Below are 48,310 nucleotides of genomic sequence, written 5' to 3' on the forward strand. Positions count from 1 at the left end.
AAGAAAGCAAACCAACTTCATTGCAACAGCCAACCCGAAATCGCCACCGCGACGCCATCGAGCGCTTGCCTGGTGGTGCTGCGCCGCTATCCCCGTCGGACACCAGCCCACAAAACCTCGGAAAACTCGCTTGATTCAGGATTAGCTCCGCGGCCGTGACTGGTTTTCTCTTATTGGACATCATCGTGCGCCAGGAATGTTCCTTAGGGTAATAGTTCCTTCAGTGATTGCATCTCGCAGCGGTCCCGAAAGCTGAGTGGTAGGTCGGACCCAAAGGTCGAATCGCAAGTTGGTTTGCTGGCAATAGGACGCATAGTCGCGAAGCTGTTGGATGTAACTGAGTGACTTAACGTTTTTCACTTCCGTTAGGGCCGTGTCCGAAAGTGCATCGGGGAATCGGATTTGATTACCTCCGGGAATCGGTATTCCGGTCTTGCGTCCGGCGATCCCGACAGCATCCTCCCCCGCCTGACCAAGCTGCTTAGCAATCGAAATAGGACTTTGAGCACCGGCGGCTCCAGCCTGCCAATCCGCCGCGCCGTGTCCGTTCGATGAACCCCATCTTCGGTTGACGCGGTCGGTCGGTCAAGATTCAGCCATCGGGTTCAACTCCACTTCTTCATGGGAGACGAGCGATGGCACAAGCACACGGGCGACGTGGGCAGCGTGATCCGGGGCGCGAGCGGTTCTGGCGGGAGGCGCTGGCGCAGTTCGGCGGCAGCGGGCTTTCGGTCCGGGAATTTTGCCGACGCGAGAAGCTGGGCGAGCCGCTGTTCTACGCTTGGCGGCGGACGATTGCCGAGCGCGACGCGGCGCCGTCAAGCGAGAATCCGGCGACAAGCCGGCCGGCGGCGCGCCGGGCAACAGCGAAAGGCGACCGGGCCACGGTTCGGAGCCCGTCGGGCGGGCCTGCCCTAGCGCCGTTTCTGCCGGTTGTGATGGCTGACGAGCCCCGCCGCCTTGGCGGACGCCTGCTCGTCGCTCATAGCGCCGTTTCTGCCGGTTGTGATGGCTGACGAGCCACCGGCTCCATCGGCGGCGGGCATCATGCTGGAGCTGGCGGGCGGTCGCGTGCTACGGTTCGGTGAGTCGCTCGCCGCGTGGCCGAGATCATTCGCGCGCTGGAGGCGACGGAGGCCGCGTCATGATCGGTCCGCAACAACAACACGGCGCCGCGCAGATTTGGATCGCCACGGCGGCGGTCGATATGCGAAAGAGCTTCGATGGGCTGGCGGAAGTCGTGCGCGCGTTCCTGGGTCAGGATCCGCTCTCCGGCAATTTGTTCGTGTTCCGCAACAAGGCGGGACATCGAGTGAAGATTCTGTGGTGGGACCGCGACGGCCTGGCCATTTATTACAAGCGGCTGGAACGCGGGGCGTTCTGCTTTCCGTCAAGCAAGGAGAGCGCGGTCGCCGTCGACCGCGGGGAATTGCTGCGGCTGCTCAGCGGGCTGGAGATCGTCGCGCGGCGGGCGGGTTAGCACGCACGTGCGAGAACTCAAAAAAGTTTTTCCGCGCGCGGAACCTTTCGCGCGTTGGCGTGTTCTAATCAGGCATGAGCACGGACGCGCTTCTTGCCATCGACGATCTGGCCGCTTTGCCCGATGACCCGGGCGCTTTGAAGACGCTGCTTCTTCAGCAGTGCGCCGCCCGCGACACAATCATCGCCGAGCGCGAGCAACGTCTTGCCGAGCGCGAGCAACTCATCGAACGCGCAAAGAAAGAAGCGGCAGAACAACTCGCGACGCAGCGCGAGCGCATTTGGGCGGAAGCGCAGCAGCAACTTGAAGCCTTGCGCGAGCGCCTCGAAGCGGAGCACAAGGCCGTGGTCCTGGCGCTGTTGCGGCGTTACTATGGGCCGCGGTGCGAGACGTTCGATCCGCGGCAACTGCTCTTGTTTGGGCACGTGATCGAGCAACTTCCGCTGGACGAGGCGGCGATCGCGCAAGAGGCCGGCGAGCCGCTCGTCACGCGGCGGACGAAGAACCGCCACAAGCACGGCCGGCAAGCGTTGCCCGAGTGCTTGGAGCGGATCGGGATCGAGCACGACCTGGCGCCGGAAGAGAAGCCTTGCCCCGCCTGCGGCAACGAGCGCCATCGGATCGGCGCCGAGGTGGCCGAGCAACTCGAATACTTCCCGGCCAATTTTAAAGTGCTCAAGCACGTGCGGCACAAGTACGCCTGTGGGAAGTGCGAGCACGACGGCTACAACCCGCACATCGCCACGGCCGCGAAGCCGCCGCAACCGATCGACAAAGGACTGCCCGGCCCAGGCCTGTTGGCCTACGTGGTGACGAGCAAGCTGGGCGACCATTTGCCGCTGTACCGCTTGGAAAACATCTTCCGGCGGCAGCGAGTCGAGGTCTCCCGCAGCACGATGTGCGCCTGGATGGCCGCGGCGGGCGAGTTGGTGAAGCCGCTCGTCGCGCTGATGATTGCCCGGATCAAGCGATCGCGCGTGGTGCACACCGACGACACGACCGTGCCGATTCAATCGCCCGGGGCCGTGTTGGCTGGCGCCCGACCTGGCAAGCAGTCGGGCGGCCAATGCCGCAAGGGGCGCATCTGGTGCTACCTCGGCGACGAAGCGAACCCCTACACGGCCTACGACTACACGCCCAACCGCAAGCGCGACGGCCCGGCGAGTTGGCTGCGGGGATTCGCCGGCTACCTGCAAGCCGACGCTTACGGCGGCTACGACGGCATCTTCTCGGGCGGCGCAGTGACCGAAGTCGCTTGCTGGGCGCACGCGCGCCGCAAGTTCTACGACGCGCAGGACAGCGACGGCCGGCGGGCGGCGCAGATGCTCGCGCTCATCCGCGAGCTATACGCGGTCGAGCGCGAGCTGAAAGAGCAGTCGGTCGATGAAGCGGCGATTCTCGCAGTGCGCCGCGAGCGGAGCGTCCCGCAACTTGAGCGAATCAAGACGTGGCTCGACGCCGAGGGCGAAGTCGTCCTCCCGCGCAGCCCAATGGGCGAGGCGATCCGTTACGCCAAGAACCAGTGGACGGCTCTGAACGTCTACGTCACGCAGGACTTCCTCAGCATCGACAACAACGCGGCCGAGCGGGCCTTGAAGCGGGTGGCCATCGGCCGCAAGAACTGGCTCTTCGCCGGGCACGACGCCGCGGCCGCCAACCACGCCCGCCTGTGGACCCTCCTTGCCAGCGCCGAGCGGCACAGCCTTGACCCGCAGCGTTACCTGACCAGCGTCCTGGCCAAGCTCCCGCTGCTGGGCCCAGAGCCCTCGCCGGCCGATCTCGCCCAGTTCCTGCCCGACGTGTGGAAGCGGGAGGATGCGGCGGATTCTTAACGGTCTTTTTGCTGATCGCGCACTGCGTCCAAAAGCCGCGCGCAGGCGTCAACTAAACTTGGCGATGCCTGGTTGCAATACTCTGTAATCTGGGCATCGATTCGATCCAAATAGGCCTTCGCGAACTTCGTCCTCTGTTCTGCGGCAACCCAATCTTCGGTCTCAGATTCAAAGCCGATGATCGGCAAGAATAACTCGTCTGGAAGGCCAATTGACGAGTGCCGCAATTCGACGATCCTGCGCGCCCCAGCGACGAGGTCGATGCGGTGCTCAACCATCGCAAGGGCGACTTCGCCGATCATTTGATTCGTTTCCGTAGTCATGGTGCCCCCGCCGTTATCTTCGTCTTAAACTCGAATTGCTCGCCTGTCTGAACATTCTGGTACCAGTGTGTCTCAAATTGTACCCCGTCCGACGCTGTATAGGATGAGCTTCCCATCTTGGCGTAATCAGCGGCCTGGCCGCCATACTGCGCCGCCAACTCATTAGCAACCCGAATCGGCGTGTTGGTTCCGGCACCTGCCATCGCCGTACCACCTTGTCCAATCTGCTCGGCACTCGCGAGTTGCTTATTTAATTGCAGCAGATCCGTCGCCGAAGGAGCGGCAGGGGTGGGGTTCGCAGAACGGACACCCGCGCCTAAGCCGGCTTGCTCGCCAGCGCCAGTGTCCGCGGCGAAATTAAATCCGTTGCCGCCGACAGCTTCGCCGCCGTCGCTGAGCCCTGCCCCAAAATAGGCCTGGCTCGTCACGCCCTCCAGCGACATGAGTCCGCCGTTCGCCGCGACATCGGCACCGGCGTCAATAACGGTCGGGGCCGCGATCGTTGCGGCCTCGGTCGCCGGCGTGCTCGCCGCCGTAGCTGCCGCGGAAGCCGCGGACGCGGCTATTATAGCGGGCGCAGCCACCATTATGAACACTGTTTCAAGCGGATTCCAACATTGCTGGACAGTGCCAGACCGTTGATAGTCGTCGATAAGTATATTATGCCCATTTCTGGTCAGAGCGGCGTTGAAGCCGCCCGAACTCTGCAAGATCGACTGCCAACTGTCGCCAAACCGTTGCGGGAGAACCGCGGCCGCAGTGGAAGGGTCGGTCAAAAGGTACTGACGGAGCGCCTCGATTTGGCCGTACATTTGATTCCCTACGGCAAGGGCTTGATTGGCCGCCTCGCGCTGCCGTGCGTTGTCAAACCAATCATTTTGGCTGTAATACATCGCGTTTTGATAGGCCTCGCTTACGCGCTGGCGAGCGATTCCAAGATCGTCGGCGTAGGTTGCGATTTGCGCCGCGTTGCCCGCCTGGGAGATCGGCGCGGCTGCTAGCCCGCTCGGATCGGTCTCGTTCATCGGGTCGTTGCCGACGTAGCGGTTGGGGTTCGAGTCGGGGGCGAGGCCGGTGGGGTCGGGTTGCATCCAGCGCTGGGCGCTTGTCGAATACCAGCGGCCGGTGGTGCCGCTGGTGGGATCGTTGTGCCATTGCAGGCCGGTCAATGGGTCGGTGTAGCTGCCGTCGTAGCCGAAGGTCGGGGCGTACGACGAATTGGTTTGCGATGTGATCGCGCCGAAATCGCTGTAGCTGATTTGGTCCACCAAGCCGACGCCGTATTCCCATACATCGTCGATGCTTCCCTGGTTGTCGCTGGCCAGCCACAATGTCGTTCCCGGCGTTGAAACCGAACTCACATCTTCTTGGGCCAGCACTTGATCGACGACCGGCCCATAGAGATAGCGGTTGGTCAAGCTTCCGCTGCCGTTGAACGTCAGATCGAGTTGGCCGGTGGCGAGATCGTATACCGACTCGCTGGCGGTGGTGCTCGTCAGTGTGCCGCCGCTGTAGGATTTGACGGTGCGGCCGATCAGGTCGCCGTACATGTCGTACGTCAGATCGACCTCGGTTGTCTTTTGGCCGCTGGAGTTGTCCATGACGACCGAGACGAGCCGATTGTCGGCGTCGTAGCCGAAGTAGGTCGCCACGCCGGTTTGGATGTTCGTCTGGCTAAGCATGTTGCCGCCAGATCGTAGGTGTAGTTGTACGTGCCGTCGGAGAGGAGGCGATTGCCGGCGCCGATAACGTCGCTGCTTGAAGTGTCGGGATTGCCGTTAGCGTCGTAGTTGGTGTAGCCGACCTGGTCGGTCGTCGGACCACCGTATCCGCCATAGCCGCCATAGCCGCCGTATCCGCCGTAGGCACTGACGGAGCCCAGTTGGCTGTCGGCATCGTAGGAGTACGCGACGTTGTCGCTGGATTGGACGCTGTTGCTGACGGTGTCGATGCGTTGATCGTCGTCGTAGCCGAAGGTGAAGTTCTCCAGCGGCGAGTAGCCGCCGTTGTAGCCGTTGTAGCCCGTCTCGTTGAGGCCGATCATGCCGCCATCGGCGTTATAGCTGTAGTAGCCATATAGCGAAAAATCTCCCCAAGATGGGCCGCCATAGTCGGAGAAACTGCCTAGCTGGCCGTCCGGCGTTGTAGTTGAAATAGCCCTGCTTGTAGGCGACCGCGTCGCCACCGGATCCGCTGGCGCCCTGTTGCGTGACGAAGGTTTCGCGGTCGTCGGCGTCGTAGGTGTAGGTGTTGATGAAGTCGGCGTGGCCGGCGATGGTCGAGGAGAGCGAGGTGCGGTTGCCGTCGTGGTCGTAGGCGTTGGTCAATACGACCGTGGGGACTCCGCCAGGGGTTCCGGCGTTGCTCGTGGTCGCGAGGCGGTCGAGGGCGTCGTAGGTGTAGGTGTAGTCGGAGTAGTTATCGGAGGCCGTGTGGACGTCGCCGTCGGACGTGTAGGTGTAGTTGACGGTGTTCGACGGGGTGCCGCTCAGCCAGCCCGAGGCCGTGTACCACGTTTCGCTCGACTCTTGGCCATCATCGTTGTATTGGTAGTCGATCACATTGCCGTCGGGATCGGTCACGGACTCGAGGCTGCCATCCCCGTAGTAGGTGTAAGAAGTCTTGGCGGTGCCGGTGGCGATCTGCTCGACGCCGTTGACCTTCGTGGCGCTCAGCGCGACGGTTTCGCTCTGGCTTTTCAGACGGCCGTCGGCGTAGTACTGGTAGCTGGTCGTGTTGCCGTCGGGATCGGTTTCACTGGTTTCCTGGCTGCCGTCGTAGGCATACGACGTGGTCTGGCCGAGCGGCGTGGTGACGCTGGTGTCGTTGCCGTCGGCGTCGTAGGTGTAGGTCGTGGTGTTGCCCATCGGATCGGTCTGGCTGAGCAGCCGATCATTGCTGTCGTAGGCGTAGGTGGTGGTGTTGCCGAGCGGATCGGTCGAGCTGATGTTGTTGCCGTCGTCGTCGTAGGTGTAAGTAGTGGTGTTGCCGAGAGGGTCTTTGACGCTGGTTCCATTGCCATCGGCGTCGTAGGTGTAGGTGGTGGTGTTGCCGAGAGCGTCTTTGACGGTGAGCACATTGCCGTCGGCGTCGTAGGTGAAGCTGGTGGTGTCGGTGCCGCCAGTTGCGTTGGCTTGGCTCTCGCTGAGGATTTCGCCGAGGGCGTTGTAGGTGAAGTTGGTCTGGGCTTCGCCCGGATCGGTTTCAGAACTTTCTTCGCCGAGAGCGTTGTAGGCGTACCTCGTGGTGCCGTCGGCGCTGTCGTCGGACGAAACAACGTTGCCATCGCCATCATACGATTCCAAATCGCCATCACCGCTGACGACGTTGACCGAATCGAACAGCCGATCGGCCGAATCGTAGGTGTATTGAAGATTTTCCACCGTGGCGCCGGTGGCCGAGTTGAAGCCGAACACGCTCACGGCCTGGCCGAGGGCGTTGTAGGAAGTTTCGATCGTTTCGCTGGCGCTGGCGTGCCCGACGCCGTCCGTGGTCGGGGGCTCGACGACTTCCGTCTGCTCGCCCATCGCGTTGTCGTCGTAGTACGTGATCTCATTGGAACTGCCGTCCATCACGTCCATCGAGGCCAGATCGCCCCAGGCGTCGTAGGTGTAGGTGATGGCCGGCGTCCCGTAGGCGATCGTGGGGTCGGTCACTTTGGTCAGTTGATCGAGCGAGTTGTAAAAATCGGTGGTGATGTTCCCCTTCGGGTCTTTGGTGGTCTTGAGATTTCCGTCAGCGTCGTAGGTGTAGGTGGTGGTCTGGTTGTCGGCGTTGGTGGCGGTGGCCACTTCGCCCAAGGAGCTGAAGGTTTCGGAGGTTTTGTTGCCCGAGGGGTCGGTCACCGAGAGCTGATCGCCGAGCGGATCGTAGATGTAGACGGTTTTCGGGGCTGCGGCGCCCGGGGTGGGCGGCGGATCGGTTTCCGAGGCCAGCAGGTTGAGATTGTCGTAGACGTAGCTGGTGGTGCCGACGGGCGTGACCGTGGTGAGAGGGTTGCCGTTGGAGTCGTAGGTGTAGGTCGTGGTCATGGCCAGCGACGTGCCATAGGCCACGGTGGTCGTCTGAACCAGGCCGTTGCCCGCGCCGCTGGTGTAGTAGACGTTTTCCGTCTCGTCGCCATCGGGATCGGTGGTCGTCAGCAGCAGCAGGCCGCCGGGCAGAGCAATGATGCTGCCGGGAGCGGGAAGGGCGGTGTAGCTGAACAGCGTCTTGTCTCCGTCGCCATCGGTCGAGGAGAGCGTGTCGCCAAAGACAACAAGCACGTAGGTGAAGCTGGATTCGACCACCGGCCCATACAGCCCCTCTCGCGCCACGGTATCGCTGGTCGGCTGATCGTCGACGCCGTAGGTCCATGTTTCGCTGGAACCGTCGGGATTGACTTGGCTTGTCAGATTGCCGCGAGAGTCGTAGTAGTAAGAGGTCGTTTCTTGTTCATCGATCGGCGTCGCGCCGCCCCAATTCGGCGGCGCGATGGATTCACTGACCAAGCCGTTGCCGTCGCGTTGCCATTGCCAGACGACGCTATTCGGATTGGCCTCGGCCGTTTCCAGACCGAAGAGGTCGGTCTGGTAATTCCACGTGGCATGGTTCGGATCGACGTAGGTGGCCTGGGCCTCGGGGATCGAACTATCGGCCAGGTTGCCGATCTGGCCGTCGGCCGCCAGCAGGATCGGCGCATCGCCCGCGGACGGGGCCAAGCCGTCGACGAGGAAGGGCGTAAGCGTCCAATAGTTGGAATCCGGATTGACGACTTTATCGATGCGATCGTTGGCCGGATCGTATTGGAGCGTGGTCACATCGCCGTCGGCGTCGGTCACCTGGTCGAGCAAACCGCTCGAGTTGTAGCCGAAGCGGGTAATGGGAGTGCTACCTGCTCCGGAGGAATAGGGCTCGGTGATCGACGTGATTTCGCCGGCGCCCGATTGATACTGAAACGTCGTGGTGCGGCCATAGGGATCCTGAATCGAGCTCAAAAAGCCGCCGCTGTAGTTGAACGTGGTCGTGAATCCGCCCTGGGTGGTGATGGTGGTGAGGTCGCCGGTGTTGTTGTAGGCGAATTTGGTCTGATTGCCGTCGGCATCGACGCTCAAAACAAGTTGGCCCTTGAAGTTGAAGTCGTAATACATGCCGTCGGTGGCGGCGAGATTGAAATCGCCGGTCGCAGTCGAGTAAACGCCCATTACTGTTTGCAGCGGGCCTTGCTCAAGCGTGCTGAAAGTGCCGGCTGAAGTGCCGATCGGGTTATCGGGGTCGCTAGTGTTGCTGATCGTCCAAGCGTTGACAACCATCACCGATCCGGCGTCGAGATCGCCGGAGCTGTTGCCGTTTTGCAGAGAAACACTCAAGCTGCCGCCGGCGCCGACGGCGTAGAAGCCGAGGCTGCGCCAATATTGGCCGTCGATCAAAGTGGTCGGCTCGAACTGTTGATCGACGCCGATGGTGGTCGAATCGCTGCCGGACGGGCTGCCGACTTGGGGCGCGCCGCTGACGGTCTACTGAGCATCGTCGGTGCGATCGCCATCGGCATCCCAGGCAACGAACACCTGCACCATCTGCTGCGGCTCGAGATCGGAAATCTGCCAAGCCGCGGTGGAATTGTCGTCGGCATCGGCGTAAAGGTCCGAGCCGCCGGCGAATGTATATTCCGAGCCGCCGAAATCGGGATAGTTATCGATCGGGAAATCATAGCCAAGGCCCGGATAGTAGTAGCCGGCGTCGGTCGTCGATTGCCAACTGCCGGTCGTGGAAAAATTGGAACCGGTGGGGCCGACGATTTGGAAGTTGGGATAGTTTTCGGATCCATAGAGATTCGGCGTGGCCGCATACCAGGTTGAGGTGTTGTCGCCGCGGATCAGCGCGAATCCGCTTTCGGTCGGTAGCCCTTCGTCGAACAGTGTCGGAGCCGACGGCGAATACGGCTGCGACGACAGCCCGTCGCTTGGCACGAGGCTATCCAAGCCGTCGATCGACCAGCCGTCGCCCTATTCGGATGTGCCGACGCTGTTGTCCGTCAGGTTGACGATTTCGGTGCCGCCGATCACGGTGCGCGTCAGTTGCTCGTCATCGATTGTGGCGGTAAAAACGACGGTGTAGTCGTAATGGCCGCTGGCGAGCTCCGTGGCGATCGAGGTGCTGCCTTCCAACACGAAGTGCAGGGTTTCGCCCGGCTCGTAGTCGGACAGATCGGCCGTGTCGTAGGTGACTGCGGGGGCGATATCGCCGCCGAAATCAAGCTGTGCGCTGAGGGCAGTTGGAACCGGCCCGGCGGGCAATTGCATGTCGACAGAAATGATCGGCTGCAGATTCGTGTTGCCGTTGTAGACCGGCCCGATGCCACTGGGCGTGAGGGTGAGGTCGACCGAGGGAGTGCCTTGCTGCACGTTGACTGACACTGAGCCGTTGGAGATCGTTTGCGCCTGCAGGCCGGTGTTTTCGGTGTCGATATTACGATTCAATAGTCCACTTACGCCGTCTTGATTGACGATGGTGACCGTGGCGGAGACGGCCGCATCATCGACCGAATAGTCGGCGTTGGTCAAGAGCGACAGCGAGACGATCTTGTCCCACTCGGGGCTGTTGCCGAGGGGCACGTTGTCGATGGGCTCGATGACGATGGTAACGCTCGAGTAGCCGGCCGGAATCGTAATCGAGCCGGTATCGCCTTCGGTAGAAATCAGCGATCCATATCGAAAGTTGCCAACGCCGCCCTGTGCAAACGCGATATAGTCGGGCAGTTCGCCATCGTCCGCGGCGACGTTGGGATCGACGGCCGCCTTTTCATCTTCGTCGCCGTCCGGAAGATTCGCGTCGAGCTGGTAGCTTTCGCAAGCGTGGGTCAATTCCCGGCGCATACAGGAGCGTAGGATTGCCCGATCGACACAACTCTTGCAGCAGGCGGGGCAGCTCTGAAAACGGCTTGAGATATCCAAAAACCTTTCGGCCCGGGCCCGCAGGCCATTGCGGCGGCGCGCCAATATTGCCGGCCCACATGCCGAAATAATTCGTTTCCGCAGGCCGTTCGTAGCAATCCAAGTCGCGAAACGTGAGCAGGAAATTTTCATCGACCTCGGCGAACAATTCGGCGACGTTTTGCAGCGGCGATTGGCCCAGCCGATCGAGCGTGGCATTCATCGTCGCCAGAACCTGCGATTCATCGGTCTGCAATTGCGCTCGGTCGACGGCAAGCCAGGTCCGCAGATTGGGCAGCGGCGCCACATTCGGAGGCGCGAAAAATCCGGTGCCGATCAATGCTTTCCGCACTGCAACACCGCGGGCTGCCAAAAGTGCTGTAGGGCTGTGGTCGAACACGATCAGGTCGGGGCGCACAAATTCAAAGATTTGCCTCCAAGCTCCGACCATGGTGCTGAGTTCATCCACATTGGAAAACCCGACGTTGTGCAAGATATGCGCGAACGTGCAACATGGCTGGATTTCAAGCATTCGTCCGTGTTTGAAGGGCGCTTGCAGCAGCGCGACGCCCGAGCCACCGAAGATTTTGTGTGCCTGCGAAAGATCGCGCAGCGCGGCGAACACCCGGTGACCGCGGCGGGGCAGTTCGATCGCGATCGGGCGTAGATTCATCAAGTGCCCCAATCCGCCTCCGAGTTCCCAGGCGAGCAAGATGGTTGCCATAGTGGTCGGAATTTCTGACTCTGAAAGGGATGGACACAATCGGTTTTTTCGCGGCGCGGCGATCGGAATTGTTCCGGCCGACGGCGATGGCTCATTCGTTTGATTCGCCGCACCGCCGGGCAAGCCGGCAATGGCGCCCACCGCGGCAAGGCGGCACTTGGGATGGCCCGCTACTGCGGCGCTGTGTACCATTCCTTTGGTCCATTCGCAATGCACTCAAATTCTAGAGCTGGCGACTTTGCCCGCGGAGGGGCGGAGGTCATGCAACGGTCGTTTCTCAAACGGGGTTTTCTTCCTGAAGCCGATCCGCTGACCGCGTTTCCGTATGGTAGCCCGATGGCCGCGCTCGATGAGATCGGCCACGATTTGCCAAGCTTGTTGCACGAACCGGGCTTTCGCGATTATGCCCGCCGGCTCGTGATTCCGCCGTGGTCCGAGCCGGCCAATCCCGTCGAGCGGCGGCGGCAATTGCGGCTGTATTACGTGCGGCTCGGATTTCTGGCCTCCGGCTATATCAATCAGGTTGGCGCTCCGCAGGCGACGCTTTTGCCGCGCAACCTTGCCGTTCCGCTTTGCGACATTTGTCGCCGGCTGTCGCGGCCGCCGATCCTGAGCTACGACGGCTATGCGCTTTACAACTGGAAGCGGTTCGATCCGGCCGGACCGATCGCGCTCGGTAATATCGACACGCTGCAAAATTTCGTGCATCTTTACGACGAGCATTGGTTCGTCCTTGTACACGTCGAGATCGAAGCCATTGCGGCAACGATTCTGGCGGCGATCGATAGTATCGCTCGGGCGCTTCCCGGCGGCGATGCAGCGGCGGTGAACCGGTCGTTGCGGACGATCGGCGATGCGGTTTGGCGGCAGGTCGACGTGCTGCGGCGAATTCCGGAAAAGATGGACCCGGCCCTGTATTACAAAACATTTCGGCCCTATATCCGGTTTTTCGAAAACGTCGTGTATGAAGGGGTCGAAACCGGGCCGCTCGATTTCCGCGGCGAAACGGGCGCCCAGAGCAGCATCATGCCGACGCTGGTGGCGCTGATGAAGATTCCGCATCGGCCGTCGATGCTGACAGACCATTTGGCAGCGATGCGCGATTTCATGCCGGCAGAGCATCGCGAGCTGATTGCCGAGGTGCAGAAGTTGCCGCCGTTGCGACCGCTGGCCCAGAAGGAGCCGTTTAACAACGTCTTGGAAGCGATGGCCACATTCCGCGAGGTGCATGTCGGCTATGCCAACGAATACATCACCAAGCGGGTAGCCGACCCGCGTGGCACGGGCGGCACCCCATATATGCAGTGGCTTTCGCAGCTCATCGCCGAAACACTCGCCCATCGAATCCGGTAAGGCCGCCTCGACCCGAACCGATGAAGAATTTCTCACGCGGAGTCGCGGGGACGCGGAGAGAATGACGAATGCCTGAGCACGAATGACGAAGGCATGATCGCCGTTCGTGGGCTGCACGGGCATCGTTCGCGCCGGTTTCGGCAGCTTTTCTTCCCGTTCCTCTGCTCGGCTTCGCGTGAGTAGCGTCGCCTGTGGCGCTTTCGGCGAGCCACTGCGGGCTTACTCGTATCGCAGCGCGTCGATCGGGTCGAGGCGCGACGCTTTCCAGGCGGGGTAGTAGCCGAACACCAGCCCCACCGTCACCGACACGACCACCGCCGCCACGATCGCCGGCAGTGAAATTTCGGTCGGCCAATTCAGTACGTCGCGTACTACGATCGATGCCCCGCGCCCGACCAGAATTCCCACCATCCCGCCGAAGAGACACAGAATCACGGCCTCGGCGATAAATTGCCGGAGGATGTCTCGCGGCCGAGCGCCGACGGCCATCCGCAAGCCGATCTCGCGAGTTCGCTCCGTCACCGAAACGAGCATGATGTTCATGATTCCCACGCCGCCGACCATCAGAGAAATCATCGCCACGGACAACAGCAGGGCCCCCATCAAGCGCGACTGCCGGGCCATGGCGCTGGTCATTTCGGTCAGATCGCGGACGTTGAAGTCGTCGGATTCGTCGGCGCTGATATGGTGCCGATCGTGCAGCAATGCGGTGATCTGATCGATCGCCTCGGGGATCGCGGCAGCGGATTCGGCCTGCACCACGATCGAATCGACGTTTTGAAAACGCACCGGCTGCGGCGTGTCGGCCGCTTCATTGACCGCAACGCTCGGATAAAGATTGGGATTCGGCCCGACATTGGGATAGGCCTCGCTGGCCGTGTTGCTGATCGTGGTCGAGGCATCGGTGTTGCTGCCGCTGGCGGCGCTCGAGGCAATCGCCGACTGATTGGCCACCTGCGCTCCGATCGAGCTGACCCGGTATTTGATCGTCGTCCAGGGAGCCAGCACGAGGTCGTCCTGATCCTGACCGAACATGTTGGCGCCCTTCGGGCTCAACACGCCCAGCACACGGAACGCGACGCCTTGGATTCGGATGTCCTTGCCGACCGGAGATTCGTCGCCGAACAGGTTCTTGACGACGGTTTTTCCCAGGACGCAAACGGCCGCCGCTTTGGCAACGTCGCGATCGCTGAACATGCCCCCTTCCGCCATTTCCGTCCAATTGCGCGTCTGCAAATATTGCGGCGTCGTGCCGCCGATATAACCAGGCACCCAGTTGCGATTGCCGTTGACGACCTGCGTCCGCGCATGCACGAACGGCGCCACACAGATCACCGACGGGCAATCGGTCATGATCGCGTTGCAATCGGAGGGCGTCAGTGTCACGACGCTGCCGCTTCCTTGATGCACGCCGCCGGTGTTCACGCTGCCGGGCAACACCAGCAAGCGATTGGCCCCCATGCTCGAGATCGTGCGTTGAATGGCCGTGGCCGAGCCTTGACCGATCTCCATCATCGCGATCACGGCGGCGATCCCCATCACGATGCCGAGCGTCGTGAGCACCGAGCGAAACTTATTTCGGCCGATGGCCGAGGCGGCCGTGGTGAGCGTACGTGGCAACAGGCGAACCGCCGGACTGCGAACGATCGCCGGCAGTATGGCAACCGGCGGGGCCACGGTCGCAAGCGCGTGGGCGATTGCTTTTGCCGGCGACTCGCGGCGGGCGGGAAGCGCAGTGTCATCGATCGTGATTCGCTCGCCGGCACGATCTTTCACCGCGCTGCTGGCCCTGGCGATGCTGCTCGCCGACGCGCCGGCCGCGGCGCCGGCCAGCAGGACGTCGGCCTCCGAGTCGTCGAGTTCGCTTTCCGTTTGGCTGGGCACGCCTTCGCCAGGCTCATCGTCGGTCGCCGGGTAGGCAGGGCGGTTGCCCGAATGGTTTCCATTGCGCGGCATTCGGCCATTCGGGGCAAACCGCCCGTTCCGCGGCGGGCCGTCATCCTCGATCAGGCGGGCCAAGGCATCGCTGTCGAGAAATCCGTCGCGAATATAAATAATGCGATCGGCATGCCGGGCGACGTTGAGGTCGTGCGTCACCAGCACGACGCTGATCCCTTCCTCCTTATTCAGCCGCTGAAACATCTGCAGGATTTCTTCGCTGGTGCGGGAATCCAAATTACCGGTCGGCTCGTCGGCCAAGAGAATCGGCGGATGGTTCACCAGGGCGCGGGAAATGGCCACGCGCTGCTGCTGCCCGCCGGAAAGCTGCGATGGCTCATGGTCGAGCCGGGTGCCGAGGCCGACGCGCTCGAGTAGCGAAACGGCCCGGCGGCGTTCGTCGCGGTTCGACCATGGCTTTGCGGCATAGACCAGCGGCATCCGCACCTGATCGATGGCCGAGCTGCGCGGCAACAAGTTGAAACTTTGGAAGACGAAGCCGATGTTGCGATTGCGAAGCGTGGCCCGCCGATCGGCCGACAGCCGCGAGACTTCCTGGCCGTTGAGCCAATAGCCGCCGGAGGTGGGCCGGTCAAGCAGCCCGAGGATATTCATCAACGTCGACTTGCCCGATCCCGAGGTGCCCATCAGGGCGACCATTTCTCCCTTTTTGATCGTGAGCGAAATTCCCTTCAACACCGGCACATCGACTTCGCCGAGGTGATAGGTCTTGAAGAGATTTTCGATTCGGATGAGTTCCATCGCGCAGAATCCGTCGGGGTGGGCTGGCACGGATGCGGACGAATCTTCACTCCGCTCACCGCCGAGAATGGCGGAACGGCGCGGTCGGTTCGTCCTTGGGCGAAATCGGGCTGGACTCGGCTGGGGGGGAGTGCCGGGACGTCGGCAATCGATGCGCAGGAAAGCAAACTCGAAGATGCAAAGGGGCAGGAAGCGAAACGGCGGGACAGTGAACCGCTCTGCAATCCGCTCGGCAGCACACTGCACCTACCAGCATACTCGATGGCGCGTGCGATCGTCCAGCAAATCAGGGCCAGCTTTTCGGATGGCGACGGATGGCCGATCAGGCGGCGTGATGGAAACAGCATTTTGCCGTTGATTGTCGGCGACGGCCCTCATCGCGGCTCAAATAAAAGAAAGCGTCAGGCGGTCTGGGTCGCGAAAGACCGCCGAGCGCGAGCGTGAACCATCCGCTCCGGCCTCGGCCCCGCTGCCCGCGCCATCTCGAAGATGCACCACGCCGTCAGCGCCAAGTGCGACATGGCAATCCGCCGATCGAATTCGCCGGAAATCGGATTATCGCCGCGGACCAACTCTCGGTCCACAATTTCGCCATCGTCGGCAGAATCGAATCGCCGGTAAACGGCAAACACTTGGCCACGTTCTTCGACAATCGAAAGTCGGCCTTCCGACTCTTGTATCGCCATCTCATTTGCTTCCGAAACGCTTAGCGATCGATTGTGGATGTCCAGGACCGACATGATGCACCCACAGTTGCGCAATTGATTGATTATTGAGGAAGAACGACGCGCGCCAACCCATCCGTCCGGTCAAGGAACCACCGGCATGCATTGTATCCGACAGACAAAGAGTCTGCGAATGATATGCCACCACCTAGAGGCGACAGCAAAAATCACCGTCCGGCTATCCAACGAACACGCCCGCCGGCGCGATCGTAGCTCGTCTCAACTCAAGAAAATAGCGGCGACTGGACTCGAACCAGTGACACACGGCTTATGAAGCCGTTGCTCTAACCAACTGAGCTACGCCGCCAAACGCGCTGCCGCCATGACCGATGCCGGATTTTAGGCCGATGGGCCGAAGAAGCCAAACATAACCGGCGAATTCGATCGCGGCAAGACGGCGAAAAAGGCTGTGAGGCTTGAGACTGTGAGGCTTTGAGGAAAGCGCCGGCCTACGGCCAAAGACCGGACCTGACCTCAAAGCCTCACGGCCCAACCCCGGATTATTCATGGCCCCGGGAATTCGCTACACGCTGCGAAATGGCAGCCCGAAACGTTAGCGAGGGTAAGCCTCGGCGGCCCCCTCGCTTACGCGTCGGGCTAGTGTGGCGCCATGAATAATCCGGGTTAGGGCCCATACGGCACCGTGCCGCTCGCGTCGGTTTTGTAGCCCCACTTTTGTATGTATTCTCGGCCGGGGCGGAAGGCGTCTTTATGAAGCTTGAGCGTGTCGTTCAATTGCGCATCGAGTTCGGCTTGTAGGGGCGCATATTTCGGATTGCCGACTAGATTTTGCTCCTGAAACGGGTCGCGAACATCGTCGTACAACAGCCAGGGGCCATCCAGCGTGCGAACATAGGTGTTGCCGACGGTTCGCAAGCCGCGAAATTCTCGCCCCCCTTGATTGCGAGTCCATTCGCCAAACGGCGTTACGCACTCGATCAACGCGCCGCGATGCTCATCGGCCGATTCGCCGCGCAGCCATGCCGAGCGGTCTTCCCCTTCCACGGTTGTGGGAATCTTGATCCCGCAGAGGCCCAGCAATGTCGGCATGATGTCGGGAGTGCCGAAGGGGGCCGATAGCGTCCGGCCCGCGTGTCCCAGTCCCTGCGGCCAACGCACCAGAAACGGCACCAGCACCGCTTCGTCCCACGGGCGCTGCTTCCGCTGCTGCGCGTGCGATCCCAACATGTCGCCATGGTCGGAGGTGAAAACCAGAATCGTGTCGTCGGCCAGACCGGTCTCGCGGAGCGTGGCGACGATCCGGCCGACACATTCATCGAGCGCCGCCCCGTGGGCGTAGTAACCGGCCAAGTCGCGTCGGGCCGTTGCCGCTGCTTGGGGCGGAACGTTCGCCCGCAAGCGGATTTGCTCGGCGGAAAAATGCACCGCGTATTTCGCCGGCGCGGTGTTGTACGGATTGTGCGGCGGTCCCCAGGAAAGAAACAGCAGAAACGGCTGCTGCCGATGCGCCTGAATATAGTTCTGGGCCGTGCCGGTCTGGGCGGCGGCATCGTAGCCGGGCCAAAACAGTTTCTGATCGGTGTCGGCGAAATAGGCGGAATGGCTGTAGTCGTGCGTGCACTCGCAGGCCCGCCAGAATTCAAAACCTTGCCGCCGCTCGGGCGGAATAAAGCTCGTTCGACCATGGCCGTCGAGATGCCATTTGCCGATGAACCCTGTTTGATAGCCGGCCAGCCTGAAGGCCTCGGCGAGCGATGTCGCGTTGCGACTGAGGCAAACGTCGTTCAAGAACACTCCGTGCGTCGTCGCATAGCGCCCGGTCATGATGCTCGCCCGGCAAGGGGAACAAACCGGGCATGTGGACACGCACGTCGTGAGCCTCACGCTTTCATTCGCGAGTTGATCGAGTGCCGGCGTTCGTGCGTTCGGATCTCCCGCGAAGCCGAACGCCTGGGCCCGCCATTGATCGGCGATGATGAAAACGACATTCGGCCGTCGCCGCGGCTGATCGGCAGCGGGCGGATTGCCAAGCGCGGCGTTTATCTTTGCCAGAAACAGCGCGAAAACGACGACAAGCCAAATTGTCGGACCAATGCGAGCCATCGCCGGGAATTCCGAGTGCAAGCGTGCCGCGTGAGATTAAGGCCCATGCCAACGTACTTAGCCGGCGAGCATGCGGCAAGCACGGGGTTGCTTCGTCTTCTCCGAAACCGCTGCCGGCGATGCCGATTCGCTGTCGCTCGCAAGCAGGCAGTGCTAAAACTCAACGTCTTCAATCCGTCCGCATTGACCATTCTTGCTCGCGGTCGAAACGCTCGAACGGCATGGTGGGACGCGTTTCAAGTGGCCGACGGCATACGGAGTATGCCTGCTACGTAGTAGGCACACTCCGTGTGCCGGCGGCGACGCCGATTCGCTCTCGCTCGCAAGCAGGCAGTGCTAAAACTCAACGTCTTCATCCCCTCCGCATTGACCATTCTTGCTCGCGGCCGAAGCGCTCGAACGGCATGGTGGGAGGCGTTTCAGGTGGCCGACGGCATACGGAGTATGCCTGCTACGTAGTAGGCACACTCCGTGTGCCGGCGGCGATGCCGATTCGCTCTCGCCCGCAAGCAGGCAGTGCTAAAACTCAACGTCTTCAACCCCTCCGCATCGACCATTCTTGCTCGCGGTCGCAACATCCGAACGGCATGGTGGCACGCGTTTGAAGTGGCCGACGGCATACGGAGTATGCCTGCTACGTAGTAGGCACACTCCGTGTGCCGGCGGCGACGCCGATTCGCTCTCGCTCGCAAGCAGGCAGTGCTAGATCCAAAGCTCTTTTCCTTCAACCCCTCCGCATCGACCATTCTTGCTCGCGGTCGAAGCGCTCGAACGGCATGGTGGCACGCGTTTGAAGTGGCCGACGGCATACGGAGTATGCCTGCTATGTTGGCCGAACGAATCATCCCAGACGCAACTGGAAGTCAAACACGATTTGCACGGCTGCATCGGCCACGGCGTCAGCGGGCGGGCCGGCCTTTCGGGCTTCGGCCACCGCGGCGCGCAGTTCGGCCAGATGGAGGCCGAAATATCGCGCGGTGCCGGCTCCGAGTTGCGGATGCGTTTGGGCTAAAAGCTCATCGGCTCGTCCGAGATGGCGTTTCCAGCCTTCGGGGCGGCCTTCGCGGGCCTTTACCCCTGCGGCGGCAAGCTTGATCAGCGCCTTGAAAAAGTCGGCCGTTGTGCCACGGCGGCCGCAGGCATGCCAAAGCGACTCCCAAACTTCGTGCGACTCCCAGTAATAGCCGTGATTGAACAGATCAACGGCGAAGCAATATGCCTGCGAATTGCGCCATTGCACGGATTCGGGGCACTGAGGCTTCGGCGCCGTTTGGCCAAAGCTGTGGCCGCTCGCGTCGGCGATCGGATGCGGGAACCGCCCTGTTACGTACGAGTAGGGCGGGAAGAGAAGCTCGGAAGCGTAGCGGGGAATTGGGGCTCCGCGGGGCGTGGTCGACATATCGTAAGATTCTACGCGACCGCGGCAACGGCGCTTCCGTCAACCTCTCGCACGGCGAAACCCCGCGCGGGCCGCGCGCCGTAGACGAAAGCGCGTCCTGCTACAAAATGCCGCCGTGCGTGCGATAGGGTGTCATGTGCGAAGGCTGATCGAGGAACCAGAAGCGTTCCCAGTCGTCCAGCATCGTGCGCAAGTCTTCCGACGTATTCAGCAGTTCGTCGGTCCGCCGCACCGGGTCGGCCGAGTATGCCGGCAGAATACATCCGCTGTTTGCGGCCAGCGAGAGCCCGAGGGTCGCAGCTAATAGGAGCCTGCGCATCGAAACAACTCCTCCCTGAGACTTCGAACACTCCGCGCAGACCTGCGCGGAGTGGAACGCTTGTTGCAGCATCGTGCTGCGAACGCGACGCAATTTATTGATGAGAACGCTGTTCTGCCTGCCGGACGACCGCGGATCTCGAACTTGAGAATCGCGAGCAGCCGGCGGAGCAAAGTCGCTTACGACGAGAATCCAAACTACGACGCGAATTGATTTGGTCGAACGACCGTCGCGGGAGGGCCGATGATGAGTATGCTGGCCCGACGCGCGAGCACCGACATTACTGTTTTTAGCAATCCGCGCCGAGGGCAATTTTTCGCCGCGAACTACATCGTATGGCCAATAATTTGAGCCTTTTACCGTGGGAGCAATGCTCAACCGACGGGCCGCTCAATCGACTGTTTGCTCAACCAACAGGCCGATGCGTGGATGTGAATGGGGACGGGGTGCTTGCTGGCGCCGGGGCCGGGCGTTGCAGGGTGTCTTGAGTTTGCGGTGCGGCTAGCGGTAAACCGTTTGAGTCGCTGGCGTTTCGAACTGCCGCTTGGCGCTCCAACTCGCGGACGCGCTCTTCCATTTCCTTGCCCGGCTTGAACGTGACCACGAATTTTTCGGGAACGCTCACTTTCGCCCCGGTCCGTGGGTTGCGAGCCTTGCGAGCAGCACGCTGTTTTACCTCGAAGACGCCGAAGTTCCGCAATTCGATCCGACCCTCTTCCACCAGCGTTTCCACGATGGCATCAAATGTCTTCTGGACAATTTCCTTCGTCTTGAGCTGTGTGAGCCCGATCTCTTCCGATATCGTTTTGACGATTTCTTTCTTGGTCACGACTTCAATTCTCCTTCAGGAGAGAGGGTGGCCGGAATCGATCGCGACGAGCCGCGCCTCGATGGCCGAGTCATGCTCCAAGTGTAGGTGGCATAAGTACTAGTGTCAAGGCGAATCGCTGTATGTTCGTTTATGCAGTTCGCCATTACTGACGCCATGGCTGCCGGATGGAAAGCCGGCCGGGACGAAGCGACCCCTGGTTCTAAGTCTGAATTGTCAAAGAACTTGCATTGTGCGGAACGCGCGGAATTTACCGCTCGCCACACTCAACTATTGATGAGGCTTGTCTTTAGGCAACAAATCAAGGCGTTCCTTCACGTCGCCGACAGGCGACTTCAATCCCACTGCCCAGCATTATCGGCCAGAACAATCGGAAAACTTTATCCAGATCGGAAATTCGCAACAATCGGCAGAATCGGTCTATGGCCAACGGTTCGCTGGCTGACAGAGGATACCCGATTCCGCGATCGAGTCGCGGATTCCGTGGGCCGCCAATGGGAGGCGGGAAGAGCCTCAAAGACGAAACACGGCCGCCTGCTCGAGCACCTTTTCCAACGGCACGAGGTTTCCCTTGCCGCTGCCGGGGCACACCTCACAGGTCTCTTTCCATGCCTGCGGAGTGCGGATGTTCGAATCCCAAAACGGCCAAGTGCGACACTGACGCGGGCGGTCTTCATACACCGTGCAACGCCGGGTCTGATTGTCGAAGAACACGCAATCGCCATTGGCAAACTCGACGAGACTTTTGCGCACGCCCACATCCCGAACGTACTTTTCCTCGAATGCATCCATTTCGAGGCCGAACCGGGCCGCAAGGGCCGCGATCTCGCTCTTGTTTACCCACACATATCCCGGCGCGCCGGTGCAGCAATTGCCGCATTGGGTGCATTTGAACCGCAAACCGTCTTTGAACCAGGGACTATCGTTCATGTCGTTTTCGCTTTCGCTAATCTATCGCGTTTCGGGCAAGCGTGGCCACGCCCGCGATTGCCGCATCCACATCGGATTCGCTATTGAAGGCCCCGAGGCTGAACCGCACGGTGCCCCCGGTGGCCAGGGTGCCCAATCGCTCGTGCATCGCCGGGGCGCAATGCAGGCCGCCGCGGACTTGAATCCCGAATGAGCAATCGAGCAACGTAGCCGCTTCTTGTGGATCGTATCCGCGGATATTGATGCTGGCAACGCCCACACGCCGCGATGAGTCTGCTGGGCCATACACGGTAACGCCGATAATTTCCTGCAAGCCGGCCTGCAGTCGATCGGCTAACGCTGCTTCTCGGGCTGCGATCGCCGCAACGCCTTCTTGCTCCAAGAATTCGACGGCGGCGGCGAGCCCCGCAAGGCCCGGCATGTTCAGATTGCCGGCTTCGTATTTGTCGGGAAGCGAATCGGGCTGGCGGTCGTCTTGGCTGCGTGTGCCGGTGCCACCTTGGCGAAAACTTAGCAATTCGCTCTCCCGGCCCGCGCGGATGTAGAGCAGACCGGTGCCGAGCGGGCCGAGTAGGCCCTTGTGCGCCGGGGCCGCGAGAAAATCGGCGTTCAGGCTATTCACGGAAATCGGCAGATGGCCGATGGTTTGAGCGGCATCGATCAAAAACGCTGCCCCGTGCGATCGAACGACCTGCCCGATTTCCTCAGCCGGCTGGATCGCTCCGGTGACATTCGACGCATGCACGATCGCGACCAACCGTGTCGCCGGACGCAACGCTCGCCGAATATCATCGGGATCCACCAAGCCGGCCGAATCGCAGGCGACTCGCGTCACGCCGATTTGCCGCCGCACGGCCAATTCGCCGAGCGGCCGGAGCACCGAGTTATGCTCCGCCGCGGTTGTGACGACATGATCTCCCGGCCGGAGCCAACCGTGCAGGGCCAGATTGAGGCTGTCGGTCCCGCTATTGGCAAACACGATCTGCCGCGAGCTCTCGGACCCAAGCAGCCGGGCCATATGCCGGCGAGCGGCCGCCACGATCCGATCCGCTTCCAAGCTTGCCGCGTAAGCCCCGCGCCCGGCCGCCGCGCCGACCTCGCGCTGAAACCGATCCACAGCCCGGTAAACCGATTCCGGCTTCGGCCAACTCGTGGCGGCATTATCGAAATACAAACGTCGCGGCGGCATGGCCCCGATTATATCTCCGGCATGCGGCCAAGTCGCGACCGGCGTTTACCCGCCGATTTGGTACATCGCCCGCTGCGGTTTGACGAAATCGGCCGTGTCGATGCCGTGGCCGGCTCGCTTGGCGCCGATCGCCGACTCGATCAGTTCGGCAAGCTGTTCGTCGCTGCCGCCGCCGCGCAGCAACGCTCGCGCATCCCATTCGGTTGTCGAGAAGAGGCAATTGCGGATTTGGCCTTCGGCGGTCAGGCGCAGCCGATTGCACTTGCCGCAGAACGAATGCGTCACCGGATTGATGAATCCCACACGGCCGGCGCCGTCTTGATATTGAAAATCGGTGGCGGGCTGGCTTGGATCTTCGGCCAAGATTGGTTCCAACTCGCCGACCTCGCGGGAGAGAATCGCGCGAACGTGGTCGCCCGATAGCACCTGATCTTTTTGCCAAACGCCGTCGGCGTCGAGCGGCATGAACTCGATGAAGCGTAATTCGAGACCGTGCTGCCGGGCGAATCGGGCCAAGGGAATGATCTGCTTCTCGGTCAGGCCGCGAATCGACACGGCATTCAACCGGATGCGGCGGAATCCCGCCTCCTTTGCCGCGGCAACGCCCGCTAGCACGCGATCCAACCCCTTGCGCCGGGCGATCCGGCGGAAGGAATCCTCGTCGAGAGCATCAAGGCTAATGTTCAACCGGTGCAGTCCGGCGGCGCGAAGCTCGGCGGCGAGTTCGGGCAGCAGCAGGCCATTGGTCGTGAGCGCGAGATCGACGATGCCATCCACGGCAGCCAGGCGGCGGACGAGCGAGGCAATGTTGGCTCGCACGAGCGGTTCGCCGCCCGTTAGACGAATCTTATTCACTCCCAGCCCGGCCACGACCCTCACGAATCGCTCGATTTCCTCGTAGCTGAGCAATTCGTCGCGTGGCTTGAACTGCACGACCTCGGTGGGCATGCAATAGAAGCAGCGGAGATTGCAGCGATCGGTAACGCTGATCCGTAGATTTGTGTGAATCCGGCCAAAGCTATCGACGAGAGGCATAGGATTCAGCCGGCGTGCGGGGGCCAGAAGGTTCTTTCGCGGAAATGTTAGTCAGGGTCGTCGGGCGGAGCTGAAGTTCTGTCAGGCTGGAAAGCCTGACCTACGAGGCCTGGATGGACCCACGTGCTCGTTCCATCGGCCCAATTTTCGCGCTTCCAAATCGGCACCACTTGTTTCAACGTGTCGATCAGCCATTCTCCCGCGGCGAAAGCAGCATCGCGGTGTGGCGAACTTACCGCGACCGCCACACTCGCCTCACCGACCTCAAGATGCCCAAGCCGATGAACGATCGAGCAAGCGGTCAATTCCCATCGCCGGCGAGCCTCGGCCTCGAGCTTTGCCAGCAATTTGCTTGCCATATCATTATACGATTCGTAGTCGAGGGACGCAGTCGCACGGCCCGCCGACTGGTTGCGGGTGGTGCCCACGAAGAGCAATAGGGCGCCCGCGGCCGGAGAAGCCACCTCGGTCAAGACTGCAGCCAGATCGATCGCGTCCGTGGTCAATCGGATCATTGGCGGCTAGGGCTGATGGACGGGCCCGACGGCGAAAATAGCAGCCGGTGTTGCTTAGGCCGCAGCGGTGCATTGTGCCAAGCGACAATGCGCGGCCTCCGGATGCTAGCGGCGACGATCGAAGATCCGCTCGCCGCCAGCTTGCGTGGCCGAGGGCCTACGGTCTGATTCGGGCTTGGAATAGTTCGCCTGCGGGTCGCTGGCGGCTTCGTGGAATAAATCCTGAATCAGTTCGTCGCTGTCGACCAAGTCGGGAAACTTTTCCAACAGGGTCAAGACTTCTTGCTTTTTCATGACATCCTCGCCATTTAAAGGCCATTCGGCGGACTGAAGACGGTCGTGGACTGAACTGCCCCGTCGCGGCATCCTCTATCTTTATCCACCACTTACCGGCGGGATGCAAGCCACCTCATCCCCAACTGCGAGGGGGCTTCTGTCCAGGGCGTATTCCGAATTTACCGCAATCAGCATTCCGGCAATCAGCGGGGAAAGGGCCGGAATCGCGGCACTAAGGCACACCCGCAAGTCGCCAACTGTGGCCCCGGGCGGCAGTTCGACAGCAATCTTGTCGTCGCCGTAAAGCTCTTTGGCCAAAGCAAATAGCTTGACTACGAGTTTCATGGGACACCGGTTCGCTGCTTCACGAACGCGAGGGGTAATGGAGCAAAATCGGGCTCCTGCTCGAACGCTTCTTAGGTGACAAACAGATCCTGCCCGCGGTTGGTGATTTTCTCTGCTAGTTCGGGCATCAAGCCGTAGGCCAGCGCCAGCAGTTTCAAAGGATGCAGCGTCGGTTTGTTGGTCCCCTGCTCCATTTGCATCTTGCAAGCACTGCATTCGGTCGCGCCGGCCTGAATCTCGGGACGCCGCATGTGCGAGATCAAATCCCAACCGGCGCGGATGCTGCTGCGATAGTTGGCCTGCTTGAGCCCGTAGGTACCCGCCATGCCCGAGCATCCTTTTTCAACCCGTTGCACACTCAGGGCGGGGATGAGCCGCAGCAAGTGTTCCGCCGGCACGCCGGCCGTCAATGACGACCGCGAGGCAGGTTCGCGGCTCAAGACCGCTTTGCTGTGGCAAGGCGTATGGTAGGCAAGGGATGCGTTGAGCGGCTGGAAGTCGAGCTGCAAGTTGCCGTTCTGATGGAGACGCCACAGATAAGTGCATGCTTCCACCGTTCCGCTGGCCACGAGCCGAGCCTCGTCGTCGTCGATAAGATTCAAATATTCGTGCGTTAGGCAGAGCGCCGTCGACGGCTCCGTAACGATGATTTGATAACCCTGGCGAACTGCCTCGGCCAGCAGCGGAATATTCTTGGCCGCAAACCGGCGGGCACCATCCACGGCACCCATCGAGATCATTCCCATGCCCGAGGGATATTGGTTGGGGGGCACATAGACGGCGACACCGTTGTGCTCCAGCACGGCCACCAAGGCTTCGGCAAGCTTGGGGTCGTGGTAGTTGGCATAGGTGTCGACGAAATAGAGCACTTTCCGGCCGCTGCGGCGAGTTGGCTTGGTCAAGCGGCGTCGAGCCGCGAAACGCAAGAAACTCGACGGCGCGAAGCGGGGCAGTTTTCGCCCCTGTGCAATCCCCAACAGCTTTTCGAGCACCCAGCGGGCCTGCCGATTTCCTACCGCCCAATTGGCGAATGGGCTGAATCGGCTTCCCCAAGCGCTGAGCAAGTCGAATCGGGCCAAGAGCCAATCGCTGGGGCGAAGACCATTGGTCGCCACATAGGCGGCCTTGGCTTCGATCATCAACTTCGGAATATCTACCCCCGCCGGACATTCGAGCCGGCACTGATGGCAATTCACGCAAAGATCGGCAATGCTTTTCATCTCATCGGTCGCCAGAACCGATGGATCGAACTTTCCAGCCACGACGCCACGGATCAGATTCGCTTTCGCCCGCGGCGAAGCTTCTTCGGCGGGGTTGGCGCGAAAAATCGGGCACATCCGCAAATCGCTCGATTGGGCTCGGCACGTGCCGCAGCCGTTGCAACCGCGTGCCGTGGCGGCCATCATGGCGGCGCCCCAATTCAAATGCATTTCCAACGGGGCGGCGACGGGAAATGCTGCCGCCGCTGAACCGTTGGTCGCAGCCGCGGACCCATTTCTCGCGCGGGGCTCCAATGCGGCCGCGGGAACTCGGCCCCCCGGCAATGCCGCCCCATCGGCGCCGCCGATCGAGCTGGCCTCCGCCAGCGCTGTTTGCGGACGCAGATCGCGCGTCAGCGAGCGGCCTTCGTCGCCCACGATTTTGCCGGGATTGAGAATCCCGAGCGGATCAAAAATCTGCTTCACTTCGCGGAACACATCATACAACTCGCCGAACTGCTGCCGCACGAACGGCGTTCGGCTCAGGCCATCGCCATGCTCGCCGCTAATCGTCCCACCGACATCGAGCACTTCGCGATACAGATCGGCGGCCAGGTCTTCCATCTTGCGGACGTCTTCGGCATTCGTCAGATCGAGAAACGGTCGAACGTGCAGTTGTCCGTGACCGACGTGGCCAAACAGCGACGCGGTCACCTGGTGGCGCTTCAGCGTGTTTTGCATTCGCACCAGAAAATCCAGCAGCGCCGCTGGCGGCACCGCCAGGTCTTCCACGAACGGCAACGGACGAGTCGAGCCCTTCAAGCGGTGCAACGTCGGCACGACGCGCCGCGCCAACTGGCAATAGAGATCGATTTCTTCGCGATCGAACGCTTGCCGAGCGTCGAATGCAAGATGCTTCTTTCGCCGCACGCGGTCGACGGTTTGCGTCAGCCGCTGGCGCACCGTGGCCGCGTCGTTTCCCGATTGCTCGACCACCAATAGCGCTTCCGTCTCGGCGGGAATCAGCAACGCGTATTCGGGATAGTTTTCGCGTGCCAGGCTCAAATGCCGCCGGTCCAACAGATCGCAGGCACACGGCTCGAACTGGAGAATCTCTTGCACGGCCTGCGCGGCCCGCTCCAGCGATTCGAAAAACAGCACGCCGACGCCCCGATACCGCGGCGCCGCCACGGTCGAAAGCGTCGCTTCGGTGATCAAGGCCAGCGTGCCTTCGCTACCGGTCAAAAGCCGCTCGAGATGCAAGCCGTCGGAATCGAGCACGTCGCTCAATTGATAGCCGGAGCGGTCAAGCAGCGTCTTCGGCCGGCGGTCGGCGATCAGTTGGGCATTCTGCTCCAACAGCGTATGCAGACGAAGAACCAATTCCTGCCGCCGCGATGGGGCCAACCCGTCGGCCGTCGTCGGAATCGGCTCGCGGCCGACCTCCCAAACCGTCCCGTCGGCGAGCACGACTTGCAAGCTTTGCACGTGCCGCCGCGCCGAGCCGTATTGCAACCAATGGCTTCCCGAGGCGTCGATGGCCACGACGCTGCCCATCGTGGTCACGAGGCTCATCGCCGGATCGGGCCCGAACAGCCGCCCCGAGAGCGCCAAATGCTCATTCAGAACCGCGTGAACCATTCCCGGCTGGACGCGCACCCGATCGTCGTCGATGCGAATGATCCGCCGCATATAACGGCTGAAATCGATTACCAGCCCGCGGCCGAGCGATTCGCCGGCCAGGCCGGTTCCCGCGCCGCGGGGTTGGATCGGAATCCGCTTCTCGGCAGCATATTGCATGCATGCCACGACGTCGGCAGTGTTGCGCGGCCGCACCACGCCGAGCGGGCGGATCTCGTAGATGCTCGCATCCGTGGCGTACAGCTGCAGAAAGACATCGTCGCAGCGCACATCGCCGCGAATCAGTCCGCGCAGGTCGTCTTGTATGCGTTGCCGCTCCGGGTCCATCGTCCGCCGCGTGATGAGAGCATGCTAGTTCAGCGAGGCACCGCCGATTGCCGGCGCTCATGTTGCTCGAGCCGAGCCTTTTGCTGCCGATGCCGCTCGTGGGTTTCGAGATTGAACGGCCCGTGAGCATCGAGCCCCGCCGAGCCGCGATATTGAGCCCCGCAGCGATAACACATCAGCGCGTTGGGCACGAGCAAATACAACGCAAGATCGGCCAGCGCCGTGGCGAAAAGAACGGCAAAAGTCAGGTAAGTTTCATGAAAACCCCACGTGACGCAGCTTGCCGCCAGACCCAACACGACCAATCCGACCCCCACCTGCTGCGGAAAATCCTTGCGCACGAACAGGTCGACACTCGGGCAAACCAAACACCGCGCCAGCCGGCCATCTTCAATCGCGTCGGCCGAAATCGGAATCGTCTGCCCGCAACCGGGACACGAGAATTGGATCGCACCATCGGCCAGTTCGACCCGGCCGGGCTGACGACAGTGTGGACAGACAAACGTGGCGTTCATGAGAAGGGGCGAGGGGCGAGGGGCGACGGGCGACGGTCAACGGCGATGGGATGGGGCCGTTGGCGTTCCACGGGACCAGCAGCACCTAACTAAATCATAACGGAAACAGCGTATGGGCGGATAGGAGTTGCGAGGTCAGCTCGCCGATAAACACCCCGATCACGGCGACATAGAGAATGCCCGTGGCGCTTTGCGTGTTGGGAATTTTCAGCGTTTGCCAAGCCATCCCGGCCATCGCGCCGACGCCGATCAAGCCCGCCAACCAGCGCAAGACGACGAACGCGATCGGCGGAGGCCCACCCAGTTGGAATTGAAGCATCGCGCCGGCCCCGCAAACGACCGCCCGGGCAATCGTCGCCACCGCAACCAGCACCAGCAACCGCCGCAACGGGCCGAGTTCCATCGTCGGAGTGTTCAAATACCAGTGGCCCAAAAACATTGCCCCCAGCACCGATCCCAGCAGCAAGCCGGCAGTCGGCGGATCGGCAAACCGTAGCAGTGAGACGAGTGGTTCGGAGGACGAGACCGGCCGTGGCTCGTGGCTCGTGGCTCGTGGCTCGTGAAGTTGGCCTGCGACTTGCCAATCGCCGACCAATGCGACGGTCGCGACGACCGCGAGAAGCGCCACGCCGAGCCGGCGTTTTTCATATAGCCACGCGACCGCCCCTGCGTAGCTCAAACCCGCAGCAATCAGCGGCAATAGCGTCCGCTCCCCTTCCGGCAGGCTCAACGCCGCCAGTGCCGCCAAGACGCACATGCCGAGAATCACATACAAGTGATTACGGTAGAATCCGCTGGTCACCTTGCGCGGCGGCGTGATCGCCATCGCCACGGCAAGCCCGAACGAAGCGCGAAGCAGAAATTGGATCAGGATCGACACGGAGGGGAAAACTCAATCAGCGATCGCCGGTTCTTGCGAAACGTTGGTTAGCACGTGAACGCTCCGCGCGGTTCCGGAGAAGCGGCGCAAGTGGCTTGGGCGGCCCGCGTTCGTTGGCCACTCGCTTCGTTCGCCAACCAGCGGCAGCTACTCGACGATCTCGCATACTGCCGACTGACCGAAGCACTCGTCCACTTCGATCCGCAGCCGCCCGGGACGGACGCCTTTAGCGGCAGCCATGTCGGCCAGCAGCCGCTCTGCGATATAGCGGGCGAGCAGCTCGGCTGTCGTGTTGGCTACGGGCAACAGCTTACAATCGCCCCGGGGGAAAAGCCAGCGGCGCTCGGCAAACGTCGCCTCGACGCATGTCTCGTCGGCTCGAACGCGAATCGTCGGATGCTCGGTCGCCAGCAACACGTAATGATCCAGTTCGTCCACGATTGCGCGCAGCGCGTCGCGCAGCGCGATAAAATCGACGACATAGTGGTTCTCGTCGAGCGCGCCAAACCATTCCGCGCCGACGCGATAATTGTGCCCGTGCAGCCGCTCGCAGATATTTCCCGCAAACGTGATGAAGTGCGCAGCGCTAAAGACCAGATAATCTTTGGCGATCCGAACGTGGTACGAGGCCGGCATGGAAGAAGATGCGGGGCGGCACTTTGCGATTGCTTTTGACGACGGTTGGGCGGTTCCGGACGTCCTGCCGCTCAAGCCGATCCTTGATCTCAACTCGATTCAATATACAGTCCGCGGCGGTTGCGTTCCGCACGCCGGGCCTGATCGATCAGGTCGGACACTTCCTGCACGTGCTCGATTCCCTGCAGCCAGAATTTCGGCACGCTTTTGTCGGTCGAGGTCAGCGTGATCGAGCCGACGTCGAACATGCGCTCGACCAGATTCTGCTCGAATTGCAGGTCGTCGATGTCGATCACTTCGATCCGCTCGGTGACGCGATGCAAAATCCCACGCTCCAGAAAAAAGCGTTGGTTCGTCAGCCGGTAGCGAATGCCCAGCCGGCGGCACAGCATTGAAAGTCCGACCACGATCCATAGCAGCACCAGCACTGCCAGGATCACGAACGGGGCGTATCCGGTGTGAAATGGAACGAGCGCCGCCAGCCCCGCCAGGCTGAGCAGGATGGCCGACAGCAGCGTGCCGGTCATGGCTTTGTAGCTATAAGTGCCACGCCACAGTTCTTGCTCGGCCACATCGCCGGCCGCCCGGATCTGGGCACTGCGATTCTGCAACTGTTCGGCCGTGTTGAGCGGGGGCGCGGGTGATTTGCCCAAGGGATGGCCCGTGTGCTGCACCGGCGCGTCGGCCATGCGCCGGCCGCAACCCGGGCAGAATGCCGCCGAATCCGGAATCTCGCTGCCGCAGTGTGGGCATTGCATAAGGCCAAATCCTACGGTCTTGCGTTCCGGCTGGGTGCCCAGCTTTGCGGAGTGAGCGCCAAAAGCGGCTTGCTTATTTCGCCGCGAACGCGGCCGGTCGCACCGCTTCCGCGCTTCCCGGCAATGCGGCCGCCGGCAGCGACGCCGCCGGCAATGGAATGCAGCTCCGCTGCCAATCCACGGCCAGCATCAATACATTGATCCCCGATCCGATTCCGAGCAAGGCCACATGGTCGTCTTTCACCAAATGCCCCTGCTCGATGCCGAGCGCCATGGCCATCGGCAACGCCACCGAACCCGTGTTGCCGAGCATTTCCACGGTCGGGAAATCGATCGCAAGATCCAAGCCGAGCGCTTCGAACATCAGTTTGCGGTGGGTCGAACCCACTTGGTGGCAAAATGTCTTGTCGATATCGGCGGCCGACCAATTCAATTCCTGCTGAAAATCGCCGAAGGTCTCCTGCCCCATGCGGATGCCCTCGAGCATCAATCGTTCGGAATCCGTGTCCATCAGGGGGCGCATGTCGCCAGCGACCGATTCATCGCGGCCGCTATGGCATAGGCCGTGAAAACGCGTATCAGTCCGTGCGGTGGCGGCGAGCAGCCGATTTTGTGTGCGGCTCGAATCGCGGTGCGTCAAAAGCACCGCCGCGCTTCCAGAGCCGATCGTCAGCGACGCGATTGCTCGCTTCAATTCATTGCGGCCGAGGCTCGTGTCGGCATTGAGCCGAGCGATCGTGGTTTCGACGAGTTGCCGTCCACCCTCGGTTCCAACTACCAGTCCCGCACGGATCTGGCCGAGCTCGATCATGTTGGCCACCTGCACGACGCCGTCGAGAATGCCAAGGCAGGCATTCGAAACGTCGTAGATCAGGCATTCGCGCGGCAGGTCGAGGCGATGATGAACGGTGCAGGCGGTAGCAGGTTCGAGAAAATCGCGGCACACTGAGGCATGAATCAGGCAGCCGATTTCGCGCGGATCGATCGACGCGGCCTGCATGGCCCGCGCCGCGCTTTCGACGCTCTTTTGGCTCGGCAATACGCCGCGGGGCCAAAATCGCCGTTGGCGAATGCCGGTGATCATTTCCAGCCGCCCAGGCGTCAGGCGAAGCCGATCGTACAGCGGCTTCAGCCAGGATTCGATTTCTTCCGAACTGACAACCTCCTCGGCCAGCGTATAACCGAAGCTTTCCACGCAGACGTTTTGATACTTCATGTCGGGCCAACGCAGACTGGCGAAGCGGAAACCGAACCGGCCGCGCGCCAACGGGCAACGCGACAAACCAAGTGCCAGCATACACTTCCGCCGCCAAGGCGTAAAGACGCGACAGAGGACGGCGAGGCTCATGCGCGGGCAACGAAGCGCGTTCACACAACGGCACGACCCGTGATTCTTCGTCTTCATCGCCCCGATTTCGCCGCGGCGGCAAAAGTGCTTGCACACCATGTTGTGCAAGCACTTTTGCGAACCGCAAGATGATGGCCCTCTATTTACAGGGAAATTCGACGCTGTAAATTCGCCTTCGTTGCTCGCGGGCCCTTCTTGCGGCCCCAAACAAGGACGTTTTTCAACAAGGATGTTATTCGCGGCGCGGCCAAGGAATGGGCGAATAGGGACAGTCGCTCGGCCCAGCGGTTTTCACGGACGAAAAAGTGTTCACGGACGATTGCGTTCAGGATGAAGTGTTCAGGACGGACACGAACTGAATTTGGCATCGGGAGAGCCATCGCCGGTTAACGCCCGGCAAAAAAACAGAACCAATTCGGCAAGGTCGCCGGTCGGTTCGAATCTCAGTCGGCGCATTCGCTGCCGCTGAGCAAGTGGAAATGTTCCTCACGTGGATCGACGATTGATTCTCGGCTTTGATCCTTCGGCGGACCATCCAATGAAACAGAGCAGATGCGCTGTTCGCATCGATCGTGCCCATGGCGGGCCGATCCGCTCGGCTGGCCGGCTCGAAGGATCGCAAACGGGCACAGGACGTTGCCCAGAAGGAATTGCGATGCGCACGAAACCCATGATCGGTTTGAATGCGGACTACCGCGCTGCGAAGAAAGATGCTCCTGCGTTCACCTTCCTTGCATCCGGATACTACGACGCAATTACGGCAGTCGGCGGAATCCCGGTGATCATTCCACCGCTGACCGAAGAAGCCGATTTGAAGCGAATTCTGGACCTCCTCGACGGCATGGTGATGGTCGGCGGAGCCGATCTCGATCCGCGCCGCGACGGATTCATGCTGCACCCCACGGTGCGGCCAATGGAAACCCGCCGCGAAGATTTCGATCGCATGCTGATCCGGCTGGTGGCCGACCGGCGCTTGCCGATGTTCGGAATCGGGGCCGGCATGCAGTTGCTCAATCTGTCGCAAGGGGGCAATCTATTCCTGCACATTTCCGAAGACATGCCCAAGGCCGTGCCCCATAAAGATCCGCTCGATCCGGCACATCGTCACGGGCTGGAAGTCGTGCCGGGCTCGCTCATGGAGCGCGTCTATGGCGACGGCGAAATCCGCGTCAATAGCCTGCACCACATGGCGGTCGACGAAGTCGCGCCAGGATTCCGCGTCACGGCCCGTTGCCCCGATGGCGTGATCGAAGCCATCGAGAGCACCCGCGACGACTGGTTCGCGATGGGCACGCAATTCCACCCCGAAAGCGAATCGGCGTCGGCGCTGGACGTGCGCATCTTCGAAGAATTTCTGATCGGGATCACCGGCGAAGTGATGATCCTGCCGATGGCCGCCTGAGCGGTTTCCGAAAGCAAATCCAAACGCACGGGGACGCGAGCCAAGCCACAATCGCTTGGCTCGCGTCCGCTGTTTTAGGGGTCGCTGCCGCTTCGTCGGGTGCGACTGCCGGCTTGTCCAGCAGTGGCAGCCGATAGTCGCAGATGGCTACCCGTCGCGGGGAGTGCCACGGGCATTTTCGCCGCCGAAAAATTTCGTCAGATCGATCCCGCCTTTTTGCTCTTCTTCCAAGAGCTTGATGCGGGTCTCGAGCCGTTCTATCCGCCGCATCAGCGCCGGGATGATTTCCGATGTCCGCTCGATCGGCTCCAGCCGGGGCACGGCCGGGTAGCCCAATTGTCGATGCAGCGCGGCGAACAGCAGCAGCGGATCCTTGCGGCGATTGGCCCAAGCGATGCGCCCTTCGCGCTCGCCGAAGAGCGCCGACTTGCCGGCATTTTCCAGCGGCAGGCCTTGCCGTTCGCGGTCTTGGATATAGCGCCGGCTGCGCACGTAAATCAGATCGGCGAAATCGACGATGCCCACCTGTCGCCGCACGGTGCCGATCCATTCGCGCCACGCATCGTCGAACAGCGGATCGCCGGCGACCGCCGCCAGGCCGTGATCGTAGCCGAGCCGATTGCGGCACAAACACTCGAATTCGTAGATAAAAATTCCTTGCGGCGTCGCTCCGGCCGCCCGATATTGAGCCTCGCGCTCCAGGATCGTCAGGGCCACCGACAGGTCGAATTTCCCGCGGTCGGCCTCGGCCTCGGCCACGACGTAGGTCTGAAACGGCGTAAAATAGTGCGACAGCTTTGCCATCGCCGTGGAAAACATGCCCCGCAGCCGAAGCTCCGCCGCCAGATAATCGAGCGCCAGCGGCAAACGCGTCGTGCTGAGAATTTCTTCCTTCACCGAGACGAGAAGTTCTTGCACCGACATATTCTGCCGCATCCGCTCCCCCAGCGCCCGAAACAAATGCGCCTGCTCGACATATTCTTCGCGATCGAGAACCGCAGTTGGATTCAGACCAGCCATTCGGGAAAGCATTGGGTGAGCGGAGAGTACCAGGAGATCACGCCGAAGATTCTACCGTCTTTGGTATTACTTATTCTGCTTCGTATTCGCGTCTTTCGCGTAATTCCTAGTTTCCCTGCTTCGGTTCCGTGTCTATCCGCTTAATCCGTGGTTCACTTCTCTTCGTGGCGTGGCGATCAACGTTCGATGCCGTATTCCTCGATCTTGCGGTAGAGCGTGGCCCGGCCGATTGCCAACAGCTTGGCGGCTTCCGGAACGTTGCCGGCCGTGCGGCGCAAGGCTTCGGCCACCAGCTTGCGCTCCCAATGGTCGAGCCGCAGCGAATCGAGTTCGCCGCCGGCGCCGCTGCCGCGCAAGCCCAGGTCGTCGGGCTCGATCTCGCTGCCGCTGGCCAACACCACGGCGCTATCGATCACGTTCCGCAACTGCCGGATATTGCCCGGCCAGGAATAGCTCAACAGCTTTTGCCGTGCTTCATTGGAAAGCGACAATCCCGGCCGGCCGTGTTGACGGCGGAAGTGGTCAAAAAAATAGTTCAGCAGTAGTTCGATGTCACTGCCGCGATAGCGTAGCGGCGGAACATTCAGGTCGAACACGGTCAGGCGGTAGTACAAATCTTCGCGGAATTTCCGCTGTTGCACATGCGATTGCAAATCCTGGTTTGTCGCGGCGATGACGCGCACATCGACCGTGATTTGCTGCGTTGCGCCGACGGGCAAGAACGGGTGCCCTTCGAGAATTCGCAGCAGCTTGGCCTGGCCTTCCCAAGTGAGTTCGCCGATCTCGTCGAGAAACAGCGTGCCGCAGTCGGCCTGCTGGAAGTAGCCCGTATGATCCCGATCCGCGCTGGTGAACGAGCCGGCCTTATGGCCGAACAACTGGCTTTCCATCAGCTCGCTGGGAATCGCGGCGCAGTTGACCGATAGCATCGGCCGGTCGGCCCGCGGGCTGGCGCGATGGATTGCCCGGGCGACCAACTCCTTTCCCGAGCCGCTTTCGCCGCGAATCAGCACACAGCCGGTGCTGCGAGCGACGCGGTCGATCTTTCCCTTGAGATCGGTCATCGCGGGGCAATCGCCGATCAATTCGCTATGGCCCGACGACTGGGCCATCAGGCGGCGATAGTCGGTTTCCAAGCTGGCTCGCTGCCTCGCCCGCACGAGAGCAACGACCATGATATTGGCCAGGGAAATGCTGAAATCGAAATCGCTCTGGCGAAATCGGCCGCGCTGGAGATAGGCGTGCAATGCGCCGACGGTCACCCCCTGCCGCACGAGCGGCACACACAGTGCATCGGCAAAGTGCGACAGGCTGGCGGTTGTTTTGTCGGCCTTTTGCCGGGCGATCCACACCGCGTTGCCCTGTTTGCACACCAACTCGGTGAGCGATTGGCTCAAGCGGATCGGCTCTGCGGCCGTCTCGGGAATCACCATCTTCGGCTTCAGCCGACCCGCCTCGTCGACCCACAGGAAGCCGACCACCGCGGCATGCGTTTGCTCGCGCAACAAATCGAGCGATACCTGCGTGACTTCGTCGGGATGGTCGAGCGCCAACAGCCGAAGGCTCAACTGATAGAGTACCAAAAGTTGCCGGGCTTGATCGGTATCGCGGAGCGCGCTGAGCGCGATTACGCCCGTGTCGCCGGTCGAACTGCCGCCGAACATCGGGAGGTTCTTGACGATCGTTTGCGTGAAGTCGGCATCGGGATCGGTGCTGACCGTCGGCGGCTGATCCGAAACCTGAAACGCGAACTCGGTCGAACCAATGCGCACCGTGTGGCCGTCGGCGAGCACGGCGTCGTCGGCGCGCTGATCGTTGACGAAGGTGCCATTGCGGCTGTCGGCATCGACCACCATCCAATGCTGATCGACGAATTTCAAAACGGCGTGAACCCGCGAACAGAGCGGATCCGTAAGCACGACCGCGCAATCGGGATCGCGACCGATCCGGCATTCGACGGCCGGGTCGAGTAGAAACGTGGTGCCGGCCCGGGCCCCGGCCGTCATCGTCAGATACGAGTATTTGGAAGCCGTTACGACAGTCACCAAAAACTCCTGAATCGTGCTTCGATGCCGGAGAAGCAACGCGAGCGTGCCGTTGTCTAAAATTCGCCGATCAACACACTAGCCCGAAGCGTCGGCGAGGACCAAACACACTAGCCCGAAGCGTCAGCGAGGACCAAACACACTAGCCCGAAGCGTCAGCGAGGAAATTATTGACCGACGCGCCCTCCTCCGCCTCGTTCACGGACAAGTCGGCGTTTTAGCCGCAGCAAGTTTGCCGCACGCCGCATTTTCCGGTACGCTTGCCTAGCAGTAACTACTATAACAAGCGCCGACGGCGTTGGGAGCGAGGACAGGATATCAGAACGTCACGGGCGAGAGCCCAGAGCGGAATGAGATGGACGCGACTTCCAAAGGGACGAAGGCGAATGGCGTCGCGGCGGAATCGAACGTTCGCCATTCTGCGGCCCCCGACCGCTGTCCGCTGGCCCCTGCCTCCGAGGCTGTCCTTCTGATCGGCCATGGCACTCGCGATCCGATGGGAGTGGCCGAATTCTTGCGGTTGGCCGAACTCGTGCGGCCGCTCCTATTGCCGCGACCGATGGCAGCGTGTTTTCTTGAATTGGCCGAGCCGACGGTTGGGGATGGCCTCGAGCGGCTCCGCGACCGTGGTGCGAGGCGAATCACCACGGTGCCGGTTCTGCTAACGGCCGCAGGACACGCGAAGCGAGATATTCCAGCCGCCGTCGCCGCGGCCCTAAACCGCACGGAACACGATGAAGTGTCCATCGGCAACCCCCGCCCGATGATTGGGCAGACGCCGGCTCTCGATTGTCATCCCCGGATGGTCGATCTTGCCACCCGGCGATACGACGAGGCCCTGGCCGGCCGCGCCGCATTGCCCCCGGAGCGAACGCTATTGCTGCTGGTCGGCCGGGGAAGCTCCGATGCCGCGGCGGCTGAGACCGTGCGTCGGTTTGCCGCCCTGCGCGGCGAGCGATCGAGGGTCGGCCGGGTCGAAACCTGTTTTGCGGCTGTCGCCAAGCCATCGCTCGAAGAAATGCTGCCGCTCGTCGCGGCCGCCGGTTACGAGCGGATCGTCGTGCAGCCGCATCTGCTGTTTCGCGGCCGACTTTTTCAAGAAGTACGGGAGGCTGTGGCACGGTTTGAACGGCAAGCCTCACGGGAAGGATCGCAGTTTGTGACACGCGAAACCGCAAGCGGCGAACGGCATCGAACTGAACGGACTACAGAATGGATCACGGAATGGATCATCGCCGAGCCGTTAGGGCCGGAGCCGGAGTTGGCCGCGGCGATTGTCGACTTGGTTCGCGAAACGGAGCGGCGATAAGAGGCAAAACGGGCCAGAACGATTCTTGATGTTTGGTTTGTCGGTGTTAGAAATAGTTCTGACGTGACGTCCCCTTTAATTCAGCCCCGTTGCTCTTGGCGTCGACAGCCACTTGTCTCAAGCTGATGCAGTTGGCGGTGGCCCATGCGCTGACCATGTGAATGGCCGCCTTGCTGGTATTGGCGTGATAACTGCGGCGCAATGTTTTGCCGTCGATGGCGACGACTTGTTCGGCGGTGATCGGCCGCACCAAAGTCCGTCTTGGGGCATGGCGCAATCGCCCTGCGCAACAAGCGAGTTGTCCGCGCTGCATCGCTATTGCGCTTAGGCAGTGCCCATCGTGGCGCAAACTTGGCGCGCCAGATCCGCGCCCGTGCCCGGCGGCGGCTCTTCGATCAGCGCAAGATTTTTCCGGCGCGACTCTTGACCACCCCCTGGAGGTGGTAATATCCTTGAGCTTGGATTTGTGTTCAAGTTTTTTCCGTCGTGCGGTTGCCGTTGGATCGAGAAGGCTGCTATGGTCCTTTCCGAAGACTCCTGGGAAACCTTGCTGCAATTCATTGACGACGGCCAAGTAATCCCGATTGTCGGGCCAGAATTGCTCTACGTGAAGCAAGGCGACGACGTACTTCTGCTTGAACAGCTTTGGGCCAAGCGTCTGGCCGAATCCCTCGAGGTCACCATCGAAACCATGCCCAGACGAGGGGCCTTGAATCATGTGGCCTGCCTGTATCTGGAAAGCCCGAAGCCGCGCCGACAGAAGATCTACTCGCAACTCGGCCTGCTCGCCAGCCGCACAAATCCGGAAGTTCCCGAGGGCTTGCGCAAGCTCGCGCAGATCCGGCATTTCAATCTGTTCGTCAGTATGACAACAGACTTGTTGCTGGAAAAGGCCCTGTTTGAGGCGCGCAAAACCACGCCCGATGTCATCGTTTATAATCTCGGTGCCAGAGAAGTCGACGATCTTCCACGGCAGCGCGGTTGTCGGCCAATCGTTTTTCATCTCATGGGCAGGATGTCGCTTGCGCCGGACTATGTGGTAACGGAAGAGGATTTGCTGGAATTTCTGCACGCCATGCAGTCTGGCCGACGCCCGAAGCTGCTTTTCGACGAGCTCCGTAATCATCACTTGCTGTTCATCGGTTGCGATCTTACGAACTGGCTGGCGCGATTTTTCATGCGGATGGCCAAGGGCGCGCCTCTATCTGCGCCGAGCAACTGGCAAGAGATCATCGTCGATCCCCATATTGCCCACGACGGCGAGCTCACCGCATTCTTGGCGCATTTTGCTCCCTCAGTCGAAGTTATTCCGGCCGGCGGCGCGATCGAATTTGTGGATGAATTGCTCAAGCGATACCTGAAGCGACATCTTGGCGATGACCACGCTCGGAACGACGTTCAACAAGCTTCGCCGCGGCCGAAGGTGTTCCTAAGCTACGCGCACGAGGATCACTTGACGGCCGGAAAGTTAGTGCCGGTCCTCGAATCACTCGGAGTGGATGTGTGGTGGGATCGCGGCGCACCGGGCAAAGGCCTTGACCCGGGCGATGATTGGAATGCCATGATTCAAAAGCAGATCCGAGACTCCAAACTGTTTCTGCCCATGGTCTCGCGGAATACCGAGGAGCGTATGGTCGGCTATTTTCGCAGGGAATGGAACTGGGCCGTCGAACATGCCAACTCCATTTTTACGGGCCTGCCGTTCATTACTCCGATCGTGATCGACGATCTCGATATCCGGAACGCCAAGGTGCCAAGCGCCTTCGTCGAGAAACAGGCCTGCCTGCTGCCGGGCGGCGATCCGGACCATCGATTTGTGGAGAGCCTCCGAAGGCTTCTGGCCTGTCATCAAAAGCTGGAAATGTCAGCGTTATGAGGGAAACTTCCGGTCAAGCCGGCTTGGATGTCAACGCGGAACATCCCTGGCCCGGCCTGCTGCCATTCGCCGAGGAACAGAGCGCCTATTTTTTTGGTCGGGAGGAGCAGGTCGATGATCTCTTTCGCTTGATCAACCGTGAGACGTTGACGGTGCTCTACGGGCGATCGGGGCTTGGTAAAACCTCGCTGATCCAAGCCGGACTATTTCCCAAACTTCGACGCAGCGGTTTTCTGCCGATTTATCTGCGCTTGGAATTCCTGCCCGAGCCGCCTCCACTCCGTCAACGCGTTTGGAATGCCCTGCAGCGCGCGTTGGACGCACAGCAGGTGCAAGTGCTGGCAGTGCGGTCCGACGACGAGAGTGGCAACCCCCTTGGGGAAGATCGAGCGTCCGACGAGGCCCCGATCGCGCCGCCTGCGGGCGAGCACGAGACCTTGTGGGAATACTTTCATCGCGCTCAACTCGACTTCCAGACGCGCGACGGAGGTCGTGTCACGCCGGTGCTCGTGTTCGATCAGTTCGAGGAGGCGTTCACGCTCGGCCGGATCGATCAGCGGTCGTGGCGGTTGGTGCAAGAGTTTCTCGTCGAATTGGCCGACCTCGTCGAAAACCGGCCGCCCCTGGCGCTCAAAGAGAAGCTGAGCCATCCCACCGACGAATCGGAACGATTGGCCGAGCAATTGGCGTTTGGAGATCCATGCTACAAGATTCTGATTAGCCTGCGCGAGGATTTCCTGGCCGAGTTTGAACGCCTCAGGCCGATGATGTACAGCGTCATGCAAAATCTGTTTTGCATCAAGCACCTGACGGTTTCTAAAGCGCTCGAGGCGGTCGAGCGTCCGGCGCCCGACCTGCTCGAGGCTGGAGTGGCGGGAGCGATTGTCGATTTCGTCGCCGCCTCGGGAACTGAACGCGATGACCGGTGTTCGACAAGCACGGCGGCATCGCCGACAGAGGTGGAGCCGGCCCTATTAAGCCTCGTTTGCAGCGAACTGAACAACCGCCGCCTGAAAAGTGGTCTGCCAAAGATTACCCTCGACCTGGTCGCAAAAAAGCAGCACGACGTTTTGACCGATTTCTACGAGCGTTGCATGCGCGATATCGACGCCCCGACGCGCCTGTTCGTCGAAGATCGGCTGCTGACAAATGGGGGCCATCGGTTTCCGGTGGATATGGAGACGGCGCTTCAAGTCGATCATGCCGATGGACAAAGCCTCGATCGGCTGATCAAGCGGCGGCTATTGCGATTGGCCGAACAAGAGCGATTGCAGGTTATTTGGCTCACGCACGACGTGTTGGTGGCGCCGGTCCGCGCGAGTCGCGACAATCGGCGACGGCAAGCGGAGATCGCCCGGGTAAAGGCGGCCGAAACGCAACGACAGCAAGAAGAGTTGGCTCGCGCCAAGGCTGCGGAGGCGAGCGCCCGGCAGCACTTGGCCGAGATCAAGCGGCGCGGCTTGATTGCGGCGGTTTCGGGGGCTGCCATCGTCGTTATTCTCGCATTCGTGGCCCTGTACTGGCATGCACTGACGGTTCGGGCAACCGAAAGCCAACGGCATGAGGAAATGATCAAATACTTTTCCGACGTATCGCGCGCGAAAAGTGAGATCGATGACGACAATGTTTCCCGTGCGGTCGAGCTGTTGACACCCTACGATCGGCCTGACGCGGTGGCCAAAACGGAGCATTGGGAGGATCTCGAATGGGGTTATCTCTGTTGGCTCTGCCAGGGCGAAAGCGACGCCACCTATCATTTCCCGATGATCGCTTCGAACCCTTCCCCCCCGGCCGTTCATAGCGTGGCCTATTCGCCCGACGGGCGTCTGCTGGCCGTGGCCGGCACCCTCTTGCGAACGGCTCGCGATGGTAAGGCCAGCGCCCTCCCGCTGGTGAGGATACTGGATGTGGATTCCCATTCCGAAGTCGGTGCCGTTTCGATACCGGGATCGTTGGGCGTGCTTGCAATCGCATTCTCACCCGACGGCCAGTTTTTGGCTTGTGCCACAGGAAATCACGAAAATTTGCCGGAGGAACGAGGCAAAGTATGCCTCTGGAGCGTCGGCGACAAGAAGATCGTGGCCTGGGGCGAGGGCCCGTCGCGGGCCATGAATTGCGTGGCCTTTTCGCCCGACGGCGCTCAACTGGCCGCGGGAAGTGAGGACGATTCGGTTCGGATTTGGAGGCTGGACAAGAAAACCGGAAGGCTCGATGAACCACAAAGTCTCCAAGTTTCTGGAACCAGCCAGACGACCCGTCTTGGCGTCAATGCGATCGCGTGGTCTGGCGACTCCCGCCGCTTGGCCGTTGGGTTCGGGCGCGGTTCTCTGGAAGTATTTTCGATCGATTCGTCTGGTCCGCCCGGACCACCCCTTGAACTGCGCGGCGCCGATTCCGCGCTTGGTGTCAATGGCGTTCTGTCACTTGCCTTCGCGCCGGCGGCCTCCGGAAAATCACAGCCGCTGCTCGTCGGCGCTCGCGATGGGACTATTCTGACGTTGGATGCATCGACGGGCACCGAACTCAATCGCCGGGAAAGCAAGCAAGGCGTGGTCTACGCAATCGCTTTCCCGCCCGGGACGGCAAGCGACGGTCATTGGTTCGCGAGCGCCGGCAGCAGCGGCACCATCAAGCTATGGAGCTTCGACGAGCTGAGTGCACCAGTCGTCGGCTTTGCGCCACGCCCCGCGGGCGCAAGCTATCGCGGACATCAAGACTTGGTTTTTTCGCTGGCCATCACTCCAATCGCCGGATCGAACAACCGCTGGCAGCTTGCCAGCGGAAGCGCCGACGGAACCGTAAAACTTTGGACTGCGGGGCTAAAGGGCGGCAAACCGCAGAAATCGGATAATACGACTTTGGACAACAAGCCGGATGTGCGCGATCTGGCATTTTCAGCGGATGGAACATTGGCCGTGGCCGTCGGAGCAACCGAACACCGTGGTCCTGCGGATCGATCCTCCGTTCCGATTGCCGCTGGCTCCAAGGTCTTGTTCTGGAAGAATCTCGGCCCTGATTCCGTCACTCAAGCGATTGAGCTTGGCGGTCCTGGTGGCCAGGCGGAACGCGAGCGGTCGGTCACGTCTGTGGCCTTTTCGCCGGACGGCAAATTGCTGGCCGTCGCGGGACACGACAAGAAAATCGAGATCTGGGACACCGGTGCCGGGAGGCGAAAGACGACGCTGGATGTCAAAGGACCGGTGGAATCCGTCCGGTTCTCACCGGATGGAAAGACGCTGGCCGCGCGTCTGTCGGGCAAGGATCCGCTCGACCTCGGCCCGGAGGCATGGCAACGGTTCGTCATGCTTTGGGACGTGGCAGATCTGGCCACGGGGGCCACCCCACAGCCGCGTGCTTGGCTCGAACATCCCAATATGGTTCGATCGATTTCTTTTTCCGCCGACGGCAAACAGTTGGTCACCTGCGCGATTAATGCCAATTCGGCGCCAAGCGGAGACAATGCAAAGCCGGACGACGTGCCGACCGTGTGGTCCTGGGACGTGGCAAGTGCGAAGCCGATCGATTCGATTGGCTTCGGGGTAATCTCGCTTGCCGCGGAATTGTCTCCCGACGGCAAGACGTTGGCAGTTGCGCTGAACAATCGAAAACTTTGCTTGCTCACGATCGAAGAGGGCAAGCTCGACCGAACGCATGAGATTATCCTTCCGGGTCCAAGCACGCCGATCAATTCGCTGGCGTTCTGTCCCGATGGCGACATCCTCGTGGCGGGTGGGCAGGATTCATCGGTCACCATGTGGAATATCGAGGCGACACGCCGCGACGTGGGAAAAGAGGTGCTTGTCTTCCACACCGACTCCGGCGTCGTCAAGGGCCTTGCATTCGCGCCGAGCAAGAACGGCATGCACAAGTTGGCGATTGGGGGCAATTCGGGAATCGTCAAATTGGAATTTGCGCGCGGCTCGCTGAAGCCGACAGATCATGGCAACGGTTGGTCGGTCCCATGATCCGGCTTCGATCCGAACCGACTAACCAATCCACTTGAGGTCCCGAAGAAATCGCCTGCTTGAAGTTCACCGATCGGCTTGCGCTTCATGGAACACATCGAACCCACCTCGGAACGGCTTGCCGCAGCTGCCGCCGAGCCCCCTCGCGCACAACCCGTTATCGACGCGAAGAAGCGCGAAGAGGTGCTTGCCGGACTCTGCACGATACTGACGGCAGCGGATCGCGCAGCGGTCGGAGCCTGCGCCGAGCGTCTGCTGGCCGCGCTGCCGGACCAGACGAACCCCTTCATGAATGCGGTCCTGGTTCCGTACGGTGGCGGCAAGGATAGCTCGTTCGTGCTGGCCTTCATCCGCGCCGTGCAACTCCATATCGCGCGGAATTGCGGAGACACGTTCACTCTCCGGGCGGTCACCAACTACCAGTCGGGGATGGCCGTCGGAGTAACCGAAAATATCGACCGCGTCTACCGCGCACTGGGCCTGTACGACGATCCCAAGGCGGAGCTGCTGGTTGTTGCAGGCACCAGTCTCCTTCCCTTTCATCCCGATTTTGTCATGCCTGCTCAACTCCTCCAGGCGGATCGGCTCAGCATCTTGATGAATGGCCATCACACCGGTGGCAGCAACCGAGCCACCTTTTGCAATGCCTGCAATTTCGGCATGGTGCGGTCGTTTTCGATCGCCCTGAACTACCGTCAGCCCGCCTGCCTGATTATCACTGGGGATTCCGAAGTCGAGCAACGCAGTTACTTCCGAGCCGTCCACGGCGTTGCCCGCGACCTGGGGCTGCCTCGCCCGAAAGGAGGCGGCTTCAGGAGCTTCCTGCGGCTGGTAGACGATATCGGCGCTGCATATTCCAGCTACGTCTACGGCCTCGAGGCGAGCCAAGCCGAGTCGGCCCAAATCGATTCGTCGCCTGCCGGTGAATTGCGTTTTTTTTCAGCCTTCGCCGACACGCAGTACGATGCGAACGGCCACTGGGAGCTTCTTACGGAGTTTCTTGGCTTTAGCTTCGATGACTTGGCGTTTTCGTTCAGCGAAAGCGATTGTGCAAATCCCGCGCTGATGGCACATCTTCGCGGGCTGAAGGCCGAGCATCTCTGGAAGCGCTCTTACGCCGAAGGGGTCGCCGAATACTGCAAATTTGGTCTGGCACTCATGGAACAGAAACGGTTTCCTCGGACCCTCATCGAGCGCATGCGGCGCCGCTATGCGGATGAAGCCGCAATCTCCGTGATGCGGCGCCGTATGCAGCGCTATGCCGAAGACATTTTGGGCCTAACCGATGGTCATCTGGTCTGCATGCTATTCGCACCCTTTACAGCCGAATGCCGTGGATTGGATGCGTATTTGTCCAACGTCAGGCCGCAACGCCAGCCCGACGCCGAGCACATTCGGGGCCTGCTTCGTGGGGAGCGAAATGCTCCAGCTTTGGTGGCCGAGCTGACGGACTGGAGCGGTTTGACAATCGAATCGTTGCAAGCGTTATACAAGGCCCCGCTGAGCAACAACACCGGGGCCGACACGCAGTTCGTCGGTCCAATCCGAGTGATGTTTCGCCACGAGCCGCATCAGGCGCCGCTTGCCACGCAGCACTCTTCAGATGGATGCGAAATTGTAGAGATCGAGAGCGGCCGCTGATGTTGGGAGTGGCGCGCGCGTTAGCCGCACGAGGTCAGGAGATGATCGCACCGACGTTTGTGCAACTGGGCGCTACACGTGATGGCAAGGACCCCTACCTCGCGGCGGCGCGGAAACGTCGCATGCAGTCCGTGCTGATTGAGTCGCCGGCCTATCTGAAATTTCGCGCCAGTCTTCCAGACCGACCAATCTTCGACAATCAGTTAGCCGTGCTTTGTCCGGCGAGCGCGACGCAGGTCTTGGATGCTCTCAACCAGGCCAGCCTCAAGCCGGCGCTGCTGTTGGCCGGGTTTGATCTGTATGTCCATGCGGCGTTCGAGGCGGCGACGGCGCTTGGCGTCCGGCCTGCGGGCCCGCGGCTTCCGCTGGTTCCCTGCGACAAGGCGGCCCAACGGACCGCCCTTGCTGACAAGTTTCCAAATGTCGCTCAGCCGGCCCATGTTGTTGTCACGCAACTAAAACACCTTGGAACCATCGTCCGTGAATTCAAATTCCCGGCCGTTCTTAAAGCCGTGGATGCCGCGGGAGGGCTCGCCGTTTACGCGGTAGACAATGCCAGCGAGGCCCTTCACGCTGCCGCCCGAATCGAGCGCCTGCAGAACTACGACGGCAGGCCACTCACAAATATGCTTCTCGAACAGCGGATTATGGGAGCCGAGTTTTCGCTGCAAGGGATAGCTCGCGCCGGTGATCCCGTCCTGCTCACCTTTTGCGAAAAGATCATCGAAAATGAACCGGACCGAGCGGATCCGACGCTTCGCGGCTTTCGCGAGATGGCGCACATCGGATTGCCAGGCTTGCATGCGCCGCCGGCATTCGTCAGGCTGGCTGGCCAGTGCATGGCAGCGTTCGGCTACCCAGACGGTCCTTTCATGATCGATTTTATTCGCGATGCCCACGGCAACTTGTACTTCCTGGAAATGGGATTCCGCCTTTCCGGGTTTGGGCTAGTAAAGCTCGTCGAACAGTTGACAGGCTGGGATTGGGGTGAGTTGTCTTTCGGTTGGCTATTGGAGCATCGCTGGCCGGAGGAGCCGCCGCGCCCCCAGGCCGCATGTACAGGGCAGTGCCTTCTCCCGACCCGCGACGCCTTGGCCCGAGCGGAGCGTATGGCCGCTGATGGAGTCGTCATCGAGCGTTTCGCGTCGCCTCCGCCACACACGAATCCGGCGCTTATGGCCGACAACCTTCGCCATTCCGGCTTCAATGGGCGTGCCAGAATGGTCGGTGCATCTCCGGCCGCCATTCAAAAAGTGTTTCAGGCGATCCTGGGGCACGCAATCGATGTCGCGGGCCTCCAATGAATGCCACGCGATGCAATGATGCACATCGCTTGGTTTGCCGGTTTTCGCTCGCGATTTGCCCGAAACCGCTCTATACCGAGGAGAACGGATGAACCGCGGTCTTGCCTGGTTGACCTTGTTCATGGTGCTATCGGCAATCAGGCTGGTTTATTTGGCAGAACTACTGCAGCGCATCAACACAGCCCTATTACTACTCGGCTGTTTCGGCCTTGTCACGATTCTGTTCTTAGTCCACCGCGTGGTCGTCGACCGCTCTGTGGTTCGCTGTCTGGCACGTGCCTGGACGGTTTGGCCCGACATCTTGGCCCTGAATTTGACAACGGCGGTGGTATGGGCCGGCCATTTTTTTGCTTTGTCTTCTGGCCTGGAGCCCGTCGTCTATGGCGGGATTGCCAACGCAGGCCAGCCGGTGGCGACAGTGTTCCTGGCATCGATGATCTCCTGCCATTGCCGCATTACGCGCGCGGATGTGCTCGTGTCAGTGGGTGTATTGGCAGGCATCATCTGGCTCGCCGTCACGACTTGGTCCGGTCGCTCCGCTGTCGGCAACATATCGCACGGCGCGGCAATTGCCGGCATTGGAATGAGTGTCGCGACCGCGCTCGGGATGGCAGGGACGACAGTGTTCGTTACCCGCTTGCATCTCCGAGGCATCGAGACCACCGAAGCCATGGCCCTTCGCTTTATCACGCTATTGGTGGTGTCGGCGGCACTGCTGCCGGGCAATGCCTTGTCCGCCGCTCCTCCGGCGCTGACCATCCACGTCGTGGTGTTGAGCTTGCTGGGCTTTGCCCTGCCGCTTTTTTGCTACCAACGCGGCGTCGAGGCGATTGACGATCCGCAGATCGTGTCGTTACTGCTTGCGATGCTCCCAATATTGCAATTGCTCACGCAATTCGCCGACCCACGGCTGACGTTCAGCTTCAACTCCCTCATAGGCATCGTTGCGATGATCGGCTTCTCATCGCTGGGAATTACCTTGCGAATCTTCAATCGGCCGGCGACGAGCGGCGCATCGAGCTCCGACGCGGGGCAGATTGTCGACGCGAAAGACCTCGCCGAATGACGCGGACACCGGCCGATGGTTTTTGCCGGGCTCCTTCGCTTTTGTCGCTAGCATTTCTCCGCACAAATTGCGGGCGCCGGCGAAATCGTCCTTCGCCCCTTGGAGCGAGGCCAGTCTGCCATCGTTTTTTGCAATTTCCGCAGTGTTTGAATAGACGAACCGGCGGATGGCGACGGTCGCAATGGCCGCACGGCGCAGCCCTCGTCGGATTTTCCGGACCCAAGCACGTCCACCGTGGGCAATCTCTATACGACCAGATTCTAGTTACGCCCGGCAGGGATCGAACCTGCAACCTGCGGATTAGAAGTCCGCTGCTCTATCCAATTGAGCTACGGGCGCTTGGGCTGAGAATTATAGGTTCAAATCGTTTCGCATTCTGCCCGATTTTGGATACCGTCAATCCGCCGCATGAGCGGCTATCGGATGGTA

At 61.1% G+C, this 48,310-nt stretch carries 39 protein-coding genes, 2 tRNA genes and 1 pseudogene; 11 read left to right on the forward strand and 31 right to left on the reverse strand.

Annotated elements, in window-relative coordinates; genetic code table 11:
- Positions 1-635: 635 nt before the first annotated feature.
- Positions 636-1,016: a hypothetical protein gene (locus VHX65_20030; GenBank protein HEX4000847.1), complete on the forward strand. Its 381-nt coding sequence runs from the start codon at positions 636-638 to the stop codon at positions 1,014-1,016.
- Between the two features lie 128 nt (positions 1,017-1,144).
- A complete protein-coding gene (gene tnpB / locus VHX65_20035) occupies positions 1,145-1,480 on the forward strand; it encodes an IS66 family insertion sequence element accessory protein TnpB (protein ID HEX4000848.1) in 336 nt (111 codons plus the stop codon).
- Between the two features lie 68 nt (positions 1,481-1,548).
- Here tnpB and VHX65_20040 read toward each other — a convergent pair whose 3' ends face one another.
- Positions 1,549-2,097, reverse strand: a complete 549-nt coding sequence (locus VHX65_20040) for a hypothetical protein (protein HEX4000849.1) — start codon at positions 2,095-2,097, stop codon at positions 1,549-1,551.
- On the opposite strand from VHX65_20040, the gene VHX65_20045 reads away from it, so the two are divergent.
- Complete coding sequence (locus tag VHX65_20045) at positions 2,023-3,312, forward strand: IS66 family transposase (protein ID HEX4000850.1); 1,290 nt, start codon at positions 2,023-2,025, stop codon at positions 3,310-3,312. The genes VHX65_20040 and VHX65_20045 overlap by 75 nt on opposite strands.
- Here the strand turns inward: VHX65_20045 and VHX65_20050 are convergent.
- From VHX65_20050 to VHX65_20080, 7 genes are all read right to left on the reverse strand, one after another.
- Complete coding sequence (locus VHX65_20050) at positions 3,309-3,635, reverse strand: hypothetical protein (protein HEX4000851.1); 327 nt, start codon at positions 3,633-3,635, stop codon at positions 3,309-3,311. The genes VHX65_20045 and VHX65_20050 overlap by 4 nt on opposite strands.
- A complete protein-coding gene (locus VHX65_20055; protein ID HEX4000852.1) occupies positions 3,632-5,236 on the reverse strand; it encodes an RHS repeat-associated core domain-containing protein in 1,605 nt (534 codons plus the stop codon). The genes VHX65_20050 and VHX65_20055 overlap by 4 nt, the downstream gene beginning before the upstream one ends.
- A complete protein-coding gene (locus VHX65_20060) occupies positions 5,194-5,679 on the reverse strand; it encodes a hypothetical protein (protein ID HEX4000853.1) in 486 nt (161 codons plus the stop codon). The genes VHX65_20055 and VHX65_20060 overlap by 43 nt, the downstream gene beginning before the upstream one ends.
- Positions 5,680-5,692: 13 nt before the next feature.
- Complete coding sequence (locus VHX65_20065) at positions 5,693-9,043, reverse strand: hypothetical protein (GenBank protein ID HEX4000854.1); 3,351 nt, start codon at positions 9,041-9,043, stop codon at positions 5,693-5,695.
- An 87-nt stretch (positions 9,044-9,130) separates the two neighbouring features.
- Entirely contained in the window at positions 9,131-9,595 is a 465-nt protein-coding gene (locus VHX65_20070; GenBank protein HEX4000855.1) for a hypothetical protein, read from the reverse strand.
- 24 nt (positions 9,596-9,619) lie between these two features.
- Positions 9,620-10,477 (reverse strand): hypothetical protein, encoded by an 858-nt coding sequence (locus tag VHX65_20075; protein HEX4000856.1) that lies wholly within the window; start codon positions 10,475-10,477, stop codon positions 9,620-9,622.
- The gene (locus tag VHX65_20080) at positions 10,416-11,270 is read right to left on the reverse strand and encodes a hypothetical protein (GenBank protein HEX4000857.1); all 855 of its coding nucleotides are present in this window, start codon (positions 11,268-11,270) and stop codon (positions 10,416-10,418) included. Before VHX65_20080 ends, VHX65_20075 begins: the two co-directional genes overlap by 62 nt.
- A gap of 261 nt (positions 11,271-11,531) precedes the next feature.
- Here VHX65_20080 and VHX65_20085 point away from each other — a divergent pair, with 261 nt between their 5' ends.
- Positions 11,532-12,623, forward strand: a complete 1,092-nt coding sequence (locus tag VHX65_20085) for a hypothetical protein (GenBank protein HEX4000858.1) — start codon at positions 11,532-11,534, stop codon at positions 12,621-12,623.
- Positions 12,624-12,842: 219 nt separating this feature from the next.
- Here the strand turns inward: VHX65_20085 and VHX65_20090 are convergent, their stop codons facing one another.
- The 19 genes from VHX65_20090 to VHX65_20180 form a co-directional block, all read right to left on the reverse strand.
- The gene (locus VHX65_20090) at positions 12,843-15,323 is read right to left on the reverse strand and encodes an ABC transporter permease (GenBank protein ID HEX4000859.1); all 2,481 of its coding nucleotides are present in this window, start codon (positions 15,321-15,323) and stop codon (positions 12,843-12,845) included.
- A gap of 401 nt (positions 15,324-15,724) precedes the next feature.
- Positions 15,725-16,063, reverse strand: coding sequence for a hypothetical protein (locus VHX65_20095; protein HEX4000860.1), 339 nt, complete (start codon positions 16,061-16,063; stop codon positions 15,725-15,727).
- A 218-nt stretch (positions 16,064-16,281) separates the two neighbouring features.
- Positions 16,282-16,355, reverse strand: a tRNA-Met gene (locus VHX65_20100).
- Between the two features lie 317 nt (positions 16,356-16,672).
- Positions 16,673-18,112, reverse strand: a complete 1,440-nt coding sequence (locus tag VHX65_20105; GenBank protein HEX4000861.1) for a sulfatase-like hydrolase/transferase — start codon at positions 18,110-18,112, stop codon at positions 16,673-16,675.
- A gap of 841 nt (positions 18,113-18,953) precedes the next feature.
- Positions 18,954-19,352: a DUF309 domain-containing protein gene (locus VHX65_20110; protein ID HEX4000862.1), complete on the reverse strand. Its 399-nt coding sequence runs from the start codon at positions 19,350-19,352 to the stop codon at positions 18,954-18,956.
- Between the two features lie 259 nt (positions 19,353-19,611).
- A complete protein-coding gene (locus VHX65_20115; GenBank protein ID HEX4000863.1) occupies positions 19,612-19,830 on the reverse strand; it encodes a hypothetical protein in 219 nt (72 codons plus the stop codon).
- A gap of 406 nt (positions 19,831-20,236) precedes the next feature.
- Complete coding sequence (locus tag VHX65_20120) at positions 20,237-20,659, reverse strand: HU family DNA-binding protein (protein ID HEX4000864.1); 423 nt, start codon at positions 20,657-20,659, stop codon at positions 20,237-20,239.
- A 513-nt stretch (positions 20,660-21,172) separates the two neighbouring features.
- Positions 21,173-21,589 (reverse strand): YkgJ family cysteine cluster protein, encoded by a 417-nt coding sequence (locus VHX65_20125; protein HEX4000865.1) that lies wholly within the window; start codon positions 21,587-21,589, stop codon positions 21,173-21,175.
- A 16-nt stretch (positions 21,590-21,605) separates the two neighbouring features.
- Positions 21,606-22,778 carry an aminotransferase class V-fold PLP-dependent enzyme gene (locus tag VHX65_20130; GenBank protein ID HEX4000866.1) on the reverse strand — a complete coding sequence of 391 codons (1,173 nt, stop codon included), beginning with the start codon at positions 22,776-22,778 and terminating at the stop codon, positions 21,606-21,608.
- A 45-nt stretch (positions 22,779-22,823) separates the two neighbouring features.
- On the reverse strand, positions 22,824-23,813 hold the full coding sequence (gene moaA / locus VHX65_20135) for a GTP 3',8-cyclase MoaA (protein ID HEX4000867.1): 990 nt from the start codon (positions 23,811-23,813) through the stop codon (positions 22,824-22,826).
- A gap of 47 nt (positions 23,814-23,860) precedes the next feature.
- A complete protein-coding gene (locus VHX65_20140) occupies positions 23,861-24,328 on the reverse strand; it encodes a molybdenum cofactor biosynthesis protein MoaE (protein HEX4000868.1) in 468 nt (155 codons plus the stop codon).
- 105 nt (positions 24,329-24,433) lie between these two features.
- Positions 24,434-24,622, reverse strand: a complete 189-nt coding sequence (locus tag VHX65_20145; protein HEX4000869.1) for a hypothetical protein — start codon at positions 24,620-24,622, stop codon at positions 24,434-24,436.
- Between the two features lie 81 nt (positions 24,623-24,703).
- Complete coding sequence (locus tag VHX65_20150; protein HEX4000870.1) at positions 24,704-24,949, reverse strand: MoaD/ThiS family protein; 246 nt, start codon at positions 24,947-24,949, stop codon at positions 24,704-24,706.
- Between the two features lie 71 nt (positions 24,950-25,020).
- Positions 25,021-28,116 (reverse strand): anaerobic glycerol-3-phosphate dehydrogenase subunit C, encoded by a 3,096-nt coding sequence (locus VHX65_20155; protein HEX4000871.1) that lies wholly within the window; start codon positions 28,114-28,116, stop codon positions 25,021-25,023.
- A 29-nt stretch (positions 28,117-28,145) separates the two neighbouring features.
- Complete coding sequence (locus VHX65_20160) at positions 28,146-28,631, reverse strand: hypothetical protein (protein ID HEX4000872.1); 486 nt, start codon at positions 28,629-28,631, stop codon at positions 28,146-28,148.
- Positions 28,632-28,725: 94 nt separating this feature from the next.
- Positions 28,726-29,511 carry a hypothetical protein gene (locus VHX65_20165; GenBank protein HEX4000873.1) on the reverse strand — a complete coding sequence of 262 codons (786 nt, stop codon included), beginning with the start codon at positions 29,509-29,511 and terminating at the stop codon, positions 28,726-28,728.
- Between the two features lie 147 nt (positions 29,512-29,658).
- Entirely contained in the window at positions 29,659-30,147 is a 489-nt protein-coding gene (locus tag VHX65_20170) for a 6-pyruvoyl tetrahydropterin synthase family protein (GenBank protein ID HEX4000874.1), read from the reverse strand.
- A gap of 89 nt (positions 30,148-30,236) precedes the next feature.
- Entirely contained in the window at positions 30,237-30,905 is a 669-nt protein-coding gene (locus VHX65_20175) for a PH domain-containing protein (GenBank protein HEX4000875.1), read from the reverse strand.
- Between the two features lie 73 nt (positions 30,906-30,978).
- Positions 30,979-32,202 (reverse strand): 3-oxoacyl-ACP synthase III, encoded by a 1,224-nt coding sequence (locus VHX65_20180; GenBank protein ID HEX4000876.1) that lies wholly within the window; start codon positions 32,200-32,202, stop codon positions 30,979-30,981.
- A 706-nt stretch (positions 32,203-32,908) separates the two neighbouring features.
- Between VHX65_20180 and VHX65_20185 the strand changes: the two genes are divergently transcribed.
- Positions 32,909-33,655: a gamma-glutamyl-gamma-aminobutyrate hydrolase family protein gene (locus tag VHX65_20185; GenBank protein HEX4000877.1), complete on the forward strand. Its 747-nt coding sequence runs from the start codon at positions 32,909-32,911 to the stop codon at positions 33,653-33,655.
- A gap of 147 nt (positions 33,656-33,802) precedes the next feature.
- Here VHX65_20185 and VHX65_20190 read toward each other — a convergent pair whose 3' ends face one another.
- Together VHX65_20190 and VHX65_20195 are read right to left on the reverse strand one after the other, a co-directional pair.
- Entirely contained in the window at positions 33,803-34,675 is an 873-nt protein-coding gene (locus VHX65_20190; protein ID HEX4000878.1) for a hypothetical protein, read from the reverse strand.
- A 176-nt stretch (positions 34,676-34,851) separates the two neighbouring features.
- Positions 34,852-36,720: a sigma 54-interacting transcriptional regulator gene (locus VHX65_20195; protein HEX4000879.1), complete on the reverse strand. Its 1,869-nt coding sequence runs from the start codon at positions 36,718-36,720 to the stop codon at positions 34,852-34,854.
- Between the two features lie 355 nt (positions 36,721-37,075).
- On the opposite strand from VHX65_20195, the gene VHX65_20200 reads away from it, so the two are divergent.
- Complete coding sequence (locus tag VHX65_20200; protein ID HEX4000880.1) at positions 37,076-38,029, forward strand: sirohydrochlorin chelatase; 954 nt, start codon at positions 37,076-37,078, stop codon at positions 38,027-38,029.
- An 88-nt stretch (positions 38,030-38,117) separates the two neighbouring features.
- On the opposite strand, the pseudogene VHX65_20205 reads toward VHX65_20200, so the two are convergent.
- Positions 38,118-38,285, reverse strand: a pseudogene (locus VHX65_20205) (ISAs1 family transposase).
- 261 nt (positions 38,286-38,546) lie between these two features.
- Between VHX65_20205 and VHX65_20210 the strand changes: the two are divergent.
- The 5 genes from VHX65_20210 (at position 38,547) to VHX65_20230 (ending at position 47,881) form a co-directional block, all read left to right on the forward strand.
- Positions 38,547-39,905 carry a toll/interleukin-1 receptor domain-containing protein gene (locus VHX65_20210; protein HEX4000881.1) on the forward strand — a complete coding sequence of 453 codons (1,359 nt, stop codon included), beginning with the start codon at positions 38,547-38,549 and terminating at the stop codon, positions 39,903-39,905.
- A complete protein-coding gene (locus tag VHX65_20215) occupies positions 39,902-43,870 on the forward strand; it encodes an AAA family ATPase (GenBank protein ID HEX4000882.1) in 3,969 nt (1,322 codons plus the stop codon). Before VHX65_20210 ends, VHX65_20215 begins: the two co-directional genes overlap by 4 nt.
- A 78-nt stretch (positions 43,871-43,948) precedes the next feature.
- Positions 43,949-45,511, forward strand: a complete 1,563-nt coding sequence (locus VHX65_20220) for a hypothetical protein (protein ID HEX4000883.1) — start codon at positions 43,949-43,951, stop codon at positions 45,509-45,511.
- A 122-nt stretch (positions 45,512-45,633) separates the two neighbouring features.
- On the forward strand, positions 45,634-46,815 hold the full coding sequence (locus VHX65_20225) for an ATP-grasp domain-containing protein (GenBank protein HEX4000884.1): 1,182 nt from the start codon (positions 45,634-45,636) through the stop codon (positions 46,813-46,815).
- An 88-nt stretch (positions 46,816-46,903) separates the two neighbouring features.
- Positions 46,904-47,881 (forward strand): hypothetical protein, encoded by a 978-nt coding sequence (locus VHX65_20230; GenBank protein HEX4000885.1) that lies wholly within the window; start codon positions 46,904-46,906, stop codon positions 47,879-47,881.
- A gap of 265 nt (positions 47,882-48,146) precedes the next feature.
- Here VHX65_20230 and VHX65_20235 read toward each other — a convergent pair.
- Positions 48,147-48,220 (reverse strand) — tRNA-Arg (locus VHX65_20235).
- Positions 48,221-48,310 lie beyond the last annotated feature (90 nt).

The organism is Pirellulales bacterium (assembly GCA_036267355.1).
Taxonomy (GTDB): Bacteria; Planctomycetota; Planctomycetia; order Pirellulales; family DATAWG01; genus DATAWG01.

Coding starts and splice junctions, on each gene's coding strand:
- VHX65_20030 (HEX4000847.1), top strand. CDS start 636: ATGGCACAAGCACACGGGCGACGTGGGCAGCGTGATCCGGGGCGCGAG.
- tnpB (HEX4000848.1), top strand. CDS start 1,145: ATGATCGGTCCGCAACAACAACACGGCGCCGCGCAGATTTGGATCGCC.
- VHX65_20040 (HEX4000849.1), bottom strand. CDS start 2,097: ATGGCGCTCGTTGCCGCAGGCGGGGCAAGGCTTCTCTTCCGGCGCCAG.
- VHX65_20050 (HEX4000851.1), bottom strand. CDS start 3,635: ATGACTACGGAAACGAATCAAATGATCGGCGAAGTCGCCCTTGCGATG.
- VHX65_20055 (HEX4000852.1), bottom strand. CDS start 5,236: ATGGACAACTCCAGCGGCCAAAAGACAACCGAGGTCGATCTGACGTAC.
- VHX65_20060 (HEX4000853.1), bottom strand. CDS start 5,679: ATGATCGGCCTCAACGAGACGGGCTACAACGGCTACAACGGCGGCTAC.
- VHX65_20080 (HEX4000857.1), bottom strand. CDS start 11,270: ATGGCAACCATCTTGCTCGCCTGGGAACTCGGAGGCGGATTGGGGCAC.
- VHX65_20085 (HEX4000858.1), top strand. CDS start 11,532: ATGCAACGGTCGTTTCTCAAACGGGGTTTTCTTCCTGAAGCCGATCCG.
- VHX65_20090 (HEX4000859.1), bottom strand. CDS start 15,323: ATGGAACTCATCCGAATCGAAAATCTCTTCAAGACCTATCACCTCGGC.
- VHX65_20095 (HEX4000860.1), bottom strand. CDS start 16,063: ATGTCGGTCCTGGACATCCACAATCGATCGCTAAGCGTTTCGGAAGCA.
- VHX65_20105 (HEX4000861.1), bottom strand. CDS start 18,112: ATGGCTCGCATTGGTCCGACAATTTGGCTTGTCGTCGTTTTCGCGCTG.
- VHX65_20115 (HEX4000863.1), bottom strand. CDS start 19,830: ATGCGCAGGCTCCTATTAGCTGCGACCCTCGGGCTCTCGCTGGCCGCA.
- VHX65_20125 (HEX4000865.1), bottom strand. CDS start 21,589: ATGAACGATAGTCCCTGGTTCAAAGACGGTTTGCGGTTCAAATGCACC.
- VHX65_20130 (HEX4000866.1), bottom strand. CDS start 22,778: ATGCCGCCGCGACGTTTGTATTTCGATAATGCCGCCACGAGTTGGCCG.
- moaA (HEX4000867.1), bottom strand. CDS start 23,813: ATGCCTCTCGTCGATAGCTTTGGCCGGATTCACACAAATCTACGGATC.
- VHX65_20140 (HEX4000868.1), bottom strand. CDS start 24,328: ATGATCCGATTGACCACGGACGCGATCGATCTGGCTGCAGTCTTGACC.
- VHX65_20145 (HEX4000869.1), bottom strand. CDS start 24,622: ATGAAAAAGCAAGAAGTCTTGACCCTGTTGGAAAAGTTTCCCGACTTG.
- VHX65_20150 (HEX4000870.1), bottom strand. CDS start 24,949: ATGAAACTCGTAGTCAAGCTATTTGCTTTGGCCAAAGAGCTTTACGGC.
- VHX65_20155 (HEX4000871.1), bottom strand. CDS start 28,116: ATGGACCCGGAGCGGCAACGCATACAAGACGACCTGCGCGGACTGATT.
- VHX65_20160 (HEX4000872.1), bottom strand. CDS start 28,631: ATGAACGCCACGTTTGTCTGTCCACACTGTCGTCAGCCCGGCCGGGTC.
- VHX65_20170 (HEX4000874.1), bottom strand. CDS start 30,147: ATGCCGGCCTCGTACCACGTTCGGATCGCCAAAGATTATCTGGTCTTT.
- VHX65_20175 (HEX4000875.1), bottom strand. CDS start 30,905: ATGCAATGCCCACACTGCGGCAGCGAGATTCCGGATTCGGCGGCATTC.
- VHX65_20180 (HEX4000876.1), bottom strand. CDS start 32,202: ATGCTGGCACTTGGTTTGTCGCGTTGCCCGTTGGCGCGCGGCCGGTTC.
- VHX65_20185 (HEX4000877.1), top strand. CDS start 32,909: ATGCGCACGAAACCCATGATCGGTTTGAATGCGGACTACCGCGCTGCG.
- VHX65_20190 (HEX4000878.1), bottom strand. CDS start 34,675: ATGGCTGGTCTGAATCCAACTGCGGTTCTCGATCGCGAAGAATATGTC.
- VHX65_20200 (HEX4000880.1), top strand. CDS start 37,076: ATGGACGCGACTTCCAAAGGGACGAAGGCGAATGGCGTCGCGGCGGAA.
- VHX65_20210 (HEX4000881.1), top strand. CDS start 38,547: ATGGTCCTTTCCGAAGACTCCTGGGAAACCTTGCTGCAATTCATTGAC.
- VHX65_20215 (HEX4000882.1), top strand. CDS start 39,902: ATGAGGGAAACTTCCGGTCAAGCCGGCTTGGATGTCAACGCGGAACAT.
- VHX65_20225 (HEX4000884.1), top strand. CDS start 45,634: ATGCAGTCCGTGCTGATTGAGTCGCCGGCCTATCTGAAATTTCGCGCC.
- VHX65_20230 (HEX4000885.1), top strand. CDS start 46,904: ATGAACCGCGGTCTTGCCTGGTTGACCTTGTTCATGGTGCTATCGGCA.